Here is a 57,036-nt window from a genome sequence, read left to right on the forward strand (position 1 = left end):
GCGCCTTCCTCGAAGCTGAGGTCCGCCCTCAGGTCTCCGGCATCATCATGGAGCGTAACTTCGTTGAAGGTCGTGAAGTAAAGGAAGGCCAGTCGCTCTACAAAATCGACGACGCTACCTATAAGGCCACTCTAGAGAGCGCCAAGGCCGATCTGGCCAGCGCACAGGCGTCCCTTGCCAGTGCCAAGGCCCGTGCCGCCCGTTACGAGAAGCTGGTGAAAACCAATGCCATCTCCAAGCAGGACTTTGACGAAGCCGACGCCGCCTACAAAGAAGCCCTCGCCCGGGTGAAGGTGGCCGAAGCCCAGCTGCACACCGCCGAGATTAACCTCAAGTACACCCAGGTGCAGGCGCCCATTTCCGGCCGCATCGGCAAGTCAACCGTGACCCCGGGAGCGCTGGTGACCGCCAATCAGGGACAAGTGCTGGCCACCATTCAGCAGCTTGACCCCATCAATGTGGACATCACCCAGTCCAGCGCCCAGCTGCTGGCCCTCAAGGCCAAGCTGCGTGCCGGTAAGTTGCAGGCGGCCGATAACGCCGAAGTACAACTTGAGCTGGAAGATGGCACCACCTACGAGCACAAGGGCAAACTGCAATTTGCCGAGGTGAGCGTGGATGAAAACACGGGTTCAGTGATACTGCGTGCCGAATTCCCTAATCCAGACAATGTGTTGCTGCCGGGTATGTATGTGCGTGCCATGCTGAACACCGGTGTGGATCCCAATGCCATTCTGGTGCCCCAAAAAGCCATTACCCGTAATACCCGTGGTGAAGCGGTGGCCATGGTGGTGAACGCCGAGAACAAGGTTGAAGCCCGTACCGTGACCACAGCGGAAGTCATCAATCACCAGTGGCGCATCACCTCAGGTCTTCAGGCCGGTGACAAACTCATCATCGAAGGGCTGCAGAAAATTCGTCCCGGCGCCCCCGTGGTGGCCAAGCCTGCCGGTTCTACTCAGGCACAGTAATTCAGACCAAGCGAGTTTCAGGAATAAGCTATGGCACGTTTCTTTATCGACAGACCCATCTTTGCCTGGGTGATCGCGATTTTGGTGATGTTGGCGGGTGTACTCGCCATCAAGGGCTTGCCCGTATCCCAGTATCCGAACATCGCACCGCCCAAGGTGGTGATCTCGGCAAGTTATCCCGGCGCCTCCGCCAAGACATTGGAAGACTCGGTAACCCAGGTTATCGAACAGCGAATGACTGGCCTGGACAACCTGCGATACATCAACTCCACCAGTGATGGTTTCGGCAATGCCGAAATCACTCTCACCTTCAACGCCGAAGCCGATGCCGACATCGCCCAGGTGCAGGTGCAAAACAAACTGCAATCGGCCATGCCGCTGCTGCCACAGGAAGTGCAGGCACAGGGCGTGCGGGTGAACAAGTCCACCTCAGGCTTTTTGATGGTACTGGGCTTTGTGTCCGGTGATGGCAGCCTGACCAAGAACGACATCGCCGACTATGTGGGCTCCAACATCCAGGACCCCTTAAGCCGGGTAGCCGGTGTGGGTGATATCACCCTGTTCGGTGCACCCTATGCGATGCGTATATGGCTCGACCCCCTCAAACTGACCCAGTACAGCCTGACGACTCAGGACGTGGTTGCCGCCATTCGCGAGCAGAACGCCCAGGTGTCGGCCGGTCAGCTCGGGGGTGCGCCTGCGGTACTCGGCCAGGAACTGAACGCCACAGTATCGGCCCAAAGCCGTCTGGAAACCCCGGAGCAGTTTCGCAAAATCATCCTCAAGTCCGACACCAACGGCGCCAAGGTTTATCTGAACGACGTGGCCCGGGTGGAACTGGGGGCCGAAAGCTATGTGGTTGAATCCTACTACAACGGCCGCCCGGCTGCCGGTCTGGCGGTTAGCCTGGCCACAGGTGCCAACGCGCTGGATACCGCCAAGCGGGTGCGGGCCAAAATCGAGGAGATGAAGCCCTTCTTCCCTGCCGGTATGGATGTGGTTTACCCCTATGACACCACCCCCTTCGTGGAAAAATCCATTGAAGGCGTGGTGCACACCCTGCTGGAAGCCGTGGTGCTGGTATTCGTGATCATGTACCTGTTCCTGCAAAACTTCCGCGCAACCCTTATCCCGACGATTGCGGTTCCTGTGGTACTGCTGGGCACCTTTGCCATTCTGTCCGCCTTTGGGTTCTCCATTAACACCCTGACCATGTTCGCCATGGTACTGGCCATTGGTCTTCTGGTAGACGATGCCATCGTGGTGGTGGAAAACGTGGAGCGGGTGATGCAGGAAGAGGGCTTAAGCCCGGTGGAAGCCACCCGTAAGTCGATGGATCAGATCACCGGCGCCCTGGTGGGTATCGGTTTGACCCTGTCGGCGGTATTTGTGCCTATGGCCTTTATGTCCGGCTCTACCGGGGTAATTTACCGTCAGTTCTCCATCACGATTGTGTCAGCCATGGCGCTGTCGGTACTGGTGGCGCTGATTCTGACTCCGGCGTTGTGTGCCACCATGCTCAAGCCGCTCAAGCCCGGCCATGCCCATGGTCAGCACGGCTTCTTTGGCTGGTTTAACCGCAGCTTTGAACGCCTGACTTCGCGCTATGAAGCCAGTGTGGCCGGTATCCTCAAGCGCACAGTGCGGGTGATGGCGATTTATTTGGCCCTGGTGGTTGCCACCGGCTGGATCTTTATGCGCATGCCCACCGCCTTCCTGCCCGATGAAGATCAGGGCATCCTCTTTGCCCAGGTGATCCTGCCCACCAACTCCACCCAGGAGTCCACGGTGAAGGTGCTGGAGAAGATGGACAAATACTTCCTCGAAGACGAGAAGGACAACGTGAACTCCGTGTTCTCAGTGGCTGGCTTCTCCTTTGCCGGTATGGGTCAGAACATGGGTATCGCCTTCGTGGGTATGAAGGATTGGGCTGTGCGTGAAGGCGAGGGGCAGGACGTTTTCTCCCTCACCGGCCGTGCCATGGGCGCGTTCTCGCAGATTAAAGAAGCCTTTGTGTTTGCCTTTGCGCCACCATCGGTAATTGAACTCGGTACCGCCAACGGTTTCGATTTCTACCTGCAGGACAAGAATGGTCAGGGCCACGATAAACTGCTGGAGGCCCGTAACCAGCTGCTGGGTCTGGCGGCGCAGAACCCCAACCTGGTGGGCGTACGCCCCAATGGTCAGGAAGATGCGCCCATGTACCAGCTGGATATCGACCATGCCAAGCTGCGAGCGCTCGGCGTGGATATCGGCTCGGTCAACAGTGCCATCGCCACCGCCTGGGGCGGCAGTTATGTGAACGACTTTATCGACCGTGGCCGGGTGAAGAAGGTATTTGTGCAGTCCGATGCCCAGTACCGGATGCAGCCTGAAGATCTCAACACCTGGTATGTGCGTAACGCCAAGGGTGAAATGGTGCCCTTCTCGGCGTTCGCCACCGGCCGCTGGGAGTTTGGCTCTCCACGTCTCGAGCGTTTCAACGGTTTGCCAGCCATGAACATTCAGGGTGCCACCGCACCGGGTTACAGCACCGGTGACGCCATGCTGGACATAGAGAAAATCGTTGAGCAGTTGCCGCCGGGCTTCGGTATCGAGTGGAACGGCCTGTCCTATGAAGAACGACTCTCAGGCAACCAGGCGCCAGCCCTCTATGCCCTGTCGATTCTGGTGGTGTTCCTGGTACTCGCGGCCCTCTATGAGAGCTGGTCTGTGCCCTTCGCCGTGGTGCTGGTAGTGCCCCTGGGGATCATCGGCGCCCTGATAGCCATGAATGGTCGCGGCCTGTCCAACGACGTGTTCTTCCAGGTGGGTCTCTTGACCACTGTGGGTCTGGCCACCAAGAACGCCATTCTTATCGTGGAATTTGCCAAGGAATACTATGAGAAGGGTGCCGGGCTGATTGAAGCCACCCTGCACGCGGTGCGTGTACGTTTGCGCCCCATTCTGATGACCTCGCTGGCCTTTGGTCTCGGGGTTGTGCCACTGGCCATTTCCACCGGCGTGGGTTCAGGTGCCCAGAACGCCATCGGTACCGGTGTACTCGGCGGTATGATGAGCTCTACCTTCCTCGGCATCTTCTTCGTGCCTCTGTTCTTCGTGATTGTTGAGCGCATCTTCAGCAAGCGGGAAAAGCAGTCGCAACCTGATACAAAGGCTGACAAACACTGAGTCAGTTTGACCATCGAATAAGATGAAACCAAAAGCCCCGCTCTGCGGGGCTTTTTTTGAGGCAAGGGTTTCAGGCTACACGCAGTGGAATTTCCATGGCATTGTCGCCGTGGCGCACCGCCTGCCCCACCATTTCGTCATAGGCACTTTCCTGACGCAGCACAGTCGCGCGTACCGGCAAGTTCTCAAGCAGCGCCTGCATCTGACACAGATTCAGACTCCTGAGCATACGGTCATCGTCATCGGTGACATAAAACTCGTCTCCATCAATCTCCACAGACAACTGATACAGGGACATGTCCAGTGAGTGAATACAGGCTTTGTCGATGTAAGGCAGGGCTTTCAGACTTGAGTAGCGAATGGTCATGTCATGGCTCCTTGGCTAGGGGTTACCAGGAAGGATACGACGCCAGTGAATGAATGGATTAAAAAATAAACCCCGCACAGGGCGGGGTCTTAAAAGTTCGGCTCAGAGAGCTGATACGGCTTTTCTGGGGTTGGCTGCCTTGCCCGGCATGACAGAACGATTCTTGTGGCCGATGTCAGCCTCGGATTGCTCAGCTTGCACAGTGGCAACCTGCTCGCTGCGTGTGGTGGCACAGCCGCTGGCAAAAATAACAAGAAGCGCTGCAAAAGCGTGCTTCATGGGTGTCCTCGAAATGGAATCTATGGTTCTTATTTGTGCCCGTGGGCTTTGCTGGCTTTGAAGGCACCCGCTTCGGCCACCTTCGCTGGCGCGGCGCTGTACTCAAAGCGCCCGGCGACCTGCCGGGCGGGCGAAATTTACAGCGCATCCGCTCAAATGTCGAGCAAAAGTCACCACCATTTGCGCATATCTCATGCAGCAAAGGAATAGTTAACATAAACAGTACTTTATGCGGTTTTCGCGACTAAAATAACCCATTGAAAACCGGCCTTTTACCGGGGATTAAAGACCCGTATAGCGAGCCACTGCCAACTCGTCGGCAATGCCAAAAATAAAGCCGAGATCGGCAAAAATGTCCTCTATGGGTTCTTTGAAGTCGATGGGCTGTTCATGATCCTGATAGTGGCTGAAAAAATCCCGAGCGCTGGGCAGCCGGATAAGCAACTTATTGTCCATAAAACAGGCCTCAAGCCCATGGCCAAAGTGGCTGTCCAGTTCAGACAAACGCGACATCATGCCGGGGTTCAGCAGATAACGCGCCTCCACCTGATCCGAGGCAAATACCTCGAAACTGGCCTCAAAACGGGGATCTTCGAGTTTTACTCGATCGAGGCCCCGCTGGCCCAGGCCGAGCCAAAAACCGCCATCGCGCACCACCCGGGTAGTTCCCTTAAAGGCTTTTTTCAGGGTAAAGGCCAACAATATCCCCTTAAACTCAAGCTCGTACTTATCTTTGCCTGCCTTGTTGTAAAAGCCCACATTGAAGAACTCGAACGGCACACCATGGTGACTGCCCTTGAGGTGACTGAAACAGCTCGATTTATCGTGGGTGGGAAGAATACCGTAGTCGGCATAGGCCCGGTGTTGCCCGGCCGCCTGGTTGCCCCAGCTGATGGCAAAGTCACTGCCAAAATAAGACAGCACCTTGGGATATAACTCCTTGATACCTTCATCCAAAAAGCTCGACAGCTCATTGTCCGCCCACCACGCCAGGGCAGCGGCCCCCAGCATGATGCAGAAGGTTGAAGCAAAACCAAGGTAAATCCACACATCATCCAGAAACCCCATCATCCCCAGCCCCATGGCGCCGAAGCCCGCCATAATGCCGGGCCACAGCAAGCGCATAATGGGTTGGATTTGCGCCAAACGCGCTTGCCGACGCGCCACTATGGGGCCGCGTCGCGCCTCCAGCTTTTGACAAAGCCGCGCTATATGTTGTTGATAGTGTTTGGCAAAAGGCTTGCGGTGTTCGAATGGAATACTAAAGTCTGGTGTGGCCATCTGACTCCCTGATGGTCAGTGATTTACAAGTCGCCCACTCCCGGGCGACGGGTGTTACCTGGGCAACTTGGCGAGCCAGCGATCCAATTGATTGGCAAAGGCCTGGCGGTCAGCCTGTGACAGGGGCGCAGGGCCACCGCTCTGGATCCCACTGGCACGCAGGGTCTCCATAAAGTCGCGCATATTCAGCCGTGCCTTGACGTTCTCGGCGGTGTAGAGCTCACCGCGGGGGTTGAGTGCCAGAGCACCCTTGGCAATCACCTCATCTGCCAGCGGAATATCGGCGGTGACCACCAACTCGCCTTCGCTGACACGTTTAACAATTTCGTTATCGGCCACGTCAAAGCCTGACTCGACCCGAATCGACTTGATAAAAGGGGACGGCGGCACCCGCACACTCTGATTTGCCACCAGGGTGACTGTGATTTGTCGCCGCTCGGCGGCGCGGAAAAGCACCTCTTTAATAACCGAGGGGCAGGCATCGGCATCGACCCAAATTTGCACAGAGACTCCGCAAACATTGACTGTGTATGGCACGGCTCGCCTAGACGGCCGCTGTTGTCGCAACCCTTTGGGCTACCGGTAAATTATGCCAGACCCGGCGGCATGGGTACACGGCCAAATAATAGTTAATGGAATGTTGCGAATTGATACACTTTTTCGCTTAATGCTTGTATGTTCAGATCTCCGGTCAAAAAAACCGGGCACGTAACTCACGTGAATAAGAAACATAAAACCCTGATAACAATACTCTTTAGGAGATAAAACATGCAGATTAAGACTCGTGTATCTCTGGCTGTGGCCATTGCTCTGGCCAGCGCCGGCACCCTGGCCGCCGACAACCACAAAGCCATGCAAGGGCTTAAAAATGGTCGCGCCCATGTTGCCGATGAGCTGATTGTGCAATACCGCGCCGACTCCAACGACAGCCAAAAAGACCGAGCTCTGGCCCGAATTCAGGCCAACCACATTGAAACCCTGGGTAAAAATCAGCGTGGCGAGCTTCGCCTCGTCAGCCTGCCCGTAGGCAAGGACATGGCGGCCGCCATGCGCGAACTGGCCGCCGACCCCAACGTGGAATTTGTAGAGCCCAACTGGATTTACCAGCACGCCGATGTGGCCAACGACACCTACTACACCAATGGCTCCCTCTGGGGCATGTACGGTGACGCCACCAATCCGGCCAGCGGTTGGGGCTCCCATGCGGGAGAACAGTGGAATACCGGCAACACAGATTGCAGCGATGTCGTCGTTGGTATCATCGACGAAGGCTACATGTATGAGCACGAAGATCTGGCAGACAACGCGTTTCAAAACCCCGGCGAAATCGCCGGTGACGGCATAGACAACGATGGCAATGGCTACATTGATGACGTTTATGGCTGGGACTTCGACGGTAACGACAATTCGGTATTTGACGGCGCCATAGACGATCACGGCACCCACGTGGCAGGTACCATTGGCGCCGTCGGAGGCAATGGCAAAGGTGTGGCCGGGGTTTGCTGGAATGTAAAACTCATGAGCGGCAAGTTTCTCGGCCGCCGCGGCGGCACCACCGCCAACGCCGTCAAGGCGGTGGATTATTTCACCGACATGAAGCAGCGCCATGGGCTCAATCTGGTCGCCACCAGCAACAGCTGGGGTGGCGGCGGTTACTCCCAGGCGCTGGAAGATGCCATTGGCCGTGCCAATGATGCAGGCATCCTCTTTATTGCTGCAGCCGGTAACGACAGCTACAACTGCGACTCGGGATCCAACTGCTATCCGGCTGAGTACCCCAATGACAACATCATCGCCGTGGCCTCCATCACCAGCAGCGGTGCCATGAGCTCTTTCTCCAGCTATGGTGCCAACACCGTGGATATCTGTGCGCCGGGTTCAGGCATTTACTCCACAGTGCCCAAGAGCAGCAAGGGCCAGGTGATATCTGGCTATGCCAGCTATAACGGCACCTCCATGGCCACGCCTCATGTGTCTGGTGCTGCGGCACTCTATAAAGCAATGCACCCCAATGCCAGCCATATGGACGTGAAGGATGCTCTGCTGAACAATGCTGCACCCACCGGCTCATGCCAGGGCAAAGTATCGAGCAATGGTCGCCTCGATGTCAGCAGCTTCTAATCCCTGACAGAACCTGTCATCACTGACAAAAAAGCCCCGCATTGGCGGGGCTTTTTATTGGGCAGTCTTACGGAGTGTAGTAAGTCGCGGCGCCCGGCCCTACCGGCAATCCAAAGCCAAATACCCACAGGAAGAAGAAGCTGGTCCAGCCAACAAAGAACACCAGGGTATAAGGCAGCATGGTCGCTACCAGAGTGCCTATGCCCATGTCTTTCTTATAACGGCAGGCCACGGCGAGGATAAGCCCGAAATAGCTCATCATGGGGGTAATCAGGTTAGTGACCGAGTCACCGATGCGGTATGCCGCCTGAATAGTCTCGGGGGCATAGCCCACCAACATCAGCATGGGCACAAAAATCGGTGCCGTCACCGCCCACTGGGCCGATGCCGATCCCAGCATCAGGTTGATAAAGCCGCACATGGCGATAAAGAGTAAAAACAGCAGTGGACCCGTGAGACCGATGGCGCTCAGGGCATCGGCGCCCATCACCGCGAGCACGGCGCCCAAATTGGTCCATTTGAAAAAGGCCACAAACTGAGACGCAAAGAACACCAGCACTATGTACATGCCCATGGTGCCCATACTGTGGCTCATGGCGTTAATTACATCCGTGTCTTTCTTCATGGTGCCAACCACCTTGCCATACACCAGGCCCGGAATGGCAAAGCAAATAAAGATAAACACCACTATGCCCTTGAGGAAGGGTGAGCCGGCTACCAGGCCGGTATCCGGATGACGAAGTGGCGCGCCTTCCGGCACCACGGTCAATGCGAGAATAACACCGAGCACAAGAACAGAAAGACCGGCCATTTTCAAACCACGGCGCTCGATGTCAGTCACCTGCTCCATGGCCTGACCGGCAAGATCGATTGAGGCTTCGCTGGGGTCATACTTACCGAGTTTGGGCTCAACGATTTTTTCCGTCACCCAGGCGCCCATGAAGGACACCACAAAGGTAGAGGCGAACATGAAGTACCAGTTGACCTCGGGCCCTACCACATACTCGGGGTCAATCATGCGTGCGGCAGCTTCTGTAATGCCGGAGAGCAGCGGGTCTATGGTACCCAGCAGCAGGTTGGCACTGTAACCACCCGAAACCCCTGCAAAGGCTGCGGCCAAACCCGCCAACGGGTGTCTTCCGAGGGAATGGAATATCATGGCCGCCATGGGAATAAGCACCACGTAGCCCAGCTCAGAGGCAGTGTTGGAGACGATACCGGCAAAGACGATGGTGACAGTGACCAGGCGGCGGGAGCGGCCAATTACCAGCGCGCGCATGGCGGCGCTGAGCAGACCGGAGCGCTCGGCAATGCCCACCCCAAGCAGGGCAACCAGCACTGTACCCAGAGGGGTAAAGCCGGTGAAGTTGGTTACCAGGTTGGACACTATCAGACGCAGGCCTTCGGCATTCATCAGGCTGACCACCGAAATTATCCCGTCGGCACTGCGACCTGAGGCGCCTTCGGGGCGGGGGTCTGTCACTGAGAGTTCAAAATAGCCCAGGATCCCGGACAGCAACACCACAGCAACGCAGAACATGGCAAACAGGGTGATCGGATGGGGCAAGAGGTTCCCCAGGCGTTCCACCAGATTCAGAAATCGGACAAACCAGCCGCTTTTGGCGATGTCTTCCGGGGTTTCAGAGGCAGTCGCCTCCCGGGAGTTGGTGCTCATGTTCTTTCCTTCGGCCTGGCTGCTTGGCAGCACTCGTTATCATAGATTCAGCAGCAAGGGGTGGCATCAGGGCCAAACCAGCGTCAGCTGCGGGCTCGAAACCCTATCACAAACGAGTTAAGTCAAACTTAAGCTGAAAAAAAGGGATCCCTCAGGGATCCCATCACGGCAAATTGGTCGCCAAATCCAAATGTTGTGCACCTGTAACTCTATTGTATTCAGGCTGAACTCAAGCTGAACTAAATGACTGATTACAGGCTTTTAAGGCATATCGATTTGTTAAATAGCTGAATCGTGCCCTTTACTTACCCACAAATCACGGCCAATGGCGAGCCTCCTTGCAGAGGAGTCGCTTTTTCAAGCAATAACAACGATTAATTTATCAAATAAATACAAAGCGATAGAGCAATCCAACCCTCAACTTAACCGGTTAAGCCGGAGATATGACGCCCCGCCATCAATTGTGATGTAAAGTCCTAAATATCAATAGTTTCTGGCGGGAAAAAGCCTGATTAGCCACCACTATGATGTCCAACCTGTTTAGATTTCACCCGCCACGGGTGCAATTTGGCCTGATTTATGGTTATCTTGGGCAGCATTAGCCTGCTGGCACCCCTTTGAAAGGATTGATGATGGAAGGATTATTAATAGGTCTGGTTTTAGTCTTGATAGTGGCCTACCTCTGGTATGTCAGCCTGATTAAGAAACGCAATACTGCCCGTGAGGCGTTGTCGGGCATCGATGTACAACTGAAGAAGCGCGCGGATCTGGTTCCCAATATTCTGACCATAGCGCAGAAGTTTATGGACCACGAAAAATCGCTGTTAACCGAAATCACGGCGCTGCGCACTCAGGTCGCCGCCGGTTACGATAAAAACGATGCCGACGCGATACGCCAGCACCTGGCACAGGCCGATGCCCTCAACAGCAAAATGGGGCAGCTGATGGTCACAGTAGAAAACTACCCTGAGCTTAAGAGCGACCAGACCATGGTGCAGGCCATGCAAACCTACAACGAGGTGGAAGCGCACATCAGTGCCGCCCGTCGTTTTTACAACTCGGCCGTGTCTGAGCTGAATACCGCAGTGGAAATTTTCCCCGGCTCACTGATTGCCAGCATGGCATCGGTAAAGGCCATGCCGTTCTTTGAAGCACATGAAGCAGACCGGGCACCGGTAAACGCCAGCGACTACCTGAAGTAAGCCAATGAACATGCTGTCATTTCTGCTTGGTGCGCCCATCAGGGCGCAGCGGGCAGCCTCGGGGCTTACGGCACACAGAGACGATTTACCCCGTCTGCAAGCCTATTACGATGCCGAAATCGCTCCCCTCAGTCGTAAATTTGAAAATCAACGCATCCAGGCGCTGAAACAAGCGCGGCAACGCATCTATCTTGGGCTGGGTATATTTTTGGCACTGCTTATTTCGTGTTTGCCACTGGTAAAACCCGGCGCCCAGTTTGTCCCCTTCAGCTGGCTTGCCGCCATTGGCATCGCCTTTTTAATCTGGCGCTGGGCCAGCTCGCCCATGCGCAAGTATACGGGGGCGGTACACAGCGAAATCTATCCGCGGATTTTTCGGTTTTTCGGCCCCGACTTTGTGTTTGCCAAGGGTCAGGACATGGGGATCCGTATGTTTAAAGAGGCCAAGATTTTGCCCTCTTACGACAAGGCACGCTTCGACGACTGTGTGCTTGGCAGCCACCTTGGCGTCAGCATCGGCATCAATGAAATACATTTGCTCCGTGAAGAAAGAGACAAGGATAAAAACCGTGATGTGACTGTGTTTCAAGGCTTACTGATTTCGCTCTCCAGCCATAAAGCCTTCAGAGGCCATACTGTGGCCATTCGCTCAAGAGGTGCCCTGACCAACTTTTTCTCTGACACCCATGGCGGTCTTGAGCGCGTACATCTTGAAGACCCACAGTTTGAAAAGATGTTCGATGTGTTTTCAACGGACCAGATTGAAGCGCGGGTGCTGCTGACCACGGCCTTTATGGAGCGGCTCATGGCACTGGCGCAGTTTTTCTCCAGTCGGATCCAGTGTGCATTCCACCGTGACCGCCTGCTGATCACCATCGAGAGCAGCCAGAACCGATTTGAGCAGTCGTCAATTTTCAGTGCGGCAACCTTCGAGGACGATTTCAGCCGGATCCACGGCGAAATGAAGCAACTCTTTGCTATCATAGAATTACTTAAGCTTAACGAGTACACAGGTCTCTAATGTCATTTCGCTGGTTGCTGTTTCCCTTGCTTCTGTTTGTTATCACCGGCACCAGCGCCGGTGAGTCCGATGCGTCTTCTTCCAGCGCCGAGAAACCCCGCATCACCGCGCGCTACTCCGAAAATGGCACCAGCACCCAAACCAAGGTTTACCAGTACGTCCAGCCCAATGGCACCATGGCCTTCAGCGACAAGGCTCCTGCCAATGGCAAGTATGAAATCCTGTTGTTTGACTGTTATGCCTGTAACCCAAAATCCAAGGTCAATTGGCGTACCATTCGCTTGAATCGCAGCTACGAGCGAGACATTTTGCTGGCCGCCGAAACCTACTCGTTGGAGCCGGCGCTGATAAGAGCGGTGATCCATGCCGAGTCCAATTTTAATCCCAAAGCCATCTCGCGCACCGGCGCCATGGGCCTGATGCAACTGATGCCCGGCACGGCCAAGGATATGGGGGTACGCAACTCCTTCCTGCCCCAGGACAATATTCTGGGGGGCAGCCGTTACCTGTCGCTCATGCTCGAGCGATTCAAGGGCGATTTAAATCATGCACTTGCTGCCTACAACGCCGGGCCAACCCGGGTTGAGGAATACAGTGGCATCCCGCCATATCCAGAGACCAAGGCTTACATTGAGCGGGTCAATATCCTTCTGCAGCGCTACCGCAATTTGCGCACTTAACAGCCTGGGCCTTGGGACATAAAGCCTTCAGTGCGTTCACGGCCATGCCAGCAGGCCAATAGAAAACGGGCATTAAGCCCGTTTTTTTATTGGGAGTGATGACAAGCTGTTACTCGCCCACTTCCCACTCGACTTTCACATAGCCGCCATCAACGTTCAGCACTGGCTGCAAATAGTCCAGCATCTCTGTGGCTATGGTATCCAGTTGCCATGGCGGGTTAATCACCCAAAGCCCGGCAGCCGTCATACCAAACTCGTCTGAGTCGGGCTTGATGCCCTGTTCAATCCGAAGCTGCCTGCGAATGCCGCTGTCTTTCAGCTTGCCGAGCATGGCTTCGGTTTGTGCACGGTTCACCACCGGATACCAAAGCATGTACACCCCGGTGGCAAACTTGCGATGGGCCTTGATGATGGCATCGGCCACGGCCTCGTAGTCTGTCTTGATTTCAAAACTCGGGTCTATCAACACCACCCCACGACGCTCCAGTGGTGGCACGCTGGCAAGCAAGCCACTTAAACCGTCCCATTTGCTGACCTGTACCTGGCGGGCATCTTCAAAGTATTCATTCAGAAGTTCAAAGTCGGTACCGTGCAGTTCGTGCAATACCATGCGATCGTTTTCCCGAAGGTGCATATCCACAAACGCTGGCGAACCCGGATACCAGGTCAGATCTTCGGTGGTGTTCTCGTTGCCTTCATTAAAGTGGCGCACGGCCTCAACATAGTGTTTGAGCGACTCGGGTAAATCGGTTTTATCCCACAAACGGGCGATGCCGTCTTTGTACTCACCGGTCTTTTGGGCAAATTCATCCATCAGACTATAGCCACCCGCCCCGGAATGGGTGTCTATGTACACAAAAGGCTTATCCTTTTTCTGCATTAAATCGATAACTTGCAGCAAAATGGCGTGCTTGAGCACGTCGGCATAGTTGCCGGCATGAAAGCCATGGCGATAACTCAACATAGGGATCCCGGGGTCTGTACTGGGTTGAAAACTGGCAACATTATAACTGCTTGCCAAGCCACTGTATGCTTTTGTTCCGGCGCGCCTGGGTTGGCGTTATACTGCCGCGAGTTTCATTAAAGGACAGCCACCCTTGTTTTCTATCCAGATAGCACCAAACGATCCACGCCTTGTGCAAATTTGCGCCCATTGGGATCTTACGCCCAACGACAATGCCGAATTTTCTCTGGTATTTGAGGAAGACGTGCTGACATTAAAAAAGCGAGATGAACCCAAGCTCGGCGGCATCATGGTGGATTTTGTGTCAGGCGCCGCCGCCCACAGACGCAAGTTTGGTGGCGGGCGGGGACAGGCCATCGCTAAAGCCGTCGGCCTTAAGGCTGGCGCAACGCCGACTGTGGTGGACGGCACTGCAGGCCTCGGACGGGATGCCTTCGTACTGGCGAGCCTTGGCTGCCGGGTACTCCTGATTGAACGTCATCCCGTGGTGGCGGCCTTGCTTGAAGACGGCCTGCGCCGTGCCTATCTTGATGGCGAAATTGGCCCCTGGATGCAGGAACGAATGAAACTGGTACATGGCTCCAGCCTGGAAGCACTGGACAATCTCGAGGACAAGCCCGATGTGGTGTACCTGGATCCCATGTATCCACACAGGGAAAAATCCGCGCTGGTGAAGAAAGAGATGCGGGTATTCCAGTCGCTGGTTGGCGCCGACACAGATGCCGACGGCCTTCTGGCACCGGCACTGAGGCTGGCGCAAAAGCGGGTAGTAGTGAAGCGACCCGACTATGCCGAGGATCTCGATGGCATCAAACCCAGTACCCGAATTGAAACCAAGAAAAACCGCTTCGACGTGTATGTCAAAGCGGCCATGGCCTGATTGGCTTAGTTAACAGGCCGTTTAAAGCGCTGCCACAGGCTGGGTAACAGTGAAGACACTATCATACCCGCCATCAACATATATTGGGTGTGACTGTATTGCTCTCCGATTAACAGCACACCCAGGGCAATACCCGTTATAGGGTTGGCAATGCCACCAAAGGAAAAGTCGACAATACTCATCCGCTGCATCAAAAACACATACAGCCCATAAGCAAGCACAGTATTGAAGAGCACAATCCACGCGATGCCGGCAAACTCACGTCCACTGATACCATCTGTCACTGCCGCAAATTCGTCGGGTGCCACCAACCACTGACCAGCACTGACTATCGCCAACAGGGCGCCACCCAGAATCAGTTGCCATACCAGTACATCCCACCAATGAAGCTTGCCGCTCAGGGTCTGGGTCATGCGACTGCCCAGAATAATGCAACTTATGGCAGCGAACATGGCGGCAAGTCCCACCGGGCTCAGCGACAAACTGGCAGGATTAAAGAGCACCAGCCCCAGAATGAGCAAGGAGACACCAGCCAGCATTTGCACCACGGACGGTTTATGCTTGAGCACCACAAATTGGAAGATCATCGCGAATAAAGGCACCGAAACCATACCCACACCCGAGATGGCCGATGGCAGGGTATGCGCCATCACAAAAATAAAGCTGAAAAAGAGCGCGATGTTCACAGTCCCTAATTTCAACAGCGCCAATCCATGATCTCTACCGGGTAAACGAGGACGAAAACACCAGAGAATAATCCCCGCCGGCAGCGCGCGAATGGCCCCCAAAAGCAGGGGTGGCCAATCGGGTAAGGTGTATTGAGTGACCCCATAGGTGGTTCCCCACAGGGCCGCTGTCAACAGGGCTAAAATTATATTCATACAAAGTATCTTTACATTGAGATTGTTTTCAGGCTAACGCATAAAAACCTTTCGGTAAAGTATCTTTATGCTAAGATAAATTTATACCGATGAAAGTATGAGATTTTATATGGACGCCGTAGATAAAATTTTGGCGCAGTGGGCAAAAGAGAAGCCCGAGATGGATACCCTGCCCATGGGCATTGTGGGTCGCCTGGCCAGGCTGACCAAACATCTGGAGCAAGAAATGGCTCTGTGTCACAAGGCTTATGGTCTTAAACCCGGCGAATTTGATGTACTCGCCACCCTGAGACGAAGCGGTGCACCCTATCGGCTAACACCATCGGATTTGCTGTCTGCCATGATGCTCACATCCGGTGCCATGACCAACAGACTCGACCGTTTGGAGGCCAAAGGCTTTATTGCCCGGGAGCACTGTCAGAAAGACAGACGCAGTGTCGAAGTTTGTCTGACTCCCAAGGGAATTTCAACCCTGGCGCAGGTGCTCTCACGCCATGTGGAAACCCAAAATAGAGTGCTGTCGAAGTTGAGCCGGGATGAACAACTGCTTCTCAGCCGACTATTGAAAGATTGGTTGGCCCACTTCGAGTAGTGCCTCAAAGCGTCGCCAACTCACTACTCAAAACCGCCGCAGGATACATATCAGCTCATCACTTTGATTCGCTTTCCAGTTCAGCAAGGTGATTCAAACATGACATGTGCAAGACTCACCTTTCAGAGCCGCCCGTTGGGCTGAGGCTGGCAACGGGCCAGTCCGCAAAGCTGCCACGGCTGATTTGCCTGCAACCGAGCCAGTCATCGGAGATGACGGCACCACGGTGCTACCGGCAGAGATAAAGCGAATTATCGCGGCTTTCACCTTGCGTAACGCAGGCAAGATTTCGGCTTTACAACGGTTGGAATGCGTTATTGCCAGCAGGCATAGAATAATATATTTCACCCATTAGTGCATCACCATAACGATACAGACGCTTAACAACCCCACAAATGCCAGATCAGGCATGCCGCCCGGTACGATTTAGAGACTCAAAGGATACAAAGATATCGCCTTCAGGCATCTGGTGTTGGCAGCCCAAAGGGAACAACCTGCCACTCCCTCACGTATGCAAGAACGAGGAATACTTTGCAGAATCGCAGATGGGCTATTTAAAGCCTGGATGTAAAGTCTGAAATGGAGAAAGCTTTTAAACAAACCAATTTTTATGAACCATAAAATATCATAAGCACATGAAAATAATATACATACATAAATTACAGATTATTTAAATTAATCCATAAGCAGGAAAAAACACCATGGTATCTGTCTAACACCAAGCGAACTACCCAGCACAATCACGCCAACCAAGCTACACTGATACATCAAACCTGGGTATTGACCAGTGCGTCTTATCAGCTCGTTTACACGTCAGAATTTTGCATCGTGGCACGAGAAAGTACCAGACACCAAACCTACAACATAGCCGACCAAAGACTCAGGCGATCCCGAGCCGCTGAGAGCACGAACAATTCCCCATTGCAAATCCCCATTGCAAAATGATGAAAATAAATCATCAATATAGGCATTGCCGCCCAGTCTTGTCGGATGAAGAGAGACAAGGCTTAGCAGGTAAAATGGGACTCAGGAGAGTTTGACACCGTACTTTTTGAAGTACCAAAAGATGGCAGGCAGCTCGAGCACAAAGTAGCTCACCAGGGTAAACCAGAACCAATTCACATCGGTAAACAGCAGATTGAAACTCGCCCCTGAACCCCAGTACTTAAGCCCCACAGTCAGCAAGGCCAACCCGGAAGCCCCCAGGTCGCAAATAGAAATACGTTGAAAGTCGCTGCCAGCCACTCTTGGATATACCAGGCCGTAAGCAAACACTATGATCGCCAGATTCAGTAATACCACTGCCAACTCGGGCGTAAGACCGCTCATTTCACACTCCACCAACTGCTTATGGTCCCATCATACCCCTCAGCAACTGGCCGATAAAGCCGTGTCATGTGCCATCTTGAATGGGTTAAGGACTACCGCCCGCTTCTGCCTGGGCGAATGCCTGGCGACGATAGGACTCGATTAACCCTTCCCGGGTCATGTTTCCCAGCACCTGCTCAAAGGGTTTGGCCAACGCAGCATTCTTGGGGTGCAGTATGGGGTAGCCATAAACCTTCTCCAGCACTCCGGCCATTTTGAGACTCGCATGGGGAAAAGCGCCGCTGGCAAGCAATGACTGTATATCGACCTCCATGTCTACATACACATCGGTTCTGCCGGCGAGTAATTTTCGGATCCCGGTTTCCCAATCATTGGCGATGGAAAGATTTTCCGGCTTAATAAGTGGCACGAGGCGCGTCTCCGCCAGGACCGCGCCACGGCGGTATTCCACTCTTAAATCGTACAGGGCCAGATCTTCCCATTGCTGCAGCACCAAATCCTCCCTTGTAGTAAAAGCTGCAACATTGCTCCAGGCCACCGCCACAGGCACCAAAATCAGGTTGGGATGCAGCCCGATAAAGTCTTGGGTTCGGGCCAGGTCACCATCCACGGCCCCCTGTGCCAACAGGAGTTCGCCTCGCTTATCGGGATAAATACGGACTTCGTACTGCTTGCCCAGTCGCTTAAAGGCTTCGTCATACACCAGTTGCAACCATTTATACCCGCTGTTGTGTTCATCCCTGGCGTTGATAAACACCAATGGCGCCTCTTCGCCCCTGACACCAAAACACAGGCTGATAAGCACGAGAAAGATTCCATATAACCCGCGAATTTTTGCCACTGTTAACCCCTTGGTATTCCTTACTCTCGAGTGGTTGGCTGCGCCATCTTGGGCAGGGTCTCTAACCTGTTCTCAGTATAGGACGCCTTGTCGCAGTGCTGCGGCAAACTTCCTCCTCTTTTAGCCTGATTTGTGCTTGCACAATTAACCCAAGACTAATGGGGCAAAAAAGCCGATAATTGCGCTAATTTTTGGGCGGTTTTGCCGCTGGGCAACTGCATTTGCCCGCAACATCTGGAATTATCCCATGGAAATCAAAGTTAATTTTCTCGATAACCTGAGACTTGAAGCCAAGTTCGACGACTTCACCGTGGTTGCCGACCAACCTATTCGCTACAAGGGCGATGGCTCTGCGCCAAGCCCCTTCGACTACTTTCTAGCTTCTTCCGCCCTGTGCGCCGCCTATTTTGTGAAGGTGTACTGCGTGTCGCGGGATATTCCCACCGAAGGTATCCGCCTGTCGCAGAACAACATTGTTGACCCGGAAAACCGCTATAACCAGCAGTTCAAAATTCAGGTCGAACTGCCGGAAAGCATCAGTGAAAAAGACCGCGAAGGCATTCTGCGCTCCATCGACCGCTGCACCGTGAAAAAAGTCGTCCAGACCGGCCCCGAGTTCGTTATCGAAACTGTTGAGAATCTCGACGAAGACGCCCAGGCCATGCTGATGGTGACGCCGGATGCCGATCACAGCACCTTTATTCTGGGTAAAGATCTGCCGCTGGAGCAGACCATCGCCAACATGACCGCCAAACTGGCGGAGCTGGGGATGAAAATCGAGATCTCCAGCTGGCGCAACCTGGTGCCCAACGTCTGGTCGCTGCATATCCGCGATGCCGCCTCGCCCATGTGTTTTACCAACGGCAAAGGCGCCACCAAAGAAAGTGCCCTGTGCTCGGCGCTGGGTGAGTTTATCGAGCGGCTAAGCTGCAACTTCTTCTATAACGATCAGTATTTTGGCGAAGAAATTGCCAATGCAGAGTTCGTCCATTATCCCAATGAAAAGTGGTTCCCGCTGGAAGATGACGACTCGCTGCCCGCAGGCCTCTTGGATGAGTATTGCCTAGATATTTACGACAACGATGGCGAGCTTTGCGGTTCACATCTGGTGGACACCAACTCGGGCAACTATGAGCGCGGTATCTGCGCCATTCCATACACTCGCCACAGCGATGGCGAGACTGTGTATTTCCCGTCCAACCTGATTGAAAACCTGTTCCTCAGCAACGGCATGAGCGCAGGCAATAACCTGGCCGAAGCCAAGGTGCAGTGTCTGTCGGAAATTTTTGAGCGCGCGGTAAAGCGCCAGATCATTGAAGAAGAAATTGCCCTGCCGGACGTACCCAAAGAGGTGCTGGCCAAGTACCCATCCATCGTAGCGGGTATCGAAGCGCTGGAGGCCCAGGGCTTCCCGGTGGTGGTGAAAGACGCCTCCCTCGGCGGCCAGTTCCCTGTGATGTGCGTGACCTTGATGAACCCACGCACAGGTGGCGTGTTTGCCTCTTTTGGTGCCCATCCTAGCCTGGAAGTGGCGCTGGAGCGCAGTCTTACCGAACTGCTGCAAGGCCGCAGCTTCGAGGGCCTGAACGATGTGCAAAAGCCGACCTTCAACAGCATGGCGGTACAGGAGCCGGAGAACTTCGTTGAGCACTTTATCGACTCCACCGGGGTGATCTCCTGGCGCTTCTTCAGTGCCAAACACGACTATGAGTTTGTGGAGTGGGATTTCTCCGGCACCAATGAAGAAGAATCCGCCGCCCTGTTCGGCATCCTCGAAGACCTGGGGCTTGAGGCCTATATCGCCGAGTTTACCGCCCTTGGCAGCGCCTGCCGTATTCTGGTGCCCGGCTACTCCGAGGTGTATCCGGTGACCGACCTGATTTGGGACAACACCAATAAGGCATTGGATTTCCGTGAAGATATCCTCAATCTGCATCGCCTCAGCGACGATGAGCTGACTGATTTGGTTGAACGCCTCGAAGAGAGTGAGCTGGATAACTACACCGACATCATCACCCTGATTGGTATCGAGTTCGATGAAAATACCGTTTGGGGCCAGCTGACTATCCTTGAGCTTAAGCTGCTGTGCTACCTGGCGCTGGGCGAGCTGGAAGCGGCGCAGGAACTGACCGAAACCTTCCTGCAATACAACGACAATACAGTAAAACGCGGCCTCTTCTATCAGGCCATGTCAGCGGTGCTGGAAATCAGCCTGGACGACGAGCTGGAACTGGAGGACTACCGCCACAACCTCACCCGCATGTTCGGCGAAGAGACCATGGAGGCGGTCATCGGCTCGGTGGAAGGTTCGGTGCGTTTCTACGGCCTTACCCCAACCAGCATGAAACTGGAAGGGCTGGACCGCCATCAGCGACTGATTGAAAGCTACAAGAAGCTGCACGCCGCCCGCGCCAAACTGGCGGGGTTGTAATTCGCGGTTCTGACATTCTCCAGTCCTGACATTGTCCGGCACTGATTTTTAACCGGACATCAAAAAGCCAACCCCATGGGTTGGCTTTTTTGTGAGCGAGAAAACTTAAGTCAGACGACGAGGTAGGCGCCCAGCAGCTCGCGGATATCGGCCGGAATAGCCACGCTCTTTTCGGTCTCGTAATCGTAATGCACCAGGGTGGTTTTGGCTTCGGCGGTCATTTTGCCGGCCTGAAAACTCTGCTGCAGCACTTCAAAACTGGAATTGCCGATGCGGGAAATGCGGGTAACCACCTCAACCGGCTTGCCGTAATAGGTGGGCGCGGTAAAGGCGATGGTGAACCCGGCCACAATCAGGTTCCAGTGATTGAGATCCAGTTCCGGATTGAAAATGGCAAAAATCGGCTCGCGGGCCGCTTCAAACCAGACGGGTATCACTGTGTTATTGATATGAGCCAAACCATCGGTTTCGTTGAATCTGGGCTGAATACTGAGGTCAAACTGCGCCATAGGTTACTGTTCCTGTTGGATTTTGATTCTTTTCGGCGCCACCAGTATATCAGGCTCTTAAGGCCACGACAGAAAATAACAGGCCGCCTGAAGGCGGCCTGTTATCTGATTTGGTTCAGCTGCCGTACATGGCGCTGATTTCACGCTGATACTTGTGATAAATCACCTTGCGCCTGAGTTTCAGGGTAGGTGTGATAAGCCCCGATTCCATGGTGAAGGCATCGGGCAGCAGGGTAAACTTCTTGATTTGCTCAAAGCCTGCAAGGCCTTCCTGCATCAACTTAAGCCGAGCTTCAAAGTGCTCCAACACGTGGCTGTGGCGGATAAGCTCAAGTGGCGATTCGTACTTGAGCCCTTTCTCCCTGGCCCAGGCTTCCAGCGCCTCATAGGCGGGCACAATCAGCGCGGTCACATAGTTGCGGGCATCGGCAATCACCGCCACCTGCTCGATAAAGGGGCAACGGCCTACAACGCCTTCCACCCGCTGCGGCGCAATGTATTTACCGTTACTGGTCTTCATCAGCTCCTTGATGCGATCGGTAATAAACAGGTTACCGGCCTCATCCAGTCGCCCCGCATCACCGGTTTTAAACCAGCCATCTTCAAAGGCGCTGGCTGTATCGTCGGGGCGCTTGTAATAGCCGGTCATCACGGTATCGCCACGGACCAGAATTTCATCGTTTTCACCGATGCGGATTTCCACCTCGGGCAAACACTGACCGTTGGATCCTGGCACCCGGTTATCCAGGGTATTGCAGGTGACGGTGGCCGTGGTTTCGGTGAGACCATAACCACAGAGCACGGGCACATTTACCGCGTTGAAAAAAGCGCCCACATCGGCATTCAGTGCTGCGCCGCCACAGGGCATAAACTTGAGCCTGCCACCCAGCACATCACGGATCTTACTGCCCACCAGTTTGTCGGCCAGTCTGGCCTGCAGGGATAACAACAAGCCACCTTTGGCGCGGCCCTGAGCCACTTCAAAGCGGCGTCCACCCACTGACATGGCCCAGGCAAACAGCGCCTTGCGGGATGCCGGCGCCCGGGACAACTTGTCCTGCACAGCGCTGTAGACTTTTTCGAGGAAACGGGGCACCACACACAGGGTGTGAGGACGCACAGCAGCGATGGCCTCTTTCACTCTGTTGGTGTCACTCAGGTACACATTGCAGCCGCCACGACCAAGCACGTAAAAGCTCCAGCCACGTTCAAATACGTGACTCAGGGGCAGAAAGGCCAGCGACACATCGCCTTCGGTAAAGGCCAGGCGTTTGTCATGCTGGCGAATGGTGGAGGCAATGGCTCTGTGGGGCAACATCACGCCCTTGGGATCCCCTGTGGTACCCGAGGTGTAGATGAGTGTCAGCAAGTCGTCCAGATTGGCTTGCTCGAAGCGAGCTCCCAGCTCCCTGGCCGCCTCACCATCGGGCGCCGCCATCAGCAGCTGGCTCAGGTGAACATCATCGGCATGGGTCAGCGCCACAGCGTCATCGAACACCACTATGGTTTTTATCTGTGGGCAAAAAGCGCGCAGCTCACAGGCAAGCCCATAGCGCTCGGCATTATCCACAAACAACCAACTGGCTTCGGCGTCGTTGAGTATAAAAGCGGCTTGTTCCCGGGTACTGGTGGGATAGATGGGCACTACTACGGCGCGGGCCTTAAGCACAGCGACATCGGCAACCGTCCACTGTGGACAGTTGTTCGACATAATGCCGACCTTGGCCTGCACTGCCAAGCCACCGGCAATCAATTGCATCGCCAGACTATCGCTGCTGTGGTCGAAGGCCTTGCGGCTGACAGCATCCCAGGGGGCTGCCATTTCGAACCCTTTCAGGGCGATGGCATCGGGATTTTGTTGAGTCCTGGCCTTGAGCAGCCTGACCAGATGAAATTGCTCGAGTGACATGAATTACCTGCCTGATAAACCGGGAACCTTGCAGCCACTTTAGCTTACAAGTGTTCCTCTTTTTGGCGGCATTCTAGCCCAAGGCACACACAAAGGTAAGAGTTATTGCTCTAAAATTGTCGAAAGAGTGAACGCCACCCACATAGTCAGAGGGTGGCATGGTGGTTGGTTGAGGCGGGTTTATGCCCTTGGCAAACGTCCCGAGGTGGCCCGCATCAGTAGCAGGCTTACGCCCACCAGTACGGCATTCACCCCCAGCCATAGCCCGGTATCTATCTCACCCTTGAGGCTGAAGCGAATGGCAACATCAACAGTCACCAGAGGTAAAATCATCAGTAGCATCAAGGCAGTAGTATGCAAACTGTTGCGACTGAATACCCCAAGAGCCATGATCAGCGCCGCGCCCCAGACAGTGGCCAGTACGGTGAGCAACCAGATCCAGGCAGGTAAGGCAAACAGGCCAATTACCACTGCAGCCGTAAGCGCCATACTGAGCGCAGTCAGCAGTAAAAACCGCAGCTGAGCGCGATAAAAGCGCTGACAAAAATCGTCCCACCCGGAAAACAGCGGCAACATCAGCAGGCTATCCACAGAATGCCAGCGCATGGTGCGGGTCCAATGGGCCATGGCGCTCATCATCACCGCAAACTGTACCCACAGGTGCAAAAAGCTGGTGTCGCTGCCGTTCATCTTCAGCAGCACACTGACGAGCAAGGCCATCACGGGGATTAACAGCAAAAAGGCGTTAATCGCCGGGCCACCAAAATAGCTGAAGGGAAACAGCCAGGCATCCACAACCCGGGTAGGCTGCAACCATTGCCAGTTTGGCAGGAAAAAGCCACCCGTGGTCATACCGTTGCAATAGATGCTCACCGCTCCCTGCTGCCAGTGGGTACGCCAAAGCCGCGCATCCAGCCAAATCCAGGCCATCAACGCCAGCGGAAGGGCCAGGAGGTTCAAAATGGGCGCCAGCGCCAACAGGGGTTTAAACAGCACGATGGCAAAAAAGGCCACCATGGACAGATAGAAGTTGCCGGGGCGACGGCTGCACAACCACAAGAATCCGGCGCCAAGCAGCAGCGCCAGCCCTCCATAACCCAGAGGCACATCCAGCCACAGCCAGCTGGCCACAATGAGCACTGCACTGGCACCTATCAGCGCCAATGACTGTTGGCGTACCATGGCCGGGAAACCGGGATTAATCAGACTCCATTCAGCAGCGTGCAGGCGATTCCACTGCCAGGCAATGGCGCTGGAAAAGCCGATGATGGCAAAGCTCAACATAAAGCCCGCCTCGTCAGTTTTCCCAAGCAGCAAAGCCAAGGGCACAAGCACCACAGCAAACAGGGCCCCCATGCCAACAAAGCTGGCGCTGCCAACATCTTTGCACCAAAGCGACCAAAAGCTTGTCAGGGCTCTCATGGGTGCAGCTCCATAAAGAGCTGCTCCAGATTGACAGTGTCCACGCCCAGCAATCCGGGGAATGATTCACCGCTGAAGCCATCCACCAGCACCCGGTTGCCCTGTCGACCGAGCACCCGATAAGCGCCGGGCAACTGGCTGCCTTCGGCCAGCGTCAGCAAGCGCACCGATTCACGCACCGCATCCAACTCGCCCATGATAAGCAACTGGCCGTCTTTGAGCAGCGCCACATGGCTGGCAACCCGCTCCAGATCCGAGGTGATATGGGAAGAGAAAATTACCGCCGAGCCCGAATCCAGCGCCAGTTCAAACAGGTCGCCCATAAAACGGCGCCGGGCAGATGGGTCGAGGCTGGCCACAGGCTCATCGAGCACCAACAGGCTAGGGCGATAGGCCATGGCCATGATGATGGCGAGCGACTGGCGCTGGCCCACACTGAGACGATTCACCTGCGCCTTGGGGTCAAGACCAAAGCGCTTCATCCAGCTCTGCTCGAGCTTTGGGTCCCAATCGGGGTAAAAGCTGGCGTGCAGCGACAAGGCCCGCTCAACACTGAAACCTTCGTAGCCATAGTGCTGCTGGGGCACATAACCGATACGTGACTTGGCACTGGCTGACAGCGTCGAAGGTGTTTGCCCCAGGGTGCAGATTTCGCCTTCATCGGCCTCCATCAGGCCGAGGATACAGCGCATCAGGGTAGATTTACCGGCGCCATTTTCCCCCAGCAGACCCACCACCATGCCACTTTCCAGGGTGAGATCCACGCCATTTAATGCCGTCTTGTCACCGAAGCGCTTTTTCAGTCCCCGGATTTCAAGCAGCGGGCCATTGTTACTCAATTCCATGTCCATCCTTCAGGCCTCATTGCCAGATGCTGTCGAGCAGAGATTTAAGTTCATCAAGGTCTACGCCCAGTTGTCGCGCCTGCTGACAGAGCTTTTCCAGCTCAGGCGTCAGCAGCTGCGCCCCCGAGGTGGCGTGGTTGCCGCTGCTCTCAGCCACCCGGGTAGCCTGACCGCGCCGGCGCTCCAGATAGCCCTGATCCACCAGCTGCTGAATGGCGCGCGACACCGTCATGGGATTGACCGCCAGATATTCCGCCATCTGGCGCACAGACGGCAGCACTGTCTCCGGGGATAACTGCCCAGAGACAATGAGTCTGACTATCTGCTCATGCAGCTGCCGGTAAATCGGCTCGCCACTCGAGGGGTTGACATTGAGAAGTTCTAACATTAGCCTTGAATCACTGTATTAATACATTGATACACCGATACACTATAAACTAACACAGTCGGCCAGGATTGCAAAAAGGAAATAGGTCTTATGAAGCTAAGGAATTTACGCCAACTTGCCCACAAGGCTCCCCGGCTTGCCGGTGCAGCCCTGTTGGCGATGATGGCCTTGAAAAGCCATGCCATGGCGACAGACATACTGGAGCGCCCCGCAAGAGAAGGGCCACAGGGCTGCTACCTGAAAGACATCTCCGACCGCGCTTTGTGCGGCGTGGTCACTGTGCCGGAAAACCCCGCACAGCCCGAAGGCAAACAGATAGACATTCACTATGCGGTGCTGCCAGCCATCAAGCCCAGCTTTCCCGGTGAGGCCTTTCTCGCCATCGCAGGTGGCCCCGGCCAATCTGCCATCGACAATGCCGCTGGCTTTAACAGCATGTTCCGCAAGGTGCGTCAGACCCGTGACATACTGCTCATCGATCAGCGCGGTACCGGTCGCTCCAATCTGCTGGCCTGCAGTGACAACGGCCTGGATCCTCTTGCCATCGACGATGAAAACGCCGACATGATTGCCGAGACCCGCGCGTGTCTGGCAACCCAGAATGCCGATATCAGCCAGTATGGCAGTGTCACAGCACTGAGCGACTTTGAGGCGGTACGAAAGGCGCTGGGTTACCAAAAGCTTCACGTTTACGGCGTGTCTTACGGCAGCCGCATGGGGCAGCTGTACCTGCGCCACTACCCTGAAGCACTGGCAACCGTGACCCTGGATGGTGTAGTGCCCATGCAGCAATCGGTATTGGCCATTGGTGAAGCCATCGACCGTGCCGTGGCGCTGCTGCTTAAAGACTGCGCCGGGAATGCGGCCTGCCAGGCCCACTTCCCGCAACTGGCCGATGAGCTGGCAACAGTGCACAGCCGCCTGGCTCAAAGCCCCGTGGATATTGGCGTCAATCACCCGCTCACCGGTGAGCCACAGCAGTTTTTGCTCACCCGCAGTAAGTTTGCCGGGGTAGTGCGTTTGGCCCTCTACTCACCCACTACCCGCGCCCTGTTGCCGCTGGCAATCCACGAGGCGGCCAAGGGCAACTATCAGAGCATTCTTGGCTTGTACGGCATGACCCTCGGCAGCCTGGATTTGGCCAGCGGCATGCATAACTCCGTGGTGTGTGGCGAAGATATGCATCGCATCGATGCCGACCTGCAACAGCGTCTGCAACAGAGTTACTACGGCAAACTGATGCTCGATGGCCTGCAAAAAGCCTGCAGTGTTTGGCAGGTGCCCGCCATGGACGCCAACTTCGCCGACGCGATAGACACCAAGCTGCCGGTGCTCCTGCTGTCCGGTGAGCTGGACCCTGCCACCCCACCGAGCTGGGCCGAGATGGCCATGGCGAACATGCCTAATGCCCGCCATTTGGTGGCGCCCTACTCGGGCCATGGTATCGCCCGTGAATCCTGTGCCAGCGGCATCATTGCCGAGTTTGTCAGCGAAGGCGCTGTCGATGCGCTGGAAACCGACTGCCTGAAAAAGGATATCCGCCGGGGTTTTTATCTCAATGCCAGCACGGTTGAGCCGCTGCCTGCCGTAAGCCCTTTGGCCAATAAGGAATGAATCATGATTAAAGTGAATGGCTTATACAAAAAAATTGGCCAGGTACAGGCGCTCAACAACCTCAGTTTTGAGGCCCGTGACGGTGAAATCACCGGATTGCTTGGCCCCAACGGCGCAGGGAAAACCACCTGTCTGCGCACCCTGTTTGGCCTCCTGAAACCCGACCAGGGTAATGCCCTTATCGATGGCGTTGATGTGGCCGAGCAGCCCATAGTCGCCAAACAGGCCCTGGGACTCTTTCCCGATCCCTTTGGCCTCTACGAGCGCTTAACCCCCCGGGAATACATACGTTTCTTTGCCGAATTGTCGGGTATGAACGGCCGCTCTGCCGACGAAGCCACCACCCGGGTGCTGGCACAGTTGAATATGCAGGAAATCGCCGACCGTCGCTGCAAAGGCTTCTCTCAGGGACAGCGGATGAAAACCGCACTGGCGCAGGCCATTGTGCACCAGCCGCGCAACATCATCCTCGATGAACCCACCCGCGGCCTGGATGTAATGAGTACCCGGGTGCTGAGGGGCATGCTGAGTGATTTACGCGCCCAGGGGCATTGCGTCCTCTTCTCAAGCCACGTGATGCAGGAAGTCGCCGCGCTTTGCGACCGGGTGATAGTGATGGCCCGGGGTGAAGTGGTTGCCGTGGGCAGCCCTGCCGAGCTGTGTGAGCAAACCGGACACGCTTCTTTGGAAGAAGCCTTTATTCAACTGATTGGAACCGATGAAGGAATAGCCGCATGAAACGGATACTGACAATGCTGCGCAAGGAGCTTCTCGATGCGCTCAGGGACAAGCGCTCCGTGATGGCGGGCCTCTATTACGCCATAGGTACACCGCTTATCATGTCTGGTCTCTTTATGGTGATGATTAACCAGCTCTCCAGTCCGGATGACCTGTTCATCAAGATTGAAAACGCCGCCAAGGCCAAAGATCTGGTGCACTACCTGGAAAGCAAAGGCGTCAGCCACAGCGACGATGCGACTCAGGCCAAACCCATTCGTCTCATCATTGCCGAGGAATACCCGGCGCAGATGGCCAAGGGCGAAGCGGCGCTGGTGACCCTGGTGGCCGACAATTCCGACGAGAAGCTGCAAAAATCCATCCGCCGCCTGCAGGCACTGCTGCAACAATACAGCGCCGAAATGGGCAGCCTGCGGCTCATTGCCCGCGGCATTGACCCAAGGGTAGTCCAACCCCTCAATGTGGAGCTGCAGGACGAGGCCACCGCCGACTCCAAGGGCGGCATGATTCTGGGTTTGGCCATCTTCACCATGATTTACTCGGTGTTTATCTCAGGCATGAACCTGGCCATCGACACCAGTGCCGGTGAGCGTGAGCGTAACAGCCTGGCACTGCTGCTGAGCCACCCCATCAGTACCCGCGAGCTGGTGTGGTCGAAAATTCTTGCGGTTACCGGCTTTGCCATCCTGGGGGTGGTGCTGATATTGGTGGTCTCCAAATTCGCTTACGCCATGGTGCCCTGGCAGGAACTGGGTTTTGCCATCAATCTGGATCCCAAATTTATGTTGGTAATGCTGCTGGTCGCTCTGCCGGTTGCCCTGCTGGCCGCAAGCCTTGAGTTAGCCGTGTCCTTTATGGCCAAAACCTTTAAAGAGGCACAGTCCTATCTCACCATGGTGCTGTTTGTACCCCTGGCGCTGGCCATGACCTCCACCTACCAAATCGCGCCCGATGTGCTTGCCTGGCTGCCTATCTCGGGCCAGCAACAGGCGCTGATGGAGCTGGTGAAGGGTAAGGACTTGCCAATTTTGCAGCTGCTGGTGACTTCGGCTGGCACCCTGGCCATTGCGCTGGTACTTGCCTTCACCATGGAAAGATCGCTCAAGAGTGAAAAGGTGGTGTTTGGTCTGTAACGACCAGCACCTCAGGTTGCCGGGGGCATCTCCGGCAAACTTCACAGGTAACACCTGAAAATATCAAGGAGACACCTTATGGATAAGTTAACCGCAGTCACCCTGATCATGGTGGCCGCTTTCGCAGCCCAGGTACTGACCAGCTATTTTCGAAGCCAGCGTACCCGCTCCCCCGGCGATGTCAAAAAGCTCGCCGACGAAAATGCCGCTCTCAAGGCCCGCATCGCCACGCTTGAAGCCATAGTGACTGAGCCCGGGTACGAGGTTAAGCAACAAATCTCCCGGCTCTGAGCCCATCAGGCAAATGTCACATAAGGGACAGCGTTAGTCCAAAGGGTGCCCAAGGACCGGGATAAGCACTTCAGTCCGGGGCATCTCTGCTTTCGCTGCCAAATTCGGGCTGAGTGCCCAACCCAAAAGCAGCCCTCGATAATTACCCAAGCACTCGGCAGTGCACCAGCATCAAGGACGACATCCAGATGAAAACCAAATTCACCGCCCTGCTGTCAGCACTTGGGCCAGGACTGGCCATAGGCATAGCCTGTGGTGTGGCCATGGATAGCCTGATCACAGGGCTGGCCATTGCCCTCCCAATGACAGTCGCCATGACCCTTGCCTTTTACCACGCAGCCAAGGCCAAACAACCGCCCAAAGACCACTGAAAACCTCACTTTACACTGGCAATATTTCGGGACACGCCAAGCGGGTGAACACGTCTTTGAGGCCTTGAAAACCACCGGGTAAAGACCATAATTTTTCGAGGGAGATATTACTCTCCCCTTCGTTGAAGTGAGACAGGACGGACGTCTGTAAGGAGGAAACCATGAAACTGCGTCCCTGGAATCCTGCTGAGACTTTCGACGACATGCTGCGCCGGTTTGAGCCTATGCTGCACTGGCCTACCGCCATGGTAAATGGCCAGCGCAACTGGTTACCTGCGACCGACATCAGTGAAAACGCCGAAAGCTATCAGCTGAAAGTCGAAATGCCCGAGATCAGTAAGGATGACATCCAATTGGCCGTCGAAGATGGTTATCTGGTTCTCAGCGGCGAACGCAAGTATGAACATACCGACGATAAGCAGCATCTGAATGAGCGGTTCCACGGGCAATTTACCCGCCGCTTCCAGCTGCCAGACAATGTTGACGATACTGCCATCGATGCCCGATTCGAAAACGGCATGTTATACCTGACCCTGCCAAAGACAGAGGTCAAAAAAGAACGCTGCCAACGGATTGATATCCACTAGAATCATGGCTCATGGTACGTGGAAAAGCGCCGCCATTGCGGCGCTTTGTTTATCACTTGACGGGCCCTTTCTTCCTGACGAGTCTTTCCAGGAAAAATATTCACCCAACCATGTCATCAGAAAGACGATACACACCCGCAACTTGGGTGACAGTCGTCGAAACCATGGTTACAGCGCCCCAATGCCAGTCGCACCGGCCAGGGAATAATCGGCCAGGGAATAATCGGCCAACACCTCTATCAACTCCCGTTTTCCAGCTGCTGATACAGATTCCATATTGAATTTACGGCAAACCTCAACTCAGGTATCCAGCATCCGACGAGGCACACCATAGCTGGAGGTTGATTTACTGGCATTCCCAACGGCAACATTGTCGTGCAATCCAGCGGTTTGCCAAAAAGCCGGTACCGGTATCTACAATTGAGGCTGGCGTACTTGCCACACAATGCTTTACTTGGCATGTTGGAATAGATGCAAGGTTCACTGATTAGCGTGCCAAGCAGTGCCCAGCCAAAGCACTCGAAAATGGCAGGAATACTGGTTTACAACTCTCCAGACAGCCGGATTTCAGTCGCCGGTAACCACTTGTGTCGCCGTTACTGACGCCGAGGAATAATGCCATGAATGACGCCGCTCTGCTTGAGCAACCCACCTTTGCCGACAGCAGCCTGTGCCTGCAGGCACTGCTGAATTCGATTGAAGATCAGGTGGTTGTGATTGATAGTCAGGGCACTATTGTCTACACCAACCTTGCCTGGAATAAGTTTGCCGAAGAGAACGGCATGGCACTGGGATACAGTTGGCCTGGTACCAACTATTTGCGGGTTTGCGATGGCTCAGCCGAGTCGTTCAGCAAAACGGCTGCCGAAGGGATCAGGCGGGTCATGGCTGGCGAACAGACACAGTTTTACCTTGAATACCCCTGTCACAGCCCCACAACTCAGCGTTGGTTCATGATGCGGGTAACCGAAATTGCCGGACTGGCGTCGCGCTACTTTGCCATTGCCCATGTCAATATCACCGAGCGGAAGCTGCTGGAGTTGAAAGTAGCCAAGCTGTCGATGCATGACCCACTGACCGGCCTTGCCAACCGGCGTTTATTCAACAGCTTTTTGCACAACGAATGGCGCAGAAGTCATCGGGAGCAAAGCCCACTCACCCTGATTTTACTGGATTTGGATCACTTCAAGGCCTGCAATGATCATTTTGGCCATCTGGTGGGAGACGAACACCTGCAGCAAGTCAGTCAGATTCTGTTGGCGATGTGTCAACGCCCCACAGATCTGGCCTGCCGTTTTGGTGGTGATGAGTTTGCACTGGTGCTTGGCAATACAAACGCCGCCGCGGGGCTCGGGCTTGCCGAAAAGGTGCGCGCCGCTATCGAAAACCTGAATATCAGAATAGAAGATGGGCTGCGCCTGACGTCGAGCCTCGGCATCGCGACCCTGGAGCCGGGGCAGCCAATGGAGCAGGAACACACTCTCTGTTCCCTGGCCGACTCTGCGCTCTATCAGGCCAAAGCGGCAGGAAGGAATTGCTGTAAGCTGCTGTCCTGTTAAGCGCCTGGGATTGGCGGTTTAGTCCTCAGCAGCCTGCTTATCCAACGCCAGTAAGGCTTTATCCTGCTCCCTGTTGAGGGGATAGATGGTCTTTATCCGGCACTTTATATGCGGCTCCTGCGCCGTAAACACCGAATCAAAGCCCGCATCCAAACTGGTGGACATGGCCTGATCAAGCATCAGCGCCCTGGCAAAGTGCAGTTGCGGACACCGGGAATCCAGCTCAACCAAATACGGCTTGCTCGGGCTGGTACGCAGGATAAGATGCTTTTCCCCCAAGCTGGCCCAGCTGTCTAGCCTGAAGGTATTCACTTTTTTCACGCTCTCCAGTTGCCACAGGCTAATGGAGTCGTTCACCTTCAATTCCCACTCATCACGGCTGAGGCGATTGCTTGAACAGGCCAGCAGCAAGAAGAACAAACTCATCACTGCAATGGATTTAAGCGCGCTTTTCATCAGGCATCTCCCTTTGGAATACCAAGCTTTGTAGACATTCAGTGTAGCGCCAACACCAAAGGGATACAGTCAGCCAACAGTGTCAATTTGCATCCCAAAGCCACTGTTAAAAAACTGTGGCAAAATGCGCTATCGCATTCAGATTTCAGGATATTGGCATGCTCACTCTGGAAACCCCACAACAACTGGCTGAGGCGCTTACGCAACATCCGGGGTTGTTGTTATTGATTGGGGGTAAAGACTGCGGCGTATGTCAGGCAATCAAGCCTAGAATTGCCGATTTGCTGGCGACAGAGTTCCCGGCCATGACCCTGGCCTATGTCGATTGTCATGCCTCAGGGGAGGCACTCTGTGGACAGCTTGGGGTGTTCTCACTCCCGGTTATCAGGGTGTTTTTCCACGGGGACAGTTTTGGTGAACTGGCACGGGTGTTTTCGATGGCGGATATCAAAAACTTGCTTAAGCGACCCTATTCTCTGTGTTTTAACTGACTGCGCCCCTGTGACCACCGAGCCATGGGATTACCAGGGCTCCGGCGGCATACTCAGGTTTCATCAGGCTTAATCCCTTGTGGTTAAGGTGACATCATCGAATGAATCCGGCAGCAAACGGCTGACCGACTCCAACGGCAATGCTTGCAGTTGCGCCCGGCTGCCGGCCATGGGGTTTATTGAACTCGTGGTCGTAAGCACTGAAAAAGACCGGCCCTGCTCGATACGAATATCACTTTGTTCGCTCAACAGTCCCTGCTGCTGTGCCTGTGTAAGGCTGTCACGTATCTCCTGCTCCAGATGGCCGACTTCGGCACTCTGGCAAAATGATGTCACACATAAGCTGGCCAGCAGCAGGCTTTTTACGGTCAGATTTTTTATTGTCAGATTATTCATGGCAAAGCTCCTTGAGGTGATGGTGCGTCCCTGTTGGACAGACTGACTGAATCAACTCTCGTGCCAAACATGTAACACACTGACTATGATTGATTTTTAGCAAATCCAAACAACGCCGGACACTCTCCCTGGCTGTCCGTTCACCCGTAGCGGACACTCAGGCCTGTCCGTGCGGACAAGCGGACGCTGCAACTGACCGCGCGGCCTATGCGGCAGCTTCCACTTGATAGCTGGCGATTCATCGCCATATCACAGTCATAAGGACATGTTGCCAACTGCAAAAGGGAAATCGACCATGGATGAGCTGCCGCTGATTGGCGTTGTCATACTTATGCTGGTTGTATTGCCTTGGCTGATGTGGCGCCTGTACCGCTGGGCGAGAGCCATGCCCAAAGGCGCCTACCTCTTTCTGGCATTTTTCCCGCTGATATCGCTTTTTCCCATCCCCACCGAATCCCTGAAACAACTCGATGAGGCCAGGCAGGAGCAACGCAAAAACAAAGCCTCTCCCAGCGGAGATGACGAAAACGACTGACGCTGAAAAGCAAAAAACCGCCCGAAGGCGGTTTTGAAGGTGCGCGGCTATCAGCCAGGCTGCTTCAGTGCCGTCAACTGGCGGTCATGCCAGCGGCTTAAAGTGAGCAGAGCCACTATGGCACCGAGCAGGGCGAAGCCCATGTCGGATTGGGTGTCCCACACATAACCCTGGGTGCCGAGAAATGCCTCGGCGCCTTCACCGGTTGCAATGGCCACCCACCACTCGATGAGCTCGTAAAAAGCACTCAATGCCAGACAGAAGCACACCACAAAGAAATTGCACCAGTTGCCCTTTTGCATCACGCCAAGTCGCAGCACCAGTTCACGGGCAATCATGGCGGGAATAAAGCCCTGGGCAAAATGCCCCACTTTGTCGTAATTGTTGCGCTCCCAGCCCATGGGCTCTTTGAGCCAATCAAACAGGGGCACCTCGGCGTAGGTGTAGTGACCGCCCACCATCAGGATCACGCAGTGGATAAGGATAAGGCCATACACCAGGGGCGTGAGTGGGAAACGCCGCTCAGTGGCCGCGAGAATCGCAAAACCAATCAGTGCAGGCAGCACCTCCAAAAACCAGGTAAAGCGGTCGAATGGGCCAACAGCCGACCAGAGAAATACGGCAAAAAACACCAGCAGCCAAAGCATCCTTCCCATGGAGAAACCTCAATTCAATCAAGAGACTTTGGGCAGTGTAACCCCGAAGCGGCCGCTTGTCAGTGCCAAGCGACCCGCCTCAATCCAGTCGTTTGTTGAATTTGAGGGTCGCCACCAGCAGGCCCAGGGCGCAAAAACCCAACAACCAGAGTGCATCGAATCCCAGCTGCGTCACCTCAGCATCCCGCAGGATAATCGCCCGGGACATACGCATAAAGTGGGTTGCAGGCAGCGCCTCGGCAATCCACTGGGCCGGCACCGGCATGGCTTCGTAGGGAAACATAAAGCCGGACAAGAGTATCGATGGCAGCAGAATAAACACCGTCATCTGCATCGCCTGCAGCTGGGTGCGGGCTATGGTGGAAATCACCAGCCCGAGGGTGAGGCTTGCCAGAATAAACAGCATGGCCGCCAGCGCCAGCGAGTCGAGGCCACCGCGTATGGGCAGAGCAAACAACAACTTACCCGCCCCCAGAATAATGGCCACCTGTACAAAGCCCACCAGCACGTAGGGCAAAATCTTGCCCAGCATCAGCTCCAGTGGCTTGACCGGCGTGGTAATTAAGAACTCCATGTTGCCCTGCTCTCGCTCCCGCACGATGGCGGCCGAGGTAAAGAGCACCATGGTCATGGTCAGAATAACCCCAAGCAGCCCGGGGACTATGTTGACCACGGTACGCTGCTCGGGGTTGAAGTACATCACCACCTCCATGGTAGCCGTACTCTCGGGCACAGGCTGCCCGAACACCTCTGAGAGCGGCATGGTTCTCAGTGACTTGATGGTGGAAGCCACCATGGTATCTGAACCGTCCACCAGCCACTGTGCCACCGGACGCGAAAAATAGGCTCCCTTGCCGGCCTGCGCCTGGGGATGGGTCACCAGACGGGAGCCAAAGTCAGCCGGGATAACCAACGCCGCTTTCACATGTCCGGCGGTAATGGCCTCTTCAGCCTGGGCAATCGACTCATAATACTCAACAAAGTCCACCACTTGTGTGGCAGAAACCGCCTGCACCAGGGCCCGCCCCTGACTGTTGCCGCTCATATCCACCAAACCGGCAGGCAGATGCCTGGCATCGGTATTGATGGCGTAGCCAAACAGCATCAGCTGCACCAGCGGGATCATCACTATCATGCCGAAGGTCATGCGATCCCGTGAAAGCTGTTTCAGCTCCTTGGTGAGGATGGCCAGAATTCTAAGCCACATGGTCACCTCCCCCTGCGCGCTGGCCGGTACAGGTGACAAACACATCCTCAAGGCTGGGACGCACTTCATCCATTTCCCTTGCCCCCACGCGCTGGCCAAGCCAGGCCACAGGGTCATCTATCTGGCTGCGGATCAGCACCCGCAACCGACTGCCAATCTGCGCCGCCGACAATACCGGCGCCTCAGTAAGCAACTGCTGCTTGAGTGTTCTCAAATCCTGGCCGCCGATTTCCACCACCCGGGCGCCCATGGCCTGCATCAGAGCCTTGGGGGAGCCGTCGGCACGCTTGATGCCCCGCTCCAGAATGGCAAGCCCGTGGCAGCGCTCGGCCTCATCCATGTAGTGGGTAGACACCAAAATGGTGCAACCCATGGCACAGAGGTCAAACAGGCGCTCCCAAAATTCGCGGCGGTTTTCCGGGTCCACCGCCGAGGTAGGCTCATCGAGAAACAGCAGCTCCGGCTCGTGTATGGTGGCGGCCGCCAGTGCCAGCCGCTGCTTCTGGCCACCGCTCATGGAACCTGCCATCTGGCCTTCGCGGCCCGCGAGGCTGTAGAGGGATAACAGCTGCGCTATTCTGTCTTTGGCTTGGCGGCCTTGCAGACCGTAAATACGCGCCACAAAGCTGAGGTTCTCCAGCACTGTGAGGTTCTCATACAGTGAGAACTTCTGGGTCATGTAGCCGATACGCCGGCGCAGTTTTTCCTCTGCGCCTTTGAGGGGCTCACCCAGCACCCGGATATCACCGCTGGTGGGCTTAAGCAGCCCGGTCAGCATACGAATGGAGGTGGACTTGCCACAACCATTGGGACCAAGAAATCCGTAGATGCTGCCGCGGGGAATCGCCAGATCCACGCCATCCACGGCTTTGAGAGCACCAAATTGCCGTGTCATACCCCGGGTCTCAATCGCAAGGGGGACTGCAGCAAGGGACTCTGTCGCGGGCGCCTCAGTCATGGCTGACCTCCGGCAACAGCACTTCCACGACCAGCCCGGTGGCCAAACCGGCATCTACCGGCAGGTCGATATCGGCCAGGTACATCAGGCGAGCCCGGTCACGCTCGTTGAGCGCATAAAAAGGGGTAAAGGCGGGTTCACTGCGGATATTACGCACCTTACCCATAACAGGTACCGGCCGCCCATCTACCCGCACTCCAACCTCGGCGCCGGGAAGCAATCTATCGAGGGCAGAGGCAGGCAGATAGACCCGGACATAGGGAGCATCCTGAGCGAGCAAGCCCACCAACTGGCTCCCCTGGCTCACCCGGTCGCCCATCCGCCAGGGCAAAAGATCCACCACGGCATCCCGTGCAGCAACCAGGGTCAAATCCGCCGTCAGCTTTTGCTCAAGTGCCACCTGAGCCTGGGCTGCATCCACTGCAGCAGAGGCCTGCGATAACTGCTCGCTGCGGGTACCGGCAATCAATTCCTTCAGCGTCTGACTGGCGCTGTCGACATCGGCCTGGGCCCTGTCTTTACCTGCGACGGCCTTGTCGAGGTCGGCTGCGGTCAGCACTTTTTCGGCAACCAGGCGAACGGTGCGATCATACTGAGCCCTCGCCTCACTCAGGGTTGCTCTGGCACCGGCAAGTCGCGCCTCGGCCCGCGCCAACTCTTCGTCCCGGGCGCCCTTGGTCAGCTCGGCAAGCCGGGCTTCTGCCTGAGCGAGATCGGCCATAGCCTGCGCCAGTCTGGCGTCGGCGGCGCGGCTATCGAGCCGCAGCAGTACAGTGCCTGCACTTACCCTGTCGCCTTCCTGTACCTGTATATCGGCAATGAGTTCAGTGGAGGGGGCCGTGAGGGTTAAGCGGTCACGCTCTACCGTGCCATATACGGCAGACGATGACTCACCACAGGCAGCAAGACACAAGGCAAGCAGACCGACCCAGGAGGGATGTGTAATTAACTTCATGATTTATCTCCGGTATCACTTGCCAAAATGCCCTGGCTCAGTACAGCGATATGGTGAGGAATCAAATGCATCAACCCCTCAGGACTTGTGTCTATCCCCAAAGAGGCTATCAACGCCGGTGGGGCAATCAGGGGAAACACCATCAGGCTTATCAGACTCAGCCGGGCCAGCTGTGGGTCTACGTCGGCGCGGATGGCACCACTAGCCACCAGGGACTGCATCAGCCAGCTGTGTGACAGACGCAGCACATCACCAAAGACCGACATCAGCAGTCTGAATGCCTCACTGCTCTGGCCTTCGTGTAATACGGTCAGTATTAACCTTGGCAGCTTGGGATGGGCGCCAATGGCGCGGTAGTAGGTTTGCATCAGGGCGGCCAAATCCGAAGGAGCTCCCTGCTGCGACAGGCTCTGAAATCTCGCCAGCACCGGGGATAAGACTTCCCTGACCATGTGTTCAAAGAGCCCCTGCTTACCGCCGAAGTAATAACGGATCATGGCCGCATCCACACCGGCTTTGCGGGCTATGCTGCGGGTTGAAACCGCCTGATAACCATGCTCGGTAAAACACTCTATCGCTGCCGCAATTAATCTGGCTCTGGCGTCACTGTCACCCTTGGGGCGGCCCGGGTCCGACATACTGCACTCCCGAAGAAATTCCTCTCTTGATGAACATACTAGGAGAAAGGCCGGATAAATGGCAGTATGAAAATTCTCCATTTTCTTTAATAATGAGGAATTTGTCGCTGCAGGATACCCTTGGGTTATAACGCGGCAAACACGTGGAAATCACGCGGCAAAAACGTGGAAAGTCATGGCTGTCATGGAGACGAGCCGTGATTTAGCAGGGAGGAAAAATCACATGCACGCAGCCGATTATGTCATTTATCTGATACTGGCATTGCAGCTACTGGACCTGGGTGCCTGGCGCAGACTGATAGCTCATATCAAGTCTCACTATCCACACATCTGGCATCAAGCCTACAGCCATGACCGCCACCCCGGCACGGCGGTAAGAAGTAATTACATCAAGGAAGCCTTAAGCCGGGGCGAACTTAAAGACAGCCAGGATACGGCCGTGGTGCTCTATCTCCGATTTCACAAGGCCACCATCGGACTGTCTTTGCTGCTACTGCTGCTGGGATTGCTGCTGCGCTTGTAAAACCCTGAAAAAACAACATATAAATTAGTCTGTTATTACAGTTTCTGCGCCTGCTATTGCCGTGTCAGCCTTAAAACCACGGCGCCAAAACAGCGGATACAGGAGGGTAGCCACCAACCAGGATAACAGCAGGCTGGTGATATCATGGGTTAAAAAGTGTGCCCCCCGCAGCTCCTGAGTCAGAGAAAACAGGGCACCAACCGCCAACACCGAGGCCAGCATTCGCCAGCGCCAGCGGGGAAAATACACCACGGCAAAATAGTAGAGTGCGACCCAGGCGAAGGCGCCACTGGAATGTCCGCCGGGAAAACACTGGCCGCCATACCCCGGGCCAGCCATGCTCGCCGGAAAAGACACATGGGGATACTGGCCGCCAAACAGGGCCAAATCCCAGGGGCAATTCACCTGAGTCAGCGACTTGCCCCATCGCACCAGAAGGACGCTGATTGCCACTGAACACAGCAGGTAAAAAAATCCACGAAGATACGGTTTAAGTCGCGGATTCACCATGCCGGTCAACGTCAATGCCAGTAACAGCACTGATGCCAACACCACCAGGTCACGTCCACCGGTATGAAGCACTTTGTCGGTTAGCCACCAATACCGCAGCGGCCAGGCGTTGACGCCCCCTTCCAGATGAAACAGTGCAGAGGACACATAAAGGTCCCAGTCCCACTGGGTTGCCAGTACCAAAAAAGCCAGCCCCAGGGTCAACGGTATATGCAGATGACGACGCCACCAATGGCGTGGACTGAGATGAAAATGAATCCTGGGCATGCAAACTCCAACCTGTTGCGTCTCGGTTTTTAAGGCCGGAGTTTACAACCAAAGTTCCGGCATAAACGGAAAAGCCCCGACTGAAATGCCCGTATCTCACGGCTTTAGGACATATGTCCAACGCTTGTATATCCCAAATTGGGTTTTTCCGGCCGCGCTAATGGTCACAGCAACGGTCACCGGGGCGAAACTTCTCCCGGTAAGCCTTGGGGGTAAGGCTGGTGTGTTGGATAAAGAGCTTTCGAAATGAGCTGACATCTTCATACCCGAGTTCAGGCAGAATGCGTTCCAGGGGCAAATCCGTGCGCTCAAGCAAGCGTTTGGCCCTGTCGATACGCAGTTTCTGAATATAACTCGATGGGGTGTCGTGCAGCGCCGCCTTGAAGCGGCGAATAAGCGTACGCTTGCCCATGGCGAATCGCTCGGCCAGCGACTCCAACGCCAGGTCCGCGGTGAGATTGTTGCTTATCCAGCGCATGATATCGGCAACCTGTGGGTCAGCATGCAGAGGCTGCAGCGGTACCTGATCCATAAATACCCGCTGTGAGCTGCGATTGGGGTCGATTAAAAAGACCTTGGCCATGGCCAACGCAAAATGCTCATCCACCAGTTGCTCCAGCAACGCCAGCCCCAGACTGTAGCTGGCGGTCGACGCCCCCGCCGTAAAAAACGGGCCATCGCGCTCTACCAGAGACTCCATCGACAGTGTTACCGCAGGAAAGTGCTGCTCAAAAAGCGGCGCCAGCCACCAGGCTGTTGTGGCCTTGCGACTATCCAGCAGTCCGGTGGCGGCCATGAGCAAGGTGCCGGCGCAGCAAGCGGCTATGGGTACACCTCTGTCTGCCAACGCCTTAATCTGGCCATCGAAGGCCCCAAAGGCGGCCAGTTCCCGGTGCAAATCCCGGCCATCCAGAATAAGTGGCGCTGTGATAACCAGCGCATCGACCTGTGCAACGTCCATTGCGGCTATGGGCGAAGACTCAACACCAACCCCCAGAACGCTCACCCAGCCCCCCCGGGCCGAATACAACCTGGGCTCCACAGTGGGTACGCCGGCATGACCGGTGCGCTCAGCGTAGGTATTGGCGTGACGAAACAGATCCAGAAAGGCGGTCACACCGCTCATTACCGGCGTCTCAGGTATCAGAATCGCGATATTCAGGGTGGGGGAAGTAATCTGAGCCATCATGTCACTTTCAACCATAAAACTGTCATTAACGACACTTTAAGGCCTGCTGGCGTTTTTTTAAACTCTTTTCATCGCCACCAAGGAGGTAAGGCCATGAAAAAGTTTTCTCTGACTCAGATTCTGATGGGCAGCGGTTATTTGGGTATTAGCTGGTATCTGTTGCTGTGGCTGAATTTTCAGTTGGCGGCCTCACCCATGGTGCACTTTGTGGTGTTACCGACCCTGATGCTCATCACCGCCCTCGGCGCCGGATTGCTGTGGCGCCGGGGATGCGACTGCAGCGACTAAAAGGTTTGCACCATGGCATCGAGCTGCTCGACTATGTCATGCAACTTTCTGTCGACCGTCAGTCCAGACTCAAGGTGCGCCAGGCTCTCATCCAGCTTGTCTTTGATGACCCCGGTTATCCAGAGCTCTTGCTCTTCCGACAGCCCCATAGACAAAAAGCCGGTCTCTATTTCCAGCATCAGTTGATTCATGATGGAGAGGTTTTTCTCCTTGTGGTCTACCTGGAAGTCTTTGATTTCCTCGAGGGCTGCCCGGGATTGGCGTATGGTGTCCATCATAAGGGAGAGCCGCTGCTGGGCAATTCGGGTGTCGGCGGTGACCCGCTGATTAAGGTCATGGGCGGCCTCCATCAGGATAAGCAGATAGTCTTTAAGCTCACCGACACGCTGTGGTTCATCCGGCAGATTTTTCACCAGCATCACCACAGAAGAAAATTTTAAAATCAGCCGGTTACCTTTCTCCAGCATGCGACACTCAAACTCCGACGCCCTGTCCATCAGCACCTGCTCAAGGGGCTGCACTGCCCCCTGACTCGCGGCATAAAAGGGTTTGCCTCCCACGCCAACGATGCGACTGCACACCTGCACCCCAAAGTTGGCACTGGCACGGCAGATTTCCTGCACCAGAGCCTGGGCATCCCTGTGCTTGGTGCTGGCCCGCAGAAAGTTAACCACCACACCGATATCCGCCGCACTGTGCATGGCGGCCATCACCATGGCGGTGGCTTCCCGTTTTTCGCTGGAGAGCTGTAACCGCTGCGCAGCCTGGGACAGGGTAAGCCGTACCTTGCGCAGCAATATCTCGGGCTCAAACGGTTTGGTAATATAGTCCTGGCCTCCGGCAGCAAAGCCCTTGAGGATTTCGTCGGTTTCTGTGTTCGCCGACACAAAGATCACCGGCAACTCGGGCCAGTCCATCTTCAGCCGACTGCACGCCTCATAACCGTCCATGGGTTCCATCACCACATCCATCAACACCAGTTCGGGATTGGCTTGGGCAATCATTTCAAGCGCCTGGGCACCATTGGTGGCCACCCTGATGCGATAATCCTGCTTGAGGATTTCCATCAAAATGCGAATTTCGTTGGGAGAGTCATCCACCAACAAGAGTTCCGGCTTATCACGCATCAGGCTTCCCTCCCCAGCATTCTGGCCAAAACCGATTTGGCTGCGCGCACATCGAATGCATCGAATTGTTTAATAAACAGATTGAAATCATCCTGGTATCTCTCGGGCACCCTCAGTTGCCTCAGTTCGAGAAACATGGCGTCTGCCGCAGCGAAATCGCTGTCAATGAGCGCTTCGAGCCGTTTCAGCCGCACCAGCATTTCAGTCATGCTGATGGCGACCGTCTCCGGCGCCTGCCGGGCGCCATGCAATGCATCGAGTTCACCCGCCAACTGCTGCCAGGCGTCGAGACACACCAGGCACAGCTCAGGGGAAACAGGCACTTCGCCATTCTTGATTGCGCTTTCTATGGCCGCCGCCGCGCCGCTCAAGCGCCCGGCACTGATATTGGCAGCGCTGCCCTTGAGGGTATGGGTCAGGATCCTGAGTTCATTCCATTGACCTGTCTCAAACAGGGTCTGCAAACGTTCCGGGAACGTTTGAAAATCTTCCGAAAACTTTGCCAGCACCGCATTCAGGAGTCCCTGATTGCCCCCTAGGCGTTTCAGGGCAGAGGCATAATCCAGCGCTTGTTGTGGGCTTGCGGGCTGGGGCATTGTCTGTCTCCAAAGGCTGTCCATAGCATGGTGACACATGCTGAAGTGAATGAATTGGCTGCATAAAATCGCGAGCGACGTTGGAAAGTATAGTCAGCGCTCCAAACAGCAGCAGAATTTTATCCTCCGGAAGCTGCGGCCACCCTCTACGCAGCAAAAAACTGGATTGTGTTATTAGGGCTTGTTAATGTTGATTTTTTAATCCCTTCAACAAGGAAAAGGACGTCTCAATGCAAACCACTTTCAAGCGGCGCCTGCCGACCCTGGCCACCGCCATGGTGCTGGCTCTGTGCAGCCTCACCCCACTTCAGGCCCTGGCCGACTTACAAAAGGTGACCGAGGTAGAAGGTATCAGCGAATACCGCCTCGACAATGGTCTCAAGGTGCTGTTGTTCCCCGACCCCACCAAGGAAACCGTCACCGTTAACGTGACATACAAAGTCGGCTCCAAGCACGAAAATTACGGCGAGACCGGCATGGCCCACCTGCTGGAGCACCTGGTGTTCAAGGGAACCCCAAAGCACAGGGACATTCCGGCAGAATTGAGCTCCCACGGTGCCCGCCCCAACGGCACCACCTGGACAGATCGCACCAACTACTTTGAAACCTTCGCCGCCACCGAAGAAAACATCGACTGGGCGCTGTCGATGGAATCGGACCGCATGGTCAATTCCTTTATCGCCAAGAAAGATCTCGACAGCGAAATGACGGTGGTGCGCAACGAGTTTGAGCGCGGCGAAAACAGTCCTTTTCGCATCACGCTGCAGCGCATGATGGCCTCTGCCTTTGAATGGCATAACTATGGCAAGTCCACCATTGGTGCGCGCTCGGATTTGGAGAATGTCTCCATCGAACGTCTGCAGGATTTTTACCGCAAGTATTATCAGCCCGATAACGCCACCCTGATTGTGGCGGGTAAGTTTGCACCTGAGGACATGCTCAAAAAAATTGAAGCCACCTTCGGCACCATCCCCAAACCCAATCGCACCATCGATCCCCTCTACACAGTGGAGCCTGCACAGGACGGTGAACGTCAGGTTACCGTGCGCCGGGTTGGCGATGTGCAACTGCTCGGCACCATCTATCATGTGCCACCGGGCGCCCACGAAGACTTTGCCGCCATCGATGTGCTCAATGAAGTGCTGTCGGCCACCCCCAACGGTCGCCTGCATAAAGCGCTGGTCGAGGCCAAGCTGGCGTCCTCGGTATTTGGGATGAACTTCCAGTGGCAAGATCCCGGTGTGGCCATTTTTATGGCCGAAATGGACAAGACCGCCGATATGGATGCCACCCAGAAGGCGCTGCTGGATACCCTGGAGTCGATTCGCAGCAATCCCATTACCGATAAGGAAGTGGAAACCGCCAAGCGCACCCTGCTGAAGAACCTGACGCTGGCCTTCAACTCCTCCGAGCGCGTAGCACTTGAGCTGTCTGAGTGGCTGGGCATGGGCGACTGGCGTTTGCTGTTTCTAAACCGTGACCGCCTGGAAAAAGTCAGCGCCGCAGATGTGCAGCGGGTGGCGGAATACTACCTCACCCAGAATAACCGCACCCTGGGGCGCTTTATTCCGGCCGAGAAGCCAGCACGGGTAGAAATTCCTCTGGTGGCCGACGTCGATGCCCTGGTGAAAGACTACAAGGGCCGCGAGCAGGTGGCACAGGGTGAAGCCTTTGACCCCTCACAGGCCAACATCGACAGCCGCACCGAAACCCTGACCCTGAGTTCAGGCACCAAGGTCTCTTTGCTGCAGAAAAAGACCCGTGGTGAGTCAGTGGTGGTGAGGATAAGCGGTCAGTTCGGCGACCTGCGCAGCCTGTCCGGCAAAAATGCCGTTGGCGATGCCGTGGGTGAAATGCTGCTGCGCGGCTCAAGCAAGTACAGCCGCGAACAGATCAAAGAAGAGCTGGATCAGCTGCAGGCAAGCCTGCGTATCGGTGGCAGCAATGGCAACCTGTTTGCTTCGGTGGAGACCACCAGGGCCAACCTGCTGCCGGTGCTCGACATACTCACAGATGTGCTGCGCAGTCCCAGCTTCCCTGAAAAAGAATTTGAGCTGTACAAGACCGAAACCAAGGTGGCCATTGAGCAGAACCTGCAGGACCCGCAGTCGCTGGCCTTCAATGCCTTCAGCCGCCACCAATCACCCTATGGCAAGGACGATCCACGTTACGTGGGCACCTTCGAAGAACAGCTGGCCGAGCTGGATAAGCTGACTCTGAAGCAGGTGAAGCGTTATCACGCCGACTTCTACAATGCCAAGCAGATGCAGGTGTCCATTATCGGTGACTTCGATAAAGACGCCACCGTCAGCGCCCTGGACACCCTCACCAAGGGCTGGAAGAGCAAGCAGACATACCAGCGTATCGCCTCGCCTTATGTGAAGCTCGATGCCCAACCCATCACCTTCAACACCCCTGATAAGGAAAACGCCACCTTTGTGGCGTCCCTCAGCCTGCCTGTGGGTGACATGGATGCCGATGCACCAGCGCTGACCCTGGGTAACTACATCCTCGGCGGCGGCTTCTTAAGCTCGCGTCTGGCTACCCGCCTGCGCCAGCAGGATGGCCTGAGCTACGGTGCCGGTTCTTTCCTGCGTTTAAGCAGCGAAGATCAGCGCGGCTCCCTGGGTGCGTACGCCATCTGCGCGCCTCAAAACCTGGCCAGGGTTGAACTCGGCTTCAGGGAGGAGATAGCGAGGCTGCTGAAGGACGGCTTTACCGCCGACGAAGTGGAGGCCGCCAAGTCTGGCTTGCTGCAGGGCCGCAAGGTCAGCCGCTCGCAGGACAAAGAATTGGTGGGCACCCTTGTGAGCAACCTCAAGCTTGAGCGCACCATGGCCTTTGACGCCGACTTTGAAGCCAAACTGGCGGCGCTCACGGCAGATGACCTTAACAAGGCCTTCCGCAAATACATCAAGGTGGATGATTTCGCCCTGATTAAAGCGGGCGATCAAAGCAAGGTTGAGTAAGCTTCTCCCCCAAGTAAAAACCGGACGCCTTGGCGTCCGGTTTTTTATTTTGATGCTCAACTCAATTGGCTGGGGCGTATGCCTTACCCTGGCCATACACATCATCGCGGCCAGGCTTGCCCAGATCCTGTGCCAAACGGCGCATCTCTGCTTCCAGCTTGGGTGGATCCATACGACCACCATTGGCGCTCACTATCAGTGCCGCCACGCCAGCGGCATGAGGCGAGGCCATGGAAGTGCCCACTGACCAGTACCAACCGTTGTTACCGGTGGAAAACACGAAGTCAAACACGTAGCAGAAACGGGTTAAACCAGCCACGGTACAAGGCGAGGTACCGCCCGGGATAAACAGGCTGCTATAGTCCCCTCCCGGGGCGGCAAACTCGATTTCTGACTGGCCATAGTTGGAGTAAATCGCCAAATTATCCAGGTTGGCGCCTGAGTTTGCCCCCCACAGCTGTGGGCCAAGAGCCGATACGGCGTTGACCGCGGGCAGGCCGGATGGCAGGTGCATCAGGCTGTCAGTATGGTCCAAATCGGTCGCTTCGTTACCCGCGGAGGCAAACAGGGTCACGCCGTGCTTACGGGCATAGTTAGCAGCCTTGGCGTAAGTTCCGATAAACTGGGCAATCCCGTCTTTTCCACCCACATCAAAGCGGATGTCATCCGAAGTGTCGTAAGGTGTGTCATTCACGTCAAACAGCCCATTACGGCGTACCGACAGTCCCAGACTCATGTTGATAATGTCTACGCCGTTGTCTGCGGCATAGACCATGGCCTGCATGGTGCCGTAGGAACTGCCGGTACCGCTATCGGCCGACAGCACTTTCAGGATCACCAATTCAGCCTCGGGGGCTACTCCTATTACACCAAAGCCGTTATCTGCTGCTGCAATGGTCCCTGCTGTATGAGTGCCGTGATTGAAGGTATCAGTGCCAGCGTAATCCCATGCCTCATTCATCACAAAGGAACGGCTCAGATCCGTATTGATGTTGGGGGCCAGATCAGGGTGATCCGCATCGGCGCCGCTGTCCAGTACAGCCACCCGCACGCCCGCGCCGCGATATCCAGCGTTCCAGGCGTCCACAGCCCCCACAGCTACATGACCCCATTGCAGGTCAAAGAAGAAATCATCATCGCCGCTGGCGGGCGGGTTGGCAAAGCTGGCCGTAAGTGGGATTGACTGAACACTGGATGCGGGCGCCGCGTCGGGCACTTGAGGCACAAAAGCAGTGGCATCGGGTACTAATGCCATACCGCTGCTTGCTGCGGCATCTGCCGACCCAAAAGCAACCTGACAGACACCGATTTGAGGAATACAGCTCTTGAGCACACCACCCTTGGCAGCTACTTCGGCGGCCACGGCTTGTTGATTAAGCTGGCCATTAACGTTCAGCATAAAGTCCATGCTATAAGCCTGACCGGAACAGAGTACAGCCAAGGCCAACAATGATTTTTTCATTTTAGGATCCCTTAAAAAGATTGATTTACTGTTACCGCTGAACAGTGGACATCACCGGGACTCCTCTTCCTCCGGACCGACTGCAAGACCATAAACATTAACGAACCCCCAGCGGAATACAACCCTGACAGGCACATAAAATTGCTCGATATAATGATAAATTAAAGAAATTCAGACGATTATTCTAAAGGCACTTTTTACTTGCCCGACCTCTTTCCTGGCCGTACCTTTAGACTTCTTCATTGGCGCTGTAGTTGGGGAGATGTGCCGCAATGATTAAGCAGGTGGGCAACACACAAATACGGGACAAACATCTTGCCAGCTGCCACTGCGGCGCCGTGGTATTGGAGCTTCATTTGCCCGACGGGATAGTGAATCCCCGCCGGTGTAACTGCTCCATGTGCCGTCGCAGGGGCGCCGTCGCCGCCAGTGTGCCGTTGGCGGGTCTGAAAATTCTTAAAGGTCAGGACTCGCTGCGCCAGTACCAATTCAACACCTGCACCGCCAGGCATTTCTTTTGCGGCCACTGCGGTATCTATACCCATCACCAACGCCGCTCCAACCCAGCCGAGTTTGGTTATAACCTGGGCTGTTTGGAAGGCGTGGATCCCTTCCTCGTGGGAGAAGTTCCAATCTGTGATGGAGTAAACCATCCCTCGGATGCCCGTTAGGCCAAAGAGCTGCGGCTCCCCTGTGGTGCAAACACCGGCCGGGGCATGTCCATTTCTGCGCTTTAGCCACAGCAACACCGCGTGTCAGCCTGACAGGGTATGACCCGGCACTGCCACCCGCTGATTACTGCCAAGGTGCAGCGTCACCGACATAGCCAGCCTGTGCTAGTGTTGATAGAGATCCTGGGGAGAAAGAAATGACAAGCCGGTTACTGCGCTGGGCGGAGTTTGTCTGCATGTTTGTGCTCCTGCCACTCACCGCCTTTCACTATCGACACTTACTGAGCAACTGGTTGTTGCCTGTGTTGTGCCTGCTGGCACTGCTGTGCCTGTATTTGATCCTGAGCGATAGTCGCTTCAAGCGTTTTCGTCTGACCAACTATGCCAATCTGAAACGCCTGCTGTGGTACTCACCGGCGCTGTTCGGTGTTGGCGTGCCTATCTCTGTTACGGCCTTCTCCGCCTATGCTCCCGAACAGCTGTTTATTCTGCCCACCCGCGATTTTTACACCTGGTGCCTGCTGCTTGCCCTGTATCCACTGTTTTCAGTGATACCGCAGGAGCTGATATTCCGGACTTATTTATTTCATCGATTCAAGGGGATAATGCCGAGTAAAACGCTCAGGATTTGGGTCAGTGCGGCGGTATTCGCTCTGGCCCATATTATCTATGCCAATTGGATTGCCATGGTGCTCGCGTTTGTGGGAGGGCTGATATTTGCTTACACCTATGCCAGCTCCCGCTCAACCGCCGCCTGCGTGCTGGAACACAGCCTATGGGGGCTGTGGTTGTTTACCCTTGGTGCAGGCCAGTATCTTAGCCTCTCCCCTCAGTGAGCAGCCCGGGTGCTGGTACCGTCCTCATTCAGGTGCTTCACCAAATCATGCAATGCCATGGGGCGGCCCAGATAAAAGCCCTGGGCCTGTTGACAGCCCATGTCCTGCAGAATTTTCAGCTGTGCGGCGTTTTCCACCCCTTCTGCCACGATATGAATATCAAAACTCTGAGCCATGGCGACGATGGCACTGACTATGGTGCGAGAACGTTCATCGGTTTCGACTCCGGAGACGAAACTGCGATCAATTTTTATTTCATCCACTGTGAGATCTTTCAGCATTGCCAGGGAGGTATAACCCGTACCGAAATCATCGATGGAAAAGGTAACCCCACTGGCCTGCAGGTTGGAAATAATCTCCACGCTCTTTTGCATATCGGTGAGGGTGGCCGTTTCGGTGATTTCAATCCGCACATAGGGCGCCAACGCCTCTTTGCTTTTGATAAATTGCGTCAGCGCATACATTTCGTCGGCATTATTGAACTCATCTGCCGACACGTTCACCGCCACATGGGTGAGGCTGCCACCCAGCACACCTGCACTGCCAAGTTCCGCTGCCGCCTTGTCGACCACCAGCCTGGAGATGGCAGCCGTCAGGCCTATTTCTTCTGCAAGCGGAATAAACACATCGGGAGAAATATATCCCTTCACCGGGTGATGCCAACGAACCAACACTTCAATACCGCAGGCAGTGAGGGTAGTCAGATCATACTTGGGTTGATACACCAGCGTCAGGGACTCATCGGTGATGGCCTGGCGTAAATCCATAACCAACTGACGTCGCTGCAGGGCTTTTTCGCTTAGTTCCTTATCATGGTATTGAATGGCGTTTTTCTTCTTTTTAGCAATATTCAGGGCTTCGGTGGCCGACACCATCATCTCTTTGGCATTGGTGCCGTCGGCTGGAAACAGGGCGACACCGATACAACAAGTAGCGTCTATCCCGTGTTGCCTGGCCCTGTGGGCGAACATACGCTGAAATCCGCGCACATGGGCCTCCATATCCACAGAGGCATCCAAGCGGCCAAAGCTGGCAAACTGATCTGCATGTAAGCGCGACACCACAGAGCCTGGGAGGGCAGCGTCATTGATGTCGTTGGCCAGATCACGCAAAAAGGCATCGGCACGCTCATAGCCAAGGGTGTCATTGATTCGTTTGAAATCGTCGATGTCCAGGTATCCCAGGATCAGGCGTTCAGTGGGTTTAAGCTGGCGGATGGTATTGTTCAGGGAGCGGATAAATACGCTGAGGCTGCTAAGGCCCGTCAGGCTATCCATTTCGTTGGCTTTTTCCAGCGCTCTGTTACTCCTGAGCACCAACATCAGCAGCAGGGTTGCCGTGATGATCACAAAGGCCAATCCCTTGTATGTTTGCGCGATGGCGCGCAGCTGAGCACTGTCCAGCAGCAACTCAACGGCAATATCTGAAAACAGGATCCAAAATCCGGCAAAAACCGCATAGATGATGGCGACGCGAAGGGCTGAAATAACAGCTCTGTCCATGATTGGCTGACCCTGTAACCTGATTGTTCATTAAAAGTATCACAGCCACCCAATAAAAGTGCACAATAAAAAAGCAGGCATTTGTAAATCTTTTATTTTCATCACGTTAAACAAGAACAATGCAATTATCTGGTACGGTTCTGTGGCACTGTATCAATCCATTTCCGTCTGCAAACAGCAATATTTTTTCGTGCCAATGGTGATTGAATGAAGGCAAGTTCAGGCGTCAAAACTCATCTACCAGCTCTATGCCCAGAGACTCCAGCAGACTCAGGGCATCGAATCGCGAAAATCGTGCCCCTTTGAGGCTGTTTTCCAACACATTGATGTTAAAACCTTCTGAACCGCTAAAGTCAGCGCGGTTTAAATTGGTTTGCACAAACAGACTGCCGGAGAAGTTGCATTGGGTAAGGCTGGCACCGCTGAAATCACCATGGCGAAAATCCACCTCCTGCACCCGGCATTCGGTCATGGCCAGCTGATGCATTGTCAGGCCGTAGAAAGACGAGTCGTTGAGAATGCATTGCTGAAACGCCAGTTCAAAATCCACATGAAAGCCGGGCCAATCGGCACGGGTCCAGTCCACCCCGATCAATTTGCTTTCAACAAAAGTCACCCCAAACAAGCGACTGCCTGAAAACACCGCCAGACTGAGATTACAGCGCTCAAAGCGGCATTGATTGAAGCGGCAGTTTTGAAAACTGGCATCGGAAAAATCGCAGTCTGAAAACAGGCAATCTTCAAACTCGATATCCCTATAACGGCCCTGTGTCAAACCCAGTTGTTTGAAGCTTGCATCGAAATACTGCTCGCCATCGCTGAAATCCATCGTGCTGAAAAAATCTAATCATCTTTTGCGCATCTTTAACAAAACCGGCTCTTTCCGTCAGCCTTTGAGTTGCACTCAACCAGAAATAAGGACTTACATCACTGATGATGTATGGCAGTGATAACCGGGCCAGGTTGCCTTGAGCTGAATGAAAGGGGAAATGTAATGACATCTCCATCAATCAGAGGTACCGGTATGAAAATCTGTATGTTTTGTGTGAACCCGCATACGGCAAAGACCCCATTCTCCCAGCGTCAGCGCCACCAAATGCACTGGAGTAGTCACCTAAAGCGCCCAAAAAAGCGGCGATTCAATAGAGATTGTCTCTTGGCTCCCTGAATCGCCAATAATGTCCACGCTATTCTGCGCCGGACAGCGCCAAACCTGTCCAATCCCTTTGTCGTCAATACGGTTTTCAGATCTCTGGATATTGAACGCGGTTTCAAGCTACAAGGCAATAAACAGGCGTTTTGTTCACAAAAAGAGCGAAATTCGACAGCCTATTTTTTTAATCTTATGTAACATTGTATGAAACTTGCTATTGGAGTGACCTTGTTGATCTTCAGTGCTATGCCATATTCCCAAATTAAATCGGTTTTCCATCGCCTTCATCTGGATAGTCAACACCCGGTGACACGATTTATTCGGGTCTTCATTGCAGGCCTTATGGCACTGCTCATATCACAACCCGTGCCGGCGCAAGAGCGATACACCATGGCACAGATCCAGGCTGAAAGGTTTGAACTGGATAACGCCCATGCTGAAAACAAGGACAGTTTAACCAATCAAATAGATCTGCGCATAAAAGAGGCAAGTAATGACCCGGTGCGGCACGCTGCCTTATTGATATTTAAAGCTGAGAACCTGCGCTCTTATGGGATGGATGCTATAGAGGAAAATTTATCTAGAGCACTGAGTTTAATTAGCCCGATGCAACATCCTGAGCTCTATATCTATGCCATGACAATACGAAGTTATGGCATGTACACCTACCAAAATCTACCGGAGGAAGCAACCGCCTTACTGGAAAGTCTGAAGCTGGAACCAGCACTAAAAAACGCCCCTTATGTACATATAGTTTTTTTAAGGCATTTGCTTGAAATTTATTACAAGCGTCAGCTATTCGAAAAAATACCTCATCCATTATTCCAGTTGTCACAAGTAGTAAAGAAGGGAAGCGTAGCATCACAACATCAAGACTACCTATATTATTTAAGCGAAGAGCTCGCCTATCACAGCGGTCTAATTGGTGATTTAAATCAAGCTATTGACCAGTACAATCAATTAATTAATCACTACCAGCAAACCGACGAACCAGATCATGTAGCAATTATTTACTGCAACATTGCCAATATGTATTTTCTTCCGTTTCAGGAAAAAGTGCGTTATGCCCAGGCTTCACTTTCTGCACACAATAATATCGCCTGTTCTGATGTGATGGATAAAATTGTGCTGCTGGGAGAAATTCAGCAAGGCAACTTTTCCAATGTTAATCGATTGATGCAATTCAATCCCATGCAGCAAATACCGCACCTGAATGAGAGTTCAGCCTATTATGCCGGGCTATCGTATCTATTGCTGGGAAATGTTTCCGCAGCGCAAGAGATGGCCGACCGTATTACAGAAAACAATAACTGGGAGCGTCATGACTTATTGCAAAAAATTTATCAAAAGCAAGGTAATTATCAGGCCGCCTTTGAAGCGTCTCAGCATTATCATCAGTTAAAAGCTGAAAAAGACGCTGAGGCGCGGTCTTTAATGCTAAGCAGCTTCCAAACCCGCCTGGCACTGGCTCAGGAAGAAACACTCGCTGCAGAGCAGGAAAAACAAGCTGCGCGAATCGCGGCAGCAGAACAAAAAGCCAAGGCAAGGCTGCACATTACACTGATAGTGATTAGTGCAGGCGCACTGGTCACGCTGATCCTGTCACTGTATTTACTTCGCAGCCGCCAACACAGGATGAGATTGCAGCAACTGTCTGATACCGATCCCCTCACAGGTTTACTCAACCGGCGTGCATTTTTACATCAAGCCAGCCAAATGCAACGACTTGCCGAGCGCCAGCAGTTTCCGTTGTCGATTGCCCTGTTGGATCTGGATTTTTTTAAAGCCATCAATGATAAACATGGGCATCACGTCGGCGATGCGGTCTTACGGGCCTTTGCACAGGCGGCCAAAACAACACTCAGGCAAACAGATATTATCGGGCGGTTTGGGGGTGAGGAGTTTATTCTGTTGGCGACGGAGAAAGACCCTGCCGTATTTGCAGGCCTGCTACAGCGCCTGCAACGCACCTTCATACAAGCGTGTGAACAAGACCCTGCCATTGGATTGAGCGTTAGCTTTTCAGCCGGTATAGCCACTGTTGGGGTACAAAATGCAGCAGGCCTCCCAGACATTGAAGACGCCATTCGTCAGGCCGATGAGCAGCTGTACCGGGCAAAAGCCAACGGGCGCCAACAGGTGTGTGCAGAGATGTTTTGTCTGCATCTGACGGGATCCAGGGCCAAGTTTGCCGCACCAGGTCATCCTGCGACAAATAGTGCAGAGTGAAGGCGGGAATATCGAAGGTTGCCAACATTCCCCCGCAAAACCAACTCGTTACATATCACAGTTCTTCAGCGGCTTGCGCAGCTGTGCCCGCACATTGTCCATGCCGGAATAGAACTCCTTCATCATCAGCAGGCCCATCAGGTTGCCGTTGTCGGTAACCAGGAGTTCCTCGGGGTTGGTGGGGTCGTTTTTGAGCGCGCCAATCAGCTTCATGGCGGTCATTTCCTTAAACAACGCGGTATCGAGATTCACCCCAAAGGTGTCGCGGAAATACTGGCGCGACAAGCGGCCAGAGAAGAGCCCCAGCAAAAAGCGGTACTGCATAATGGCCTTGGTGTCGTAGCGCTTTTGCTGCTCAACACTCATCTTGCCCGCTTCGATGCGCTCCTGATACTTGCGCAGTGAGAAGGTGTTCACATACAGGGTGTCACCGAGGAAGCTGAACGAACCAGAGCCAACGCCAAGATATTCATCATAATCAATAACATACTCATCAAAGCCTTCGTCGTTGGCCTTGCCGAATGCCCAGCTCGACAGCTGGTTGTACTGGCCACGCAGACTGGTGAGGATCTGGCTGTACTGACGGGCCAGATCCGCCTGGGGCGCCGCCAGCTTGCCCTTCACGCTCTTGCGGGTCTGGTGGGTGATCATCAGCGGATAGGTGGTTATCTGCCGTGGGTCGAGGCGGCGGGCCATGTCGAGATCCCGCTGGATCACCTCCTCCGTCTGGCCACGGAAGCCAAAAATCAGGTCCACGTTGATGATGGGGAACAACTCCTTGGCCGCCTGAATACGGTCGAAGGTTTGCAGCCCCGAGCCAAACTTCTCGAAACGGTCGGTCATCTTGAGGATGCCATCATCGAAGCTCTGCACCCCAATAGACATGCGGTCCACCAGCCCCTTGAGCTGACGGAACTCCGGGCTCGCCAGGTGGCGTGGGTCTGACTCGCAGGACACTTCCTTGATGGACGGGAACAGCAGCCTGGCATGCTCGATAGTGCGTGCCAGCTCATCCTCCAGCACAGTGGTAGTGCCGCCACCTATGTACATGGATTCGAAGTCATAACCGAGCTCCTTGGCCATGGTCATTTCTTTACGCAGGGAAACGAAATAGGCGCGCGCCTTATCCTCTTTAAAGGTAAAGCGGTGGAAGGTGCAGTAAGAGCAGAGGGTATGGCAAAAGGGCACATGGGCGTACAGCATGTACTTTTTGCCCGACACAGGCGCGGGCATGGTATCGACCGACAGGGTATCGAGCCGCAGGTTGCGATCAACATAGAAGTTCATCACCCGTTCAGCGGTGCTCAGCAGCCATGCCGGCAGAGTAATATCGACTTGCGCCTGATGGGCGGCGGGAATGGCTAAGGTTGAACTGCTGGTCATAGGGCTTCCTGTCAAAGATTATCTGAAATGGATCTTTTTGAAAAACAAAGAAAACATTTCGAGTTTGCTATCCATAGCCTACCCATTTAGACATAGGTAAAATGTGAACTTCCACCAATTTGGCCGTTCCAGCAAGTTTAGATTACCGTTTTTGTTAAGCAGCGCATATTTTAGCCATTGCGAATGCACAGTTCGTTTATTACACGATTACAAGCCAGAAACAAACGGTGGTGCTTCAACGGCAAAAAGTGGATTTAAGTTCTTACCCTAATTAGAGCCGTGAGCGTCAACGGGGTTAGCAAAGGGGAGCGGAGCCGCTTAGTCCCCTTTGCCTGAATGTGGGTGGGCGAGTGTTTGCCTGCGCACGAGCGAGAGCCATGGATGGCGAACTGCCCCTTGTACATGGATGTATTTGCCCACGACCTTTTGCCAAGCGCAGCTTGGCTCAGTCAACTCAAAGCACAGCATTGACAGCCGAAGTTGAGCCCCGTTGCTGCAAGCAACAAAAAGCCCCGCAGTCGCAGGGCTTTTCAACTCAGTGGCGACTAAACGCATTCAGTCACCACACATCAAAGTTACATGTCACTCTTTGTACTTAAGGGTGCCATTCTCTTTGATTTCATCGAACCACAAGTCGTGGTGCCTGGCTTGGCTAAAGAGGCCCAGGAACTGGGCCTCACAGCACCACTGAAGCCAAAGATTACTCTTTGTACTTCAGAGTACCATTAGCCTTGATTTCATCAAACCAAAGGTTGTGGTGCCTGGCTTTGCTTGAAAGGCCCAGGAACTGGGCCTCACAGCACCACTGAAGCCAAAGATTACTCTTTGTACTTCAGAGTACCGTTAGCCTTGATTTCATCAAACCAAAGGTTGTGGTGCTGCGTGGCCCAGTTCTCATCACAGTAACCCGACACCATACACTCCATACCGCCCTCAGACATCACGGTCGCCATAAAGATGTGCACTATGGAGAAGGCACAAATGATGATGGCGCTGATGCCGTGCAGAACAAGGGCAGCGAAGCTTAAGGTGCGGCTTGGCTCAAACAGGTTGGGGAACAGCAGCAACATGCCGGAGGCCGAGATCACCAGCCCGAACAGGGCAAAGGTCCAGAACCACATTTTTTCACCGGCGTTGGCAAAGCCCGCGTCGGGGTGCTGGTTCTTGAAGGGGCCAAAGTTGATATAGCCACCCACCACCATAAACCACTTGATGTCGTACATTTTCGGCAGCTGGTTTTTGGCCCACATCAGGGTCATCAGCGCCCAGCCAATCATAAAGGGAATGGCCATAACATCGTGCACCTGCTTGGCGGCATACACCAGACCGGCCCATACGCTCTCACCCAACCAGGGTTGGAAGAAGAAGCGACCTGCCAGCAGTACCAAACCTGTGAGAATAAGCAGCAGACAGGGGATGGCCCCCAGCCAGTGAATGCTCACGTCCAGCTTGGACCAGCGGTACACCATCTTGCCCGAAAAACCGTGGTGCAGCTTGGAGATACCGTTGACCATGATAAACAGGGCAAACACCACTATCATGCCAAACAGCGCTGCCATCAGCCCCGGCGCCAACCAGGTGCCGCGAACCTGCAGCAGTCTGGGGTCGTAGGTATTGATGGGCTGACCATGAAACTCACTGGTCGAGGTGGTGTAACCCACGGCGCCGTCTTTCAGCTCGGCCCACATCTGGGCATCTCCCAGTTGGGCATTGGCATCGGCAGCATGGCCGAGCCCCATACCCAGCATGAGTAGCGCAGCCACGGCCAGGATTTTGAACCAATTGTTCATTGTTAACCTCCGTTGGGGGCGAACAGGCCGCCCCCCTGGCTGTGATTACTTCCAGGCACCGTTGTCGGCACCACGATAGACCACGCGCTCACGGAAGATGTTGGAAACCACTTCCGCATCACCGGCAAGCAGCGCCTTGGTGGCACACAGCTCGGCACACATGGGCAGCTTGCCTTCGGCGAGACGGTTGCTGCCGT

At 54.7% G+C, this 57,036-nt stretch carries 55 protein-coding genes (2 of these 55 only partly in view); 24 read left to right on the forward strand and 31 right to left on the reverse strand.

Going from position 1 to position 57,036, the window contains the following annotated elements; genetic code table 11:
- Both JQC75_RS18275 and JQC75_RS18280 read left to right on the forward strand, forming a co-directional pair.
- On the forward strand, positions 1-971 hold the 3' portion of the coding sequence (locus JQC75_RS18275; RefSeq protein ID WP_203325434.1) for an efflux RND transporter periplasmic adaptor subunit. It extends 175 nt beyond the left edge of the window; only the last 971 of its 1,146 coding nucleotides appear in the window; its start codon lies beyond the left edge, outside the window; it ends in the stop codon at positions 969-971.
- A gap of 30 nt (positions 972-1,001) precedes the next feature.
- Positions 1,002-4,142, forward strand: coding sequence for an efflux RND transporter permease subunit (locus tag JQC75_RS18280; protein WP_203325435.1), 3,141 nt, complete (start codon positions 1,002-1,004; stop codon positions 4,140-4,142).
- 70 nt (positions 4,143-4,212) lie between these two features.
- On the opposite strand, the gene JQC75_RS18285 is transcribed toward JQC75_RS18280, so the two are convergent.
- The 4 genes from JQC75_RS18285 to JQC75_RS18300 form a co-directional block, all read right to left on the reverse strand.
- Positions 4,213-4,509, reverse strand: a complete 297-nt coding sequence (locus JQC75_RS18285; RefSeq protein ID WP_203325436.1) for a DUF6482 family protein — start codon at positions 4,507-4,509, stop codon at positions 4,213-4,215.
- Between the two features lie 102 nt (positions 4,510-4,611).
- Complete coding sequence (locus tag JQC75_RS18290; RefSeq protein WP_203325437.1) at positions 4,612-4,788, reverse strand: hypothetical protein; 177 nt, start codon at positions 4,786-4,788, stop codon at positions 4,612-4,614.
- A gap of 282 nt (positions 4,789-5,070) precedes the next feature.
- Positions 5,071-6,069: a DUF3137 domain-containing protein gene (locus JQC75_RS18295; RefSeq protein WP_203325438.1), complete on the reverse strand. Its 999-nt coding sequence runs from the start codon at positions 6,067-6,069 to the stop codon at positions 5,071-5,073.
- 54 nt (positions 6,070-6,123) lie between these two features.
- Positions 6,124-6,573 carry a YaiI/YqxD family protein gene (locus JQC75_RS18300; protein ID WP_203325439.1) on the reverse strand — a complete coding sequence of 150 codons (450 nt, stop codon included), beginning with the start codon at positions 6,571-6,573 and terminating at the stop codon, positions 6,124-6,126.
- A gap of 264 nt (positions 6,574-6,837) precedes the next feature.
- On the opposite strand from JQC75_RS18300, the gene JQC75_RS18305 reads away from it, so the two are divergent.
- Positions 6,838-8,190 carry a S8 family peptidase gene (locus JQC75_RS18305; protein WP_203325440.1) on the forward strand — a complete coding sequence of 451 codons (1,353 nt, stop codon included), beginning with the start codon at positions 6,838-6,840 and terminating at the stop codon, positions 8,188-8,190.
- A 67-nt stretch (positions 8,191-8,257) separates the two neighbouring features.
- Here the strand turns inward: JQC75_RS18305 and JQC75_RS18310 are convergent, their stop codons facing one another.
- Positions 8,258-9,865 carry an AbgT family transporter gene (locus JQC75_RS18310; protein ID WP_203325441.1) on the reverse strand — a complete coding sequence of 536 codons (1,608 nt, stop codon included), beginning with the start codon at positions 9,863-9,865 and terminating at the stop codon, positions 8,258-8,260.
- Positions 9,866-10,497: 632 nt separating this feature from the next.
- Here JQC75_RS18310 and JQC75_RS18315 point away from each other — a divergent pair.
- From JQC75_RS18315 to JQC75_RS18325, 3 genes are read left to right on the forward strand one after another with little or no spacing between them, the layout of a single operon-like run.
- Positions 10,498-11,067, forward strand: a complete 570-nt coding sequence (locus JQC75_RS18315; RefSeq protein ID WP_203325442.1) for a LemA family protein — start codon at positions 10,498-10,500, stop codon at positions 11,065-11,067.
- 4 nt (positions 11,068-11,071) lie between these two features.
- Positions 11,072-12,088, forward strand: coding sequence for a DUF3137 domain-containing protein (locus JQC75_RS18320; protein ID WP_203325443.1), 1,017 nt, complete (start codon positions 11,072-11,074; stop codon positions 12,086-12,088).
- Complete coding sequence (locus JQC75_RS18325; RefSeq protein ID WP_203325444.1) at positions 12,088-12,768, forward strand: lytic transglycosylase domain-containing protein; 681 nt, start codon at positions 12,088-12,090, stop codon at positions 12,766-12,768. Before JQC75_RS18320 ends, JQC75_RS18325 begins: the two co-directional genes overlap by 1 nt.
- Before the next feature lie 109 nt (positions 12,769-12,877).
- Here JQC75_RS18325 and JQC75_RS18330 read toward each other — a convergent pair whose 3' ends face one another.
- Complete coding sequence (locus tag JQC75_RS18330; protein ID WP_203325445.1) at positions 12,878-13,732, reverse strand: 23S rRNA (adenine(2030)-N(6))-methyltransferase RlmJ; 855 nt, start codon at positions 13,730-13,732, stop codon at positions 12,878-12,880.
- 133 nt (positions 13,733-13,865) lie between these two features.
- On the opposite strand from JQC75_RS18330, the gene JQC75_RS18335 reads away from it, so the two are divergent.
- The gene (locus JQC75_RS18335) at positions 13,866-14,612 is read left to right on the forward strand and encodes a class I SAM-dependent methyltransferase (RefSeq protein WP_203325446.1); all 747 of its coding nucleotides are present in this window, start codon (positions 13,866-13,868) and stop codon (positions 14,610-14,612) included.
- A gap of 5 nt (positions 14,613-14,617) precedes the next feature.
- Here JQC75_RS18335 and JQC75_RS18340 read toward each other — a convergent pair whose 3' ends face one another.
- Complete coding sequence (locus tag JQC75_RS18340; RefSeq protein ID WP_203325447.1) at positions 14,618-15,493, reverse strand: DMT family transporter; 876 nt, start codon at positions 15,491-15,493, stop codon at positions 14,618-14,620.
- 97 nt (positions 15,494-15,590) lie between these two features.
- On the opposite strand from JQC75_RS18340, the gene JQC75_RS18345 reads away from it, so the two are divergent.
- A complete protein-coding gene (locus tag JQC75_RS18345) occupies positions 15,591-16,085 on the forward strand; it encodes a MarR family winged helix-turn-helix transcriptional regulator (RefSeq protein ID WP_239002047.1) in 495 nt (164 codons plus the stop codon).
- Positions 16,086-17,111: 1,026 nt separating this feature from the next.
- Here the strand turns inward: JQC75_RS18345 and JQC75_RS18350 are convergent.
- Both JQC75_RS18350 and JQC75_RS18355 read right to left on the reverse strand, forming a co-directional pair.
- Entirely contained in the window at positions 17,112-17,414 is a 303-nt protein-coding gene (locus tag JQC75_RS18350) for a hypothetical protein (RefSeq protein WP_203325448.1), read from the reverse strand.
- 85 nt (positions 17,415-17,499) lie between these two features.
- A complete protein-coding gene (locus tag JQC75_RS18355; RefSeq protein ID WP_203325449.1) occupies positions 17,500-18,219 on the reverse strand; it encodes a type 2 periplasmic-binding domain-containing protein in 720 nt (239 codons plus the stop codon).
- Between the two features lie 283 nt (positions 18,220-18,502).
- On the opposite strand from JQC75_RS18355, the gene JQC75_RS18360 reads away from it, so the two are divergent.
- Positions 18,503-20,686, forward strand: a complete 2,184-nt coding sequence (locus JQC75_RS18360; RefSeq protein WP_203325450.1) for an OsmC domain/YcaO domain-containing protein — start codon at positions 18,503-18,505, stop codon at positions 20,684-20,686.
- Between the two features lie 110 nt (positions 20,687-20,796).
- Here the strand turns inward: JQC75_RS18360 and JQC75_RS18365 are convergent, their stop codons facing one another.
- From JQC75_RS18365 to JQC75_RS18385, 5 genes are all read right to left on the reverse strand, one after another.
- On the reverse strand, positions 20,797-21,195 hold the full coding sequence (locus tag JQC75_RS18365; protein ID WP_203325451.1) for an acyl-CoA thioesterase: 399 nt from the start codon (positions 21,193-21,195) through the stop codon (positions 20,797-20,799).
- A gap of 115 nt (positions 21,196-21,310) precedes the next feature.
- A complete protein-coding gene (locus JQC75_RS18370) occupies positions 21,311-23,104 on the reverse strand; it encodes an AMP-dependent synthetase/ligase (RefSeq protein WP_203325452.1) in 1,794 nt (597 codons plus the stop codon).
- 180 nt (positions 23,105-23,284) lie between these two features.
- The gene (locus tag JQC75_RS18375; protein WP_203325453.1) at positions 23,285-24,526 is read right to left on the reverse strand and encodes a hypothetical protein; all 1,242 of its coding nucleotides are present in this window, start codon (positions 24,524-24,526) and stop codon (positions 23,285-23,287) included.
- The gene (locus JQC75_RS18380; RefSeq protein ID WP_203325454.1) at positions 24,523-25,377 is read right to left on the reverse strand and encodes an ABC transporter ATP-binding protein; all 855 of its coding nucleotides are present in this window, start codon (positions 25,375-25,377) and stop codon (positions 24,523-24,525) included. Before JQC75_RS18380 ends, JQC75_RS18375 begins: the two co-directional genes overlap by 4 nt.
- Positions 25,378-25,387: 10 nt before the next feature.
- Positions 25,388-25,759 (reverse strand): GntR family transcriptional regulator, encoded by a 372-nt coding sequence (locus tag JQC75_RS18385; RefSeq protein ID WP_011761680.1) that lies wholly within the window; start codon positions 25,757-25,759, stop codon positions 25,388-25,390.
- Positions 25,760-25,849: 90 nt separating this feature from the next.
- Here JQC75_RS18385 and JQC75_RS18390 point away from each other — a divergent pair, with 90 nt between their 5' ends.
- From JQC75_RS18390 to JQC75_RS18420, 7 genes are all read left to right on the forward strand, one after another.
- Complete coding sequence (locus JQC75_RS18390; protein WP_203325455.1) at positions 25,850-27,373, forward strand: alpha/beta hydrolase; 1,524 nt, start codon at positions 25,850-25,852, stop codon at positions 27,371-27,373.
- A gap of 3 nt (positions 27,374-27,376) precedes the next feature.
- Positions 27,377-28,111, forward strand: a complete 735-nt coding sequence (locus tag JQC75_RS18395) for an ABC transporter ATP-binding protein (RefSeq protein WP_203325456.1) — start codon at positions 27,377-27,379, stop codon at positions 28,109-28,111.
- On the forward strand, positions 28,108-29,244 hold the full coding sequence (locus JQC75_RS18400; RefSeq protein ID WP_203325457.1) for an ABC transporter permease: 1,137 nt from the start codon (positions 28,108-28,110) through the stop codon (positions 29,242-29,244). Before JQC75_RS18395 ends, JQC75_RS18400 begins: the two co-directional genes overlap by 4 nt.
- A gap of 78 nt (positions 29,245-29,322) precedes the next feature.
- Positions 29,323-29,535, forward strand: a complete 213-nt coding sequence (locus JQC75_RS18405; RefSeq protein WP_203325458.1) for a hypothetical protein — start codon at positions 29,323-29,325, stop codon at positions 29,533-29,535.
- A 188-nt stretch (positions 29,536-29,723) separates the two neighbouring features.
- On the forward strand, positions 29,724-29,906 hold the full coding sequence (locus tag JQC75_RS18410) for a hypothetical protein (RefSeq protein ID WP_203325459.1): 183 nt from the start codon (positions 29,724-29,726) through the stop codon (positions 29,904-29,906).
- Between the two features lie 161 nt (positions 29,907-30,067).
- A complete protein-coding gene (locus JQC75_RS18415) occupies positions 30,068-30,493 on the forward strand; it encodes an Hsp20/alpha crystallin family protein (RefSeq protein ID WP_011761686.1) in 426 nt (141 codons plus the stop codon).
- 620 nt (positions 30,494-31,113) lie between these two features.
- Positions 31,114-32,052, forward strand: a complete 939-nt coding sequence (locus JQC75_RS18420; protein WP_203325460.1) for a sensor domain-containing diguanylate cyclase — start codon at positions 31,114-31,116, stop codon at positions 32,050-32,052.
- An 18-nt stretch (positions 32,053-32,070) separates the two neighbouring features.
- Here JQC75_RS18420 and JQC75_RS18425 read toward each other — a convergent pair whose 3' ends face one another.
- Positions 32,071-32,508 (reverse strand): DUF6491 family protein, encoded by a 438-nt coding sequence (locus tag JQC75_RS18425; protein WP_203325461.1) that lies wholly within the window; start codon positions 32,506-32,508, stop codon positions 32,071-32,073.
- A 158-nt stretch (positions 32,509-32,666) separates the two neighbouring features.
- On the opposite strand from JQC75_RS18425, the gene JQC75_RS18430 reads away from it, so the two are divergent.
- A complete protein-coding gene (locus JQC75_RS18430) occupies positions 32,667-32,999 on the forward strand; it encodes a thioredoxin family protein (protein WP_203325462.1) in 333 nt (110 codons plus the stop codon).
- A 69-nt stretch (positions 33,000-33,068) separates the two neighbouring features.
- On the opposite strand, the gene JQC75_RS18435 is transcribed toward JQC75_RS18430, so the two are convergent.
- Entirely contained in the window at positions 33,069-33,395 is a 327-nt protein-coding gene (locus JQC75_RS18435) for a hypothetical protein (RefSeq protein ID WP_203325463.1), read from the reverse strand.
- 295 nt (positions 33,396-33,690) lie between these two features.
- On the opposite strand from JQC75_RS18435, the gene JQC75_RS18440 reads away from it, so the two are divergent.
- The gene (locus JQC75_RS18440; RefSeq protein ID WP_203327275.1) at positions 33,691-33,930 is read left to right on the forward strand and encodes a hypothetical protein; all 240 of its coding nucleotides are present in this window, start codon (positions 33,691-33,693) and stop codon (positions 33,928-33,930) included.
- A gap of 50 nt (positions 33,931-33,980) precedes the next feature.
- On the opposite strand, the gene JQC75_RS18445 is transcribed toward JQC75_RS18440, so the two are convergent.
- From JQC75_RS18445 to JQC75_RS18465, 5 genes are all read right to left on the reverse strand, one after another.
- Positions 33,981-34,586, reverse strand: coding sequence for a DUF2238 domain-containing protein (locus JQC75_RS18445; protein ID WP_203325464.1), 606 nt, complete (start codon positions 34,584-34,586; stop codon positions 33,981-33,983).
- Between the two features lie 79 nt (positions 34,587-34,665).
- Positions 34,666-35,793 (reverse strand): ABC transporter permease, encoded by a 1,128-nt coding sequence (locus JQC75_RS18450; protein ID WP_203325465.1) that lies wholly within the window; start codon positions 35,791-35,793, stop codon positions 34,666-34,668.
- Positions 35,783-36,751 (reverse strand): ABC transporter ATP-binding protein, encoded by a 969-nt coding sequence (locus tag JQC75_RS18455; RefSeq protein WP_203325466.1) that lies wholly within the window; start codon positions 36,749-36,751, stop codon positions 35,783-35,785. The genes JQC75_RS18450 and JQC75_RS18455 overlap by 11 nt, the downstream gene beginning before the upstream one ends.
- Entirely contained in the window at positions 36,744-37,706 is a 963-nt protein-coding gene (locus JQC75_RS18460; protein ID WP_203325467.1) for an HlyD family secretion protein, read from the reverse strand. The genes JQC75_RS18455 and JQC75_RS18460 overlap by 8 nt, the downstream gene beginning before the upstream one ends.
- On the reverse strand, positions 37,703-38,344 hold the full coding sequence (locus tag JQC75_RS18465) for a TetR/AcrR family transcriptional regulator (RefSeq protein ID WP_203325468.1): 642 nt from the start codon (positions 38,342-38,344) through the stop codon (positions 37,703-37,705). Before JQC75_RS18465 ends, JQC75_RS18460 begins: the two co-directional genes overlap by 4 nt.
- A gap of 223 nt (positions 38,345-38,567) precedes the next feature.
- On the opposite strand from JQC75_RS18465, the gene JQC75_RS18470 reads away from it, so the two are divergent.
- The gene (locus JQC75_RS18470) at positions 38,568-38,867 is read left to right on the forward strand and encodes a hypothetical protein (RefSeq protein ID WP_203325469.1); all 300 of its coding nucleotides are present in this window, start codon (positions 38,568-38,570) and stop codon (positions 38,865-38,867) included.
- A 24-nt stretch (positions 38,868-38,891) separates the two neighbouring features.
- Here JQC75_RS18470 and JQC75_RS18475 read toward each other — a convergent pair whose 3' ends face one another.
- Together JQC75_RS18475 and JQC75_RS18480 are read right to left on the reverse strand one after the other, a co-directional pair.
- Complete coding sequence (locus JQC75_RS18475; RefSeq protein ID WP_203325470.1) at positions 38,892-39,644, reverse strand: phosphatase PAP2 family protein; 753 nt, start codon at positions 39,642-39,644, stop codon at positions 38,892-38,894.
- A 157-nt stretch (positions 39,645-39,801) separates the two neighbouring features.
- Entirely contained in the window at positions 39,802-40,830 is a 1,029-nt protein-coding gene (locus tag JQC75_RS18480; protein WP_239002049.1) for a GlxA family transcriptional regulator, read from the reverse strand.
- 96 nt (positions 40,831-40,926) lie between these two features.
- Here JQC75_RS18480 and JQC75_RS18485 point away from each other — a divergent pair, with 96 nt between their 5' ends.
- Positions 40,927-41,121 (forward strand): hypothetical protein, encoded by a 195-nt coding sequence (locus JQC75_RS18485; RefSeq protein WP_203325472.1) that lies wholly within the window; start codon positions 40,927-40,929, stop codon positions 41,119-41,121.
- On the opposite strand, the gene JQC75_RS18490 is transcribed toward JQC75_RS18485, so the two are convergent.
- Positions 41,118-42,248 (reverse strand): response regulator, encoded by a 1,131-nt coding sequence (locus tag JQC75_RS18490; RefSeq protein WP_203325473.1) that lies wholly within the window; start codon positions 42,246-42,248, stop codon positions 41,118-41,120. The two genes, JQC75_RS18485 and JQC75_RS18490, sit on opposite strands and share 4 nt — an antisense overlap.
- A complete protein-coding gene (locus tag JQC75_RS18495; protein ID WP_203325474.1) occupies positions 42,248-42,844 on the reverse strand; it encodes an Hpt domain-containing protein in 597 nt (198 codons plus the stop codon). The genes JQC75_RS18490 and JQC75_RS18495 overlap by 1 nt, the downstream gene beginning before the upstream one ends.
- Before the next feature lie 230 nt (positions 42,845-43,074).
- Between JQC75_RS18495 and JQC75_RS18500 the strand changes: the two genes are divergently transcribed.
- A complete protein-coding gene (locus tag JQC75_RS18500) occupies positions 43,075-45,813 on the forward strand; it encodes a M16 family metallopeptidase (protein WP_203325475.1) in 2,739 nt (912 codons plus the stop codon).
- Between the two features lie 61 nt (positions 45,814-45,874).
- Here JQC75_RS18500 and JQC75_RS18505 read toward each other — a convergent pair whose 3' ends face one another.
- Entirely contained in the window at positions 45,875-47,275 is a 1,401-nt protein-coding gene (locus JQC75_RS18505) for a S8 family peptidase (protein ID WP_203325476.1), read from the reverse strand.
- A 272-nt stretch (positions 47,276-47,547) separates the two neighbouring features.
- Here JQC75_RS18505 and JQC75_RS18510 point away from each other — a divergent pair, with 272 nt between their 5' ends.
- Positions 47,548-47,946, forward strand: a complete 399-nt coding sequence (locus tag JQC75_RS18510; protein ID WP_203325477.1) for a GFA family protein — start codon at positions 47,548-47,550, stop codon at positions 47,944-47,946.
- A 197-nt stretch (positions 47,947-48,143) separates the two neighbouring features.
- Positions 48,144-48,782 carry a CPBP family intramembrane glutamic endopeptidase gene (locus tag JQC75_RS18515; protein WP_203325478.1) on the forward strand — a complete coding sequence of 213 codons (639 nt, stop codon included), beginning with the start codon at positions 48,144-48,146 and terminating at the stop codon, positions 48,780-48,782.
- Here the strand turns inward: JQC75_RS18515 and JQC75_RS18520 are convergent.
- Both JQC75_RS18520 and JQC75_RS18525 read right to left on the reverse strand, forming a co-directional pair.
- Positions 48,776-50,284 carry a putative bifunctional diguanylate cyclase/phosphodiesterase gene (locus tag JQC75_RS18520; RefSeq protein WP_203325479.1) on the reverse strand — a complete coding sequence of 503 codons (1,509 nt, stop codon included), beginning with the start codon at positions 50,282-50,284 and terminating at the stop codon, positions 48,776-48,778. The genes JQC75_RS18515 and JQC75_RS18520 overlap by 7 nt on opposite strands.
- Before the next feature lie 226 nt (positions 50,285-50,510).
- A complete protein-coding gene (locus tag JQC75_RS18525) occupies positions 50,511-51,113 on the reverse strand; it encodes a pentapeptide repeat-containing protein (protein WP_203325480.1) in 603 nt (200 codons plus the stop codon).
- A 528-nt stretch (positions 51,114-51,641) separates the two neighbouring features.
- Here JQC75_RS18525 and JQC75_RS18530 point away from each other — a divergent pair.
- Positions 51,642-53,666 carry a GGDEF domain-containing protein gene (locus JQC75_RS18530; RefSeq protein WP_203325481.1) on the forward strand — a complete coding sequence of 675 codons (2,025 nt, stop codon included), beginning with the start codon at positions 51,642-51,644 and terminating at the stop codon, positions 53,664-53,666.
- 48 nt (positions 53,667-53,714) lie between these two features.
- On the opposite strand, the gene JQC75_RS18535 is transcribed toward JQC75_RS18530, so the two are convergent.
- The 3 genes from JQC75_RS18535 to fdh3B all read right to left on the reverse strand — a co-directional run.
- On the reverse strand, positions 53,715-55,049 hold the full coding sequence (locus JQC75_RS18535; RefSeq protein WP_203325482.1) for a coproporphyrinogen III oxidase family protein: 1,335 nt from the start codon (positions 55,047-55,049) through the stop codon (positions 53,715-53,717).
- Positions 55,050-55,867: 818 nt separating this feature from the next.
- Positions 55,868-56,839, reverse strand: coding sequence for a formate dehydrogenase subunit gamma (locus JQC75_RS18540; protein WP_203325483.1), 972 nt, complete (start codon positions 56,837-56,839; stop codon positions 55,868-55,870).
- A gap of 45 nt (positions 56,840-56,884) precedes the next feature.
- A protein-coding gene (fdh3B, locus tag JQC75_RS18545; protein ID WP_203325484.1) for a formate dehydrogenase FDH3 subunit beta crosses the window boundary here: on the reverse strand, positions 56,885-57,036 show its 3' portion. Its footprint extends 418 nt past the window's final position; 152 of the gene's 570 nt are visible here — the last part of the coding sequence; the start codon falls outside the window, past its right edge; the stop codon is at positions 56,885-56,887.

This window comes from Shewanella litorisediminis (assembly GCF_016834455.1).
GTDB lineage: Bacteria > Pseudomonadota > Gammaproteobacteria > Enterobacterales > Shewanellaceae > Shewanella > Shewanella litorisediminis.

Coding starts and splice junctions, on each gene's coding strand:
- JQC75_RS18395 (WP_203325456.1), top strand. CDS start 27,377: ATGATTAAAGTGAATGGCTTATACAAAAAAATTGGCCAGGTACAGGCG.
- JQC75_RS18510 (WP_203325477.1), top strand. CDS start 47,548: ATGATTAAGCAGGTGGGCAACACACAAATACGGGACAAACATCTTGCC.
- JQC75_RS18505 (WP_203325476.1), bottom strand. CDS start 47,275: ATGAAAAAATCATTGTTGGCCTTGGCTGTACTCTGTTCCGGTCAGGCT.
- JQC75_RS18390 (WP_203325455.1), top strand. CDS start 25,850: ATGAAGCTAAGGAATTTACGCCAACTTGCCCACAAGGCTCCCCGGCTT.
- JQC75_RS18415 (WP_011761686.1), top strand. CDS start 30,068: ATGAAACTGCGTCCCTGGAATCCTGCTGAGACTTTCGACGACATGCTG.
- JQC75_RS18445 (WP_203325464.1), bottom strand. CDS start 34,586: ATGGGAAGGATGCTTTGGCTGCTGGTGTTTTTTGCCGTATTTCTCTGG.
- JQC75_RS18385 (WP_011761680.1), bottom strand. CDS start 25,759: ATGTTAGAACTTCTCAATGTCAACCCCTCGAGTGGCGAGCCGATTTAC.
- JQC75_RS18305 (WP_203325440.1), top strand. CDS start 6,838: ATGCAGATTAAGACTCGTGTATCTCTGGCTGTGGCCATTGCTCTGGCC.
- JQC75_RS18530 (WP_203325481.1), top strand. CDS start 51,642: ATGAAACTTGCTATTGGAGTGACCTTGTTGATCTTCAGTGCTATGCCA.
- JQC75_RS18490 (WP_203325473.1), bottom strand. CDS start 42,248: ATGCGTGATAAGCCGGAACTCTTGTTGGTGGATGACTCTCCCAACGAA.
- JQC75_RS18325 (WP_203325444.1), top strand. CDS start 12,088: ATGTCATTTCGCTGGTTGCTGTTTCCCTTGCTTCTGTTTGTTATCACC.
- JQC75_RS18400 (WP_203325457.1), top strand. CDS start 28,108: ATGAAACGGATACTGACAATGCTGCGCAAGGAGCTTCTCGATGCGCTC.
- JQC75_RS18460 (WP_203325467.1), bottom strand. CDS start 37,706: ATGAAGTTAATTACACATCCCTCCTGGGTCGGTCTGCTTGCCTTGTGT.
- JQC75_RS18435 (WP_203325463.1), bottom strand. CDS start 33,395: ATGAATAATCTGACAATAAAAAATCTGACCGTAAAAAGCCTGCTGCTG.
- JQC75_RS18380 (WP_203325454.1), bottom strand. CDS start 25,377: ATGGACATGGAATTGAGTAACAATGGCCCGCTGCTTGAAATCCGGGGA.
- JQC75_RS18405 (WP_203325458.1), top strand. CDS start 29,323: ATGGATAAGTTAACCGCAGTCACCCTGATCATGGTGGCCGCTTTCGCA.
- JQC75_RS18480 (WP_239002049.1), bottom strand. CDS start 40,830: ATGGCTCAGATTACTTCCCCCACCCTGAATATCGCGATTCTGATACCT.
- JQC75_RS18495 (WP_203325474.1), bottom strand. CDS start 42,844: ATGCCCCAGCCCGCAAGCCCACAACAAGCGCTGGATTATGCCTCTGCC.
- JQC75_RS18365 (WP_203325451.1), bottom strand. CDS start 21,195: ATGGCGCAGTTTGACCTCAGTATTCAGCCCAGATTCAACGAAACCGAT.
- JQC75_RS18440 (WP_203327275.1), top strand. CDS start 33,691: ATGGATGAGCTGCCGCTGATTGGCGTTGTCATACTTATGCTGGTTGTA.
- JQC75_RS18465 (WP_203325468.1), bottom strand. CDS start 38,344: ATGTCGGACCCGGGCCGCCCCAAGGGTGACAGTGACGCCAGAGCCAGA.
- JQC75_RS18330 (WP_203325445.1), bottom strand. CDS start 13,732: ATGTTGAGTTATCGCCATGGCTTTCATGCCGGCAACTATGCCGACGTG.
- JQC75_RS18520 (WP_203325479.1), bottom strand. CDS start 50,284: ATGGACAGAGCTGTTATTTCAGCCCTTCGCGTCGCCATCATCTATGCG.
- JQC75_RS18340 (WP_203325447.1), bottom strand. CDS start 15,493: ATGAATATAATTTTAGCCCTGTTGACAGCGGCCCTGTGGGGAACCACC.
- JQC75_RS18500 (WP_203325475.1), top strand. CDS start 43,075: ATGCAAACCACTTTCAAGCGGCGCCTGCCGACCCTGGCCACCGCCATG.
- JQC75_RS18470 (WP_203325469.1), top strand. CDS start 38,568: ATGCACGCAGCCGATTATGTCATTTATCTGATACTGGCATTGCAGCTA.
- JQC75_RS18290 (WP_203325437.1), bottom strand. CDS start 4,788: ATGAAGCACGCTTTTGCAGCGCTTCTTGTTATTTTTGCCAGCGGCTGT.
- JQC75_RS18410 (WP_203325459.1), top strand. CDS start 29,724: ATGAAAACCAAATTCACCGCCCTGCTGTCAGCACTTGGGCCAGGACTG.
- JQC75_RS18280 (WP_203325435.1), top strand. CDS start 1,002: ATGGCACGTTTCTTTATCGACAGACCCATCTTTGCCTGGGTGATCGCG.
- JQC75_RS18310 (WP_203325441.1), bottom strand. CDS start 9,865: ATGAGCACCAACTCCCGGGAGGCGACTGCCTCTGAAACCCCGGAAGAC.
- JQC75_RS18515 (WP_203325478.1), top strand. CDS start 48,144: ATGACAAGCCGGTTACTGCGCTGGGCGGAGTTTGTCTGCATGTTTGTG.
- JQC75_RS18345 (WP_239002047.1), top strand. CDS start 15,591: ATGAGATTTTATATGGACGCCGTAGATAAAATTTTGGCGCAGTGGGCA.
- JQC75_RS18350 (WP_203325448.1), bottom strand. CDS start 17,414: ATGAGCGGTCTTACGCCCGAGTTGGCAGTGGTATTACTGAATCTGGCG.
- JQC75_RS18525 (WP_203325480.1), bottom strand. CDS start 51,113: ATGGATTTCAGCGATGGCGAGCAGTATTTCGATGCAAGCTTCAAACAA.
- JQC75_RS18285 (WP_203325436.1), bottom strand. CDS start 4,509: ATGACCATTCGCTACTCAAGTCTGAAAGCCCTGCCTTACATCGACAAA.
- JQC75_RS18295 (WP_203325438.1), bottom strand. CDS start 6,069: ATGGCCACACCAGACTTTAGTATTCCATTCGAACACCGCAAGCCTTTT.
- JQC75_RS18450 (WP_203325465.1), bottom strand. CDS start 35,793: ATGTGGCTTAGAATTCTGGCCATCCTCACCAAGGAGCTGAAACAGCTT.
- JQC75_RS18375 (WP_203325453.1), bottom strand. CDS start 24,526: ATGAGAGCCCTGACAAGCTTTTGGTCGCTTTGGTGCAAAGATGTTGGC.
- JQC75_RS18320 (WP_203325443.1), top strand. CDS start 11,072: ATGAACATGCTGTCATTTCTGCTTGGTGCGCCCATCAGGGCGCAGCGG.
- JQC75_RS18430 (WP_203325462.1), top strand. CDS start 32,667: ATGCTCACTCTGGAAACCCCACAACAACTGGCTGAGGCGCTTACGCAA.
- JQC75_RS18425 (WP_203325461.1), bottom strand. CDS start 32,508: ATGAAAAGCGCGCTTAAATCCATTGCAGTGATGAGTTTGTTCTTCTTG.
- JQC75_RS18360 (WP_203325450.1), top strand. CDS start 18,503: ATGGAAATCAAAGTTAATTTTCTCGATAACCTGAGACTTGAAGCCAAG.
- JQC75_RS18485 (WP_203325472.1), top strand. CDS start 40,927: ATGAAAAAGTTTTCTCTGACTCAGATTCTGATGGGCAGCGGTTATTTG.
- JQC75_RS18420 (WP_203325460.1), top strand. CDS start 31,114: ATGAATGACGCCGCTCTGCTTGAGCAACCCACCTTTGCCGACAGCAGC.
- JQC75_RS18540 (WP_203325483.1), bottom strand. CDS start 56,839: ATGAACAATTGGTTCAAAATCCTGGCCGTGGCTGCGCTACTCATGCTG.
- JQC75_RS18370 (WP_203325452.1), bottom strand. CDS start 23,104: ATGTCACTCGAGCAATTTCATCTGGTCAGGCTGCTCAAGGCCAGGACT.
- JQC75_RS18475 (WP_203325470.1), bottom strand. CDS start 39,644: ATGCCCAGGATTCATTTTCATCTCAGTCCACGCCATTGGTGGCGTCGT.
- JQC75_RS18315 (WP_203325442.1), top strand. CDS start 10,498: ATGGAAGGATTATTAATAGGTCTGGTTTTAGTCTTGATAGTGGCCTAC.
- JQC75_RS18455 (WP_203325466.1), bottom strand. CDS start 36,751: ATGACTGAGGCGCCCGCGACAGAGTCCCTTGCTGCAGTCCCCCTTGCG.
- JQC75_RS18535 (WP_203325482.1), bottom strand. CDS start 55,049: ATGACCAGCAGTTCAACCTTAGCCATTCCCGCCGCCCATCAGGCGCAA.